Source organism: Isoptericola sp. NPDC056578 (assembly GCF_042793275.1).
Classification (GTDB): domain Bacteria; phylum Actinomycetota; class Actinomycetes; order Actinomycetales; family Cellulomonadaceae; genus Isoptericola.
Genome location: NZ_JBHTVC010000009.1, coordinates 29,736 through 85,454, shown reverse-complemented (window position 1 = coordinate 85,454; position 55,719 = coordinate 29,736). Strand labels below are relative to the sequence as shown.

The window sequence follows — 55,719 nt, the reverse complement described above, 5'->3', positions numbered from 1 at the left end:
AGTTCGCCGATGATCACAGAGGAGGCCGGAATGGACGAGCACAGAGACCCGATGGACGGGATCACCGTCACTCAGGATGAGGAAGATCCCTACGGCTGGGTCATCAGCCTTACCGAGGGTGCCTCGCTGATCGGCATGCTCGACCAGACACGCGCCACGATCGCCCAGGGGGGCACACCCCGAGTCGAGCTCGCAGCGGGCGACGCCACGAGACTCAAGCGGGCACTGGAAACACTTGTGAACGCCGACCTCGCCTGGGTCGATGTCCGCATCGCCTCCCATGAGTAAGGGGCCGGCACGTGTCCACGCTCGAACGGTTCAAGCAGCTCCTTCAGAACCTGTTCTCCGGCGGGGCCGCGCCTGCCCCCCGTAGTAGCGCCTCGACACCACCAGACACCAAGGCAGCCGCGGCGCCACAGGCATCGGCCGCAACGCCCCCACCGGCATCAGGTCCTCCTGCCGACCCGTACAAGGAAGCCTCCGACAAGACGATCGCGACGCTGACATGGTTCGTCGGCGCACTGGCGGCCATCGCAACGTTGGTGGTCGCCGGCACCCAGCTGAGCAGTATCGGCGAACTCAGCAAGGGGCCCCGGCTGGGGTGGGCGATCGGCTCGGCGGCAGCCGCGCTCGCCGGGACCATCGCCGCAATCGGTCTGCTGACATGGGCGCGGCTACCCGGAAAGCCGGCCGACCAGGCTCGGCTTCAAGAACTAGCCCAAGGCAAGGAAGGCCGCCGCGGAAACGCCCGGCGTGACGCGTGGCTCCTCGACCGCGTCGAGGCTGACCCCGCATTTCACAGGGGCACAGGCACATTGAAGGACCTGATGGCTCAGATGAGCGCGACCGACGCGGAGTATCACGAAGCGCTGAAGCAGTATCACAAGGAGAAGTCCGCAGCGCGCGCGACGACGACCGATCCCAAGGCCGAGAACCGGAAAATAGCTAAGGCGAAAGCCGCACTCGACGTCGCCACCGACGATGTCAAACGCCTTCGATTTGGCGTTCAGATGAGCGCACACCTCCTTCGGTACATCGACTTTCGACGAAAGGTCTACCGCGCTATCTGGGCTGTCCTCGCGCTCTCGGTCGTGGTCGCCGCCGCACTCGTGACGCTCGCCTGGGCCGCCAACCCGCCCGAGGAGGACGCGACCCCACAGGCCGTAGCACGCCCCGTGCACGCTCAGCTGTACCTGGTGTCCAAGGACGAGATCTGGTCCGCCCGGCTTGGCCCCGAGTGCGCGGCCGCGGCGCGCATGGACGGGATCGAGGTAGTTGCGCTGGCTTCCGACGACGAGTCGGCCACGGTGGTGACGATCCCGTCGGGCCAGTGCCTCGAGCCACGCAGAGTGGTCGTTCCGAGTGACGACGGCGCAGTGATCGCGGTGTCCGGCAGCCTGCCCGACGCCTCAGGATGACAAGGCTCAGCGACGGCGAGCGCTGGGTTCTAGGCAGCCAGATCGACCCATGTGGCCGCGAGCGCGGCGCCGGCCACGATCGCTGGGCCGAAGGCGAAGTGGTCGCTGCCGCGGCGCCCCCGCACCAGCATCACGACGCCGACCAGCGCGCCGACCAGGACGGCGGCGACCACGGCGGCGACCACCACAGGCCAACCGAGCGGGCCCAGCATCATCCCGGTGAACAGTGCGAGCTTCACGTCCCCGCGGCCCATGCTCCCGACGACGGCGAGCACGACGAAGAACAGCCCCACGCCCGCGGCCCCCAGCCCGGCATGCAGCCACACCTGCGACCCTTCCGTCACGCTGCCCCAGCTCGTGGTCACCAGCAGCGCTCCGGCGGTCGGCGCCAGGACCCGGTCAGGGATCCGGTGGACGTCCAGGTCGATCCACACGATCGCGAGCCCCCCGGCCAAGTACACCGCCAGCCCTGCGGCGAACCACGCCGAGTCCTGCATGGCCGCGAGCGCCCCGCACAGCCCCGCCACGACGGGCACAGCCAGGACCACCGAGCGACGCGGCACGAACCGGGTGACGTCCCCGACACGCGCGTACCGCCGCTGGGGCAGCCACCAGGCGAAGAACACCCCGACGAGCAGACCCCCGACGGCGCCGACGACTCCAGCCACGCCTACTTGCTCATCTCGCGCTGCGCGTCCCCCTCGTAGCCAGCTCCGTCCGTCGGCCGCGGCAGGTCCATCCCCGCGGCCAGGATCTCGGGAGCGAACCCCCACTCCCCCCGTCGCAGGTCCTCGATGGACTCCGCGCTCTCCCACACGTCGTTCTTGTCCTTGCCCGCCATGGTCCCTCTCCTCACTTCTCGTCGGTCACGTCACGCAGCTGCACGACGCGCTTCTTGCCGGTCGACCCGTCCGGGCGCCGGAACGTCGCCTCGTGGGAGCCCACCACCTCGAACTCCAGCCCGCGCGGGAGCAAGTGTTGGGTGTTGTCCGCACCGTCCGACCGACCGAGGTAGGCGCCCCGACGCGTCTCCATCTCGAACACCACCACCCGCCCCCGCTCGTCGACCACCTGCCCCGCGGTCTCGTGCAGCTGGTGCGTCGCCGCGGTGTACCGGTCGAACGACAGCCGCCGACCGGGCCTGAAGTTGTTCGCCACGAAGCCGGCCACGTTCTGCCGATTGATGTACCAGGGCATCGCGACGTTCGCGTACAACACGTGCCCACGATCGTTGTGCCGCTCGTAGGCCTGGATCGACCGATCGATCCGGCGCACCCGAGCCTGGTCCGCGTCCGAAAGCTCCGCGACGTCACCGGTGTGCTCCGACAACTGGTCGTTCACCGACCGCCACGCCGCCTCACGACTGACCAGCGCGTGCTGCGTGCGCACCTGCACCTCAGGCAGCCCCGCCAAGGTCAACGTCCGCGCCTTCGAGCGCGCCTTGCGCTGCCTCGAGGACGCCGGGGCGCGCACCTGGCCCGCCGGCGGCAACCTGCGCTGCATCACCGGGTGGCGCAGCTCGGCATTCGTCTCCCGCGGCATCAGGCGATCGCGGTCCTTCTGCAGGCGGTTCAGGCCGGGCATGGCCTCGGTCATCCGGTCGAGGTCGCGCAAGCCTTCGCGGGCCACGGTGCGTTGGGCGTGTTCGTCGGTGTCCAGGAGCGCCGCGCTCTTGGTGCTGGTGGGGCCGGAGCCGCGGTCAGCGTCCACGACGTATCCGTCTGGGCGTGCGGGCCCGTGGGAGCTGGAGCGCTTTGCCATGTCGCGCGCCTTCCTGTCGGTGTGGTGGTTCACCTGGGGGAAGGTGCCGGCGGGGGCCGTTCTGTGACACCAGCAGGGCGCGCGTCCCCGTCGGTAGCTGGGGTCAGCCGAAATCCTGCGGGCTCTTCGACAGGTCGGCCGCCTCGTCCATGGTCATGTCGTCGACGAGCCAGGCGTCAGCACTGCTGGGGCGGTAGAGGTCGAGAGTCATGAGGACCACCCGGGTGTCGCCGGTGCGTCCCTCGTTGTTCACGGGGGTGAGCTCGACGAGACGCGCGCGGCTGGTCATCGTGGCGGTGTCGTGCGCCTGTTCGTCGACGCCGACGGCCTCGTCCGCGCTGGTCACCGTGACCTTGTAGCGCGCCTTGTCGTGGGCGAGCACGTTCCACCAGTGCCCGGGGCTGCTGGGCAGCTCCTGGGTGTTGAGCTGCGCGAACTCGGCGGTGAGGTACTGGGCGGCGCGTCGACGAGCGTCCAGCGGGGACTCGTCCTTGGCGGCGTCCACCTCCCACCACGTGCGAGCCACGGCGTCCGCCACGGCGTCGGGGCCAACCGGCCGCGACGAGGCGCTCGCGGACGTGCTCGGCGACGGGCTGGCCGGGCTCTTCCCGCCGGCGTCCGCGCCGTTCGAGGGGGCGCGAGTGGCTGCCAGCTCCTGGGACGGACGCGCGGGAGCGTCTCCTTCGTCGGAGGCGCATCCCGCCAGCGCTAGAGTGCACGCGACCGCCGCGGCCGCGCACCTGGCCAGGGCCGTCCCGGCCCCTCGTCGAGTGTCTTTCGTCGTTGCCACGCCTCTACCCCTTCGCCCCTTCGGTGCCTACGAACTCCCAGTGCCAGGCCTCGCTCTTGCGCCCGTCGATGCGCGCCCACGACGGGTGCTGCCACCCGAAGGCTGGTCCGTGCTCACGCAGCCACCGGTGACGGGTGGAGCCCTCGGGGCCTAGGTTTCCGATGTCGAGGGCCAGGCCCCACCCGTGGTTGGAGTAGCCCGGTGTGGCTGCGAGGAAGCCCTTGGTGGCCTTCAGCCGGACCTGGGTGGCGTAGTCGCGGTAGGCGTCGGTGATCGCGAGGTTCTGCCCGAACTTGGCCTTGAAGGCCTTGTTCAGCTCGCTCAGCGCGCGCTGCGCGTCGCACCGCAGGACCTGCCCGGACGCGGCCCACGGGATCTGGCACAGGATCGATCGATCGAGCTTGCCCGAGCCTCCGATGGCCTCGCGGTAGGTGCCGTCGGCCGAGACATCCGGACCGCCACCAGCGGCGTAGTCGTGACCGGCGAGCGCCTTGGTGTAGCGGGCGATGCCGCCCATGATCTTCTCGACGTAGGAGCGGGTCTCGATGATGCCCGGCACTCCGCCAGCGGCCAGGACGCGCCCGGAACCGGCGTTGTAGGCCGCGAGCGCCAGGCGAATGGGGTCGCCGCTGATCGTGCCGGCGTCGAGCTGTTGGTTCACCCAGGTGTGCAGGTGGCACATGTAGTCGGCCTGGGAGCCGATGGCGTCGAGGGGGTCGTTCGCGTCGGCGCGCCCGTCACCGGAGTAGTCCTTGCCGAACTCGGACCACGTCGGGGGCATGAACTGCGCCATGCCCATGGCTCCCACGGGGCTGATGGCGGCTGGGTTCCAGTTGGACTCGGCCTCGATCTGCGCGGCGATGACGGGTGCGGTGATGCCCTTGCACCGCTTGCCCGCCTCGGTGATCGCGGCGCGGTAGGCCTCGGGGATCGCCTGGAGGTTGAGCGCGCCGGTGCCGCCGCTGGTCTCGAGTTTCGGGGGGCCGTTCATGATCGTGATGACGCCGAGCCCGATGACCGCGGCGGGGGCGGCCAGCAGGAGGACGGGCACGATCAGGAGCGCCAGGAGCCACTTCTTGCTCATGCGTTGCCCTCCCGTCCTGCGGTGAGGACCGGGTGGGCGGCTCCGTCGTTGCGGGTTCGGCGTGGCCCGGTGGCGGCGAGGTCAGTCCCCGCCGCCACCGGGCTCGTCGTCGGGCGGCTGGTCACGAGTGCTTCCCGAAATTGGTGGGCTTGAGGCGCGCCCGCAGCTCGCGCACGGCGTCGGGGTCGATGCCGGTCGGGCGGTAGACCTCGACGTCGTCGTTGCCGTTGGGCGTGGTGTCGCGGCGGTAGGTGACGCCCGTGCTCTGGTCGACCATGCCGCCGCCCTTGTGGGGCCGCATCGGCGACGAGGTGAGTTTGGCTCGCAGCGCGCTGTCGCGGGCCTGACGTGCGGCGTCGACGGCCTTGGTGGTGCGCGTGACGGCGTTGGCGGCCTTTCCGGTGCTGATCACCTTGGCGCCCTTGGCTGCTGCCCCGGCGGTCACCGCGCTCTTGCTCGCGGTGATGGCCCGGGTCGTGGTGGTCGCCGCGGTTGCGGTGCGCGCTGCGGTGCCCGTCTTGGTTCCGATGGCGAGTACCTTCGCGCCGGCGGTGACGGCGGCGCTGGACCCGCCGGTCGCGAACAGGGCCGCGCCCTGGGCTGCCGCCTTGGTGGCCGTGCCCAGCCGCGAGCGCAGGATGAGCGCCTTGGAGGGTGCGCTCGTGAGCGCGCCGGCGGCGGTGGTCGCGGGCTGGTGGAACGGGCCCTTGGGTGCCCACGGCGGCCGAGGCGCCGGGCCGGGGCCGGGCGTGGGGCTGGTGCCCGCGCCGGGCCCGAGCAGGTTGGGAACGCTGCTGGTGGCGAGCTGGGGCCGGGTCTTGACCGGTACTCGCACGGCCGGGCTGCTCCCGCTGGCGGGGGCCTCCAGCTGGGGCTTCGCCGTGTTGGCCGGGGGGAGCTTCTTGGCGCCGCGGCGGGCGAAGAGCCACGCCTGGTAGCCCTTGTCCGCGACCTGGCCGGGCAGCTTGCTCGGCTCGTAGGCGGTGCTGCTGGCGCCGAGCTGCGCGAGCCTGTCGCCGATCCGGTGCAGGGCCTTCTTGACCTTGTGGCGCGCGATGATCAGCCCGATGGTGCCGGCGACCAGCAGCAGGTTGAAGATGCGGATGCGCAGCATGAACGGCACGCCCTCGGACTGGGCGAAGAAGACGGTCTGGATCTTCATCCAGCCGGTGATGAACGCGCAGGTGATGGCGATCATGCCGAGCGCGAAGGCCAGGTTGCTGGCGGTGCGCATGAGGGAGGCGCGGGGGCCGCCCGGTGCGACGCCGATGATGAGCAGGGCGATGAGCTTGATGCCCTGCCAGCCCGCGCCGAGCACGGCCAGGATGAACACGATCATCAGCACGAGGGAGAACAGGCCGAAGGCGATCAGCACGGTCCACATCTCGCCGGCGTTGATGGTCTTGACGATGTCGGGCTTGTCGGAGAACTCCTTGTAGGCGGGGTCGCAGCGGGCGATCGTCTCGCGCGTGTCGGTGAGGTCCTTGCCGTTCTGGACCGCGTCGTCGTACACGGACTCGCACTTGGAGTCGTCGATGACGGCGCCGTAGTTGATGATCTGGTGGGGCGTGCGGATGAAGGTGTCCACCAGGGCCGTCACGGCGCTGTCGGCGAGCTCGGCCGAGTTGCCCTCCAGGTTCTTCCCGTCGCTGGAGATCGCCGCCGAGAGGTCCATCCCGGCGTCGCGGCTCTGGTAGATCAGGCCGGTGTCCTTGTCGCCGATGATGCCGATGGGGTTGGCCAGCACCCCCACGGCCAGGGCGGCGATGGTGCAGCCGACGAGCAGCTCGACGATCCCGCCGGCGAAGCGGCCCTTGATCAGCCACCAGGCCACGACGGCGCTCAGGATGACGAACATCAGCTGCATGAGGCCGAACTGGTCGACCGCGATCTGAACCACCGACGCCAGGCCGCGCAGCGGCGCCAGCAGCCACTCCACCCACTCGAGCTTCATCAGCCAGGCGAGCGTGCCGATCGAGATCTGCATGAAGTACCGGTAGGGCTCCCACCCGATGGTCATGGCCATGGTCCAGAACCAGTTGTCCGCGTTCCAGACCTGACCGCCGTCGTACATCGCGAGGCGGAAGTCGCTGGCGGGGATGCCGTGCGAGTCCGTCACCAGGATCGGGTCCGGCACGGCGGCGGTCTGCTGGCCGCTGACGGCCGCCGACGCCGAGGCAGCAGTGGTCAGCGCGACGACGGCGGTCATCGCGAGGATGGCGGCGAGGCGCTTGCGGGCGCTCATGCGTCGGCCCCCTCGGGGGTGGTGAGGATGGCGTGGGCGCGCTCGTCGGTGGCGGGCGGCAGGATCTTGGCTCGCCCGATGCGCCCCTGGAAGTCGCGCATCAGGCACTCGCCGCGGCGCTCCAGCGGCACGCCCTGGTCGGCGAGCACGGGCGAGGTCTCGTTCGCGATGAGGTCGACGAGCTCGTCCTCGACCGGGGCCTCGACGGGCAGGCTCAGAATCCAGCGCAGGCCACGGGCCGCGAGCGTGCGGTCCCGGTGACGCATCAGGACGCGGAAGGCGATCAGGCCGCGCAGGACCTCGTCGCCGAAGTCGGCCTCGGGGTCGTGGGAGCCGAGGATGATCGTCGCGAGGTGCTTGCGACCGTCGCGCACGAACATCCGCAGCTCGGCGAGCCCTTCGGGCGAAGAGGTCACCGAGTGCGCCTCGTCGACGATGAACAGCCCGAGTCGCTTGCTGTCGCTCATGCAGCGGCGCCGGGCGATCGCGGTGATGAGCGCGTACATCGCGCGGCCGAGCTTCTTCTCCAGGCTCATCTGGGCGAACCGCATCGGGTTGTTCAGCTCGTCGGCGTCGGGGAGCTCGAGCAGGGCGGTCCAGAACACGATCGCGGGCGCGTCCATGTCCAGGGGAGGCAGATGCGGGTTGAAGATCGCCGCGCCGAAGTCCTTGCGCGCGAACACGTTCATCTTGCGCCCGAGGTCTTCCGCGCCCGGGAGGTCGCATGCACCGCTGGTCAGGTGGTCGACGAGAGCCCCGAGGCTGGTGATCTGGTAGGCGCTGAGGTACTGGGCTTCCAGGACATCGCTCAGCAGGACGCCCTGCTCCTCGGTGGAGTCGACGTTCAGCAGGGTGGTCAGGAACGTCTGAGCGATTCGGGCGCCCTGTCCGACACCGAAGATCCGGATCGGGTCGACGCTGAACCTAGCGTTCTCCGAGACGTCGACGACCACCGAGCCGGGGATCGGCGCGACGGCGGTGGCCCACTCCCCGGACACGGTGCGGTCAACGGCTACCAGGGTCGCGCCACGCGCGACGGCGTCCAGCGCGCACTTCTTGAGGAAGAAGCTCTTGCCCGACCCGAGCTCGCCGACCACGCCGATGGCCATCGCGACCTCCATGCGGATGCCCGCGCCGGCCAGGTCGATCAGAACGGGGTTGGGCCGGCCGCCAGAGATCTCCAGCGCCGCCAGGAAGCCGCGGTCGTCGCCGAGCTCGCTGGTGATGACGGGAACCGCCGCGGCGATGTTGTGCGCGGTGGTGATCTGCGACAGCTCGCGCACGGCGCGCGTGGTCGGCACCCCGGGCAGCATCGCGTCCCACAGCGCCTCCTGCGCTGCGGCGTCGGTGACGAGCTTGAACTGCGACCGGGCGTAGTGCTTGGTGAGCTCACCCGCCAGGTCCTCGGCCTCCTCGGGGGTCGTGCCCCCGACCGCGAGGATCGCGGTGTGCTCGACCTCGACCTCGAGCTCGTCGGAGTCGAGGATGCCCTGGTACTCCGCGAGGTCGCTGGCGGCGGTGACAAGCTGGCTCGATCCGCCGGCGCGGTTCTCCTCCGAGCGCTGGTCGAACTGGTCGGTGAGGTTCGCGTTGGCGCGGCGGTTGCGCGCCGTGACCTCGTCCCGGCCTCGCACGTTCAGACGCAGCGCCCAGTCGACGGGGATGCCGGACTCGTCGAGACGTCCGAGCCACTCGCCGCCGGGGAAGGCGATGCCGCCGCTGGGGACGTTGGCCACGGCCAGCATCACCTGGTAGGAGGGCTCGGTGGTCTCGAGGTTGGTGACCCTGAGGTAGCGGCGCTTGAGCCGCTCCCACGGGGTCAGGCGGCGGCCGAGGTCCGTCTCGCCGGAGGGGTCGGTGTGCACGTCGGGGATGGAGGCGCCGGCGCTGAGGATCCGGGTGACCGGGTCTGTGGCGTCGCCGTTGGGGACCGGCAGGTCCAGGTGCAGCCCGCGCTGCTGGGCGTGGATCTGCACCCAGGTCATCTCTGCGACCGTCGCGGGGCGGGCGTTGAAGGACGAGGGCAGCACCTTGCGGATCAGCTCGGCCTGCTCGAGTCGGTTGCGCACCTGGCGCGGGGAGGGCCCCACGCGGGGCATCGCCGCCGCGTCGCGCAGGCTGGCGCCGGCGGCGCGCAGCGGCTCTGACCACGCCCTGGAGCCGGCGTTCTTGAGCGGCACGGCGAGCCAGTAGGCGCGCCGGCCGATGTCGATCTCCTTGAGGAGGTCGAGGGTCGCGACGCACTCTGCGGCCCACTCCTCGCGGTCGTCCATGTCCAGGCCGTCGATCATCTGCTGCACGACCGTGGTGGGGTCGGTGGAGGCGCAGTAGCCCAGCAGGAGACCTTCACCGCGCAGCGCCCGGAACAGGCTCGCGTGCAGGGCCCGGGTGTCCTCCTTGGCGTCGGTCGTGCGGTAGCCGTAGGGCAGCGGCTCGAGGCGCCACATCGCCCACACGGTCCCGGAGCGGGTCCACATGAGGTTGTGCGTCATGTCGGTCAGCTGGCTGTGGCTCACGAATCCTCCTGGGTGTTGGCGTTGGCCAGCAGGCGGCCGACGGCGGTCAGCTGGACGGTCTGGCGGCCGGTGGGTGCCGCGGGCTCCGGGGCGGCCACTTCGGGCGTCGGCTTGGGTGGGTGCTGAGTCGTGCTCGGCTCCGCAGTGGGCATGTCGGCTTCGGGCTCGCCGGTCGTGTCGTCGGCGAGCAGGGGCGGAAGTTGGGGTGTCACGACCCGGTGGCGGAGGCGTCGAGGCTTGCTCACGGGAAGCGGCTTGCCGTTGACCTTCCCGCCCGGGGCCCGGAGGGTGAGGGCTGCGAAGTCGACCGTCCAGGACAGCGGGTTGCGTCCGCTGCGCGGCAGCTTGCCCATGCCGTAGACGGCGCCGGCGACGATCGCGATGAAGATCGTGGCGTTGGTGACCCCGTCGAAGACGGCCCAGAACTTGATCGTCTTCCACAGCCCGAAGACGATCGCGAAGAAGGCGATGACCTGTCCGAGCGTGTAGGGCCCGCCGGGGATCTTCGATCCTTCGCTGGTGCGCCCGATCAGGATCGGGATGCGGCGGGCACGGGTGTACCACCGCGCCGCGCGAGAGTCCTGAGCCATCGTCATACCTCCGGCACCCCGGGAGGGGGTGTCAGACCAGCTCCGGGCCGGCGTCGGGGACGGTGAGGACGACCGAGGTCGCCGGTGCGGCCTTCCGCAGCTCCTCGTCGATGCTGCCCGAGAAGAGCTTGGTGCCGCCGTTGATCAGGAAGCCGACGAAGGCTCCGACGATCGCGATGCCGGCGATGGCGCCCATGGCCCACCGCGCCTTGAATCCGACGACGAGGATGGCCAGCGTGACCGCCAGGAAGATGACGTTCTTGATGAGGTCGCCCGCGTCCCCGACCAGGCGGTTGCCGGTGTCGAAGAGGCCCTCGGCCTGCACCTGGCCGGCGGCACTGAGTGCGTGCACGGACGCCGAGGCGGCGTCCAGAACGGTGAGGTCGAACATCACAGATCTCCTTCAGGGGTGGGCGTCTGATCAGGACGCGTCGTGGAGGTGGGGATCTCGGTGATCTCCCACCGGCCCGCGCGAGCCTCGAGGTCGAGGACGTACTGCGCGGTGGTCTGCTGCCCGTCGGGGCGGGTGAGGGTCGCGGCGACGAGCACGCGCAGGGCGTCCCCGTCCGCCGGGCTCTCGGAGTCCGTCGCGTCGCCGGGTTCGCCCAGCACGCTGTCGACGGCCACCGAGGTGTAGGCGGGCGGGTCGAGCGGTGCGATGACCGTGCCCGGGCTGAGGTAGCGCTCGATGTCGCCGTCGCCCGCGAGGTGCGAGCCGAGGAACCCGGCGACGGTCTCGGTCAGCGCCTGGTCGCCGCCCAGGTCGTCGGAGAAGCCGGACGGCTGTTCGGCGAGCAGCGACGGGCCGGCGATCGGGGACGGCAGCGCGGTCGCCGCCGTGCCCGGTCCGGTGGCGGTCTGCGCGACGACGACCGGCACCTGGTAGTAGCGCCGGACCCAGGCGGTCGCGCCGTCCTCACCGCTCGGCTCGGTGACGTCGGCACCGACGACGACCGTCCACTGGCCCGGGCCTGCCTCGTCGACCGACGCGACCGTGACCGCGCGGACCGGCAGCGCTTCCTCGGGCAGCGTCTCCATGCCGTTGGGGTAGATCCGGTCGAGGGCCGCGTGGTCGTCGTTGGTCGCCGAGAGCCAGGCCGCAACCGCCGCACGTCCGGCGTCACCGGCCACGCTCGAGCCGACCAGGTCCACCTGATCGACGGTGGTCGGCGCGGCATCACTCGACGTCGCCCACGACCAGCCGATGACGCCGACGGCAACCGGGCCGCACACGAGTGCCACGACGCCGAGCACCGTCACGGCACGGGCTGCGAGCGCCGGTCCGCCGGTCCACTCGGTGGCGTGGGCGATCGGCTGGTTGTCGTCCGTGGTCTCCGGGCGGTCGGTGGGCTCGTCGGTGGTGGGCTGTTCGGGTCGGATCCGCAGGGCGAGCTTCATGCCGCGTCGCCTCCTTTCTCGATCGGGTCGGTGCTCGGGTGGGCGGGCACGACGGTGAGGGTCGGGCGGCTGTCGGTGGGGCCGTTGACGCAGCGGATCGCGCGGCGCACCTCGGGCGAGTCGGCTCGGTTCAGCGCGAGGCGCATGCGCTCGCTGGCCTCTTCGTCGAGGGGCTTGGCGGCGAGGGGCCCGAGCGCCGAGATGATCTCCTCGCGGGCTCGGGTGGCGGCGCGGAGCGCGACGGTGTCGGCAAGGTCGCGCGGCACACGGCGGGTGGGGCTCATCGGTTCTCCTCGGGCCTGTGGTCTGTCACCCGGGGGAATGTGTGGGGGCACCCGTGCTTGTGACGCGGGCTGGTGAGATTTCTTGCCCCGCGTCGTTCGTGGCTTATTGGTGCAGGTCAGCAGCGTGGGCAAGGTGCCGTGGTGGCGCGCTTGGCCCTCTTGCCCGGGGGGCAATTTCTGGTGAGGCGGCTTCGGGCAAGAGTCCAGGCAAGGGGGCGTCGGTTGGGTGGGTCTCGGTCGGATGTTCGGCCCCGTGCCCACATCTCGTGGACGGTTTGCAGCGCTAATTCCTACGGTCCATGTAGACCCACCCGAACGACAGGGAGCCACCGATGAGGATCGTCACGAACGTGTTCCGCCAGCACGACGTCGCGCCGGAGAACCTCGCTTCGGCCCTCTGCGCGCACCTGACCCGTGAGTGGGCCGAGCTTCACCAGCTGGCGAGCACACGCAGCACGGTTCGTCGCTGGAGCAGGACGGAGCAGGCCCTGGCCGGGTTCGCCCGGCCGGGTGACATCGTGGATGCGATCGACGCCGCGGAGTACGCGCAGAAGGACGAGATGCTCATCGCCCTGGTCCGTCTGTTCCAGGGTGGTCAGCAGCTGGCGGGCCGCACGGTGCTCCAGGCCATGCTGCCGAAGCTGATGAGGGTGGCCGACCGGGTCGCGACGCCTACGTCATCGAAGGACACCTGGGACGAGGACCGTCGTCACATCGCGGTCGCCGAGTTCTGGGACGTGATGTCGACGTACCCCACCCACCGCCGGCCGCGGCGGGTTGCGTCGAACCTGTCCCTGGACACGTTGCACCGGGTGACGCGCACGGCGCCGGGTGCCCCGGAGATCTCGGTGCCGCCCACCGAGCTGCCGGGCGCGTCTTCGGACCACGCGCTCGTGGACTGGAAGCGCGGGCTGGCCTACGAGGACCCCGAGGTCGGCGAGGAGCTCACCACGGAGTCCGACATCATCGAGGTGCTCGCCTGGGGGGTCCGGAACACGGTGATCTCGCTGGCCGACGCGCGGCTGCTCACGACGGTCTACATGAACGAGGACCGGCGCGACTACGGCAGTGCCATGGAGCGGTTCGGGTTCACCCACGACCAGGCCCGCACGCGCTGCTCGCGTGCGATCGCGAAGCTCCGGGCAGCCGCCGGCGACGAGTTCAACGGGGACGCAGCGCTCTCTGCCTGATCTCCTGCCGCGCCCGCAGCGCGTCGGCGCCGAGCTAACCCCGCTCGCCTGCAGGGCACCGCCCGGCCACACTGGGGCCTCATGTGCGGCAGGTATGCGAACGCCCGACGAGACGACGAGCTCGCACGTCGGTTCCGCGTCGCCGAGCTCGTCGGCGAGGATCTTGGCCCGTCGTGGAACGTGGCTCCCACCCAGGATGTGCGCGTCGTGCTCGAGCGCGTCGAGGCCGAGCAGGCGCAGCGGCAGCTGCGCACCGTGCGGTGGGGTCTCGTCCCCTCGTGGGCGAAGGATCCGAAGATCGGATCCCGGATGATCAACGCCCGCGTCGAGACGCTCACCGAGAAGCCCTCTTTCCGCCGCGCCGCCGCCCGCCGGCGCCTCATCGTCCCGATGGACGGCTACTTCGAGTGGCAGGCACCCGAGTCAGGCAAGGGCCGCAAGACGCCCTACTACCTCACGAGCCCCGACGGGGCGGCGCTCGCGGCCGCGGGCCTGTACGAGCTGTGGCGCGACCCGGGCAAGACCGACGAGGATCCCGACAGGTGGCTGTGGTCGATGACGGTGATCACGACCGACGCGACCGACACCCTCGGGCACATCCACGACCGCTCACCACTGCTCCTGCCGGACGACGTGTGGGACGACTGGCTCGACCCCGGCCTCACCGAGAGCGACGACGTCGACGCGCTCATCCGCGCCATCCCAGAGCCCCACCTCCAGCCGGTCGAGGTCTCCCCCGCCGTCGGCAACGTCCGCAACAACCGGCCCTCGTTGATCGACCCGGTCACCCCCTCGACGTAGCCGTCCCGGCTGACCCCGCCGCCGGCGGCCTGTGGATGACGGGCCAGCGCCGCGGGCCAGGCTTGGCAGGATGCCCGTATGGCCGAAGCCCCGCTCCCGAGATTCATGTCCGTCGACGACGTCGCGGAGGAGCTCGCCGTCTCGCGCGCCGTCGTATACAGCACGCTCAAGTCGGGGGTGCTTCCGGCGATTCAGGTGGGGCCGAAGAACATCTGGCGCATCGAACGCCGAGTGTTCGAGGAGTACATCGAGGCGCGGTATGCCGAGACCAGGGAGCGACGGGAGCGCGGGGAGATCTGACTCACCGGGCCGGCATCCCTCGCTCGTGGTCGTACGGGTGGGTGAACCTGCTCTCGTCGCCGCCAGTGCAGTGCCCCACGACCAGTGCCTCGCCGTAGCATCCGGGGATGAGCGGCGACGTCACGCTTCGATCCCCGGCCCCGCCTGGACTCTCGGGGACCGCGATGATGCAACTCCCCCAGTCGTGGATCCTGACCGCGAGCGCCCTGGCGGCGGGGTGGCTGGCGATCTCCTCCGAGACGGTCGATTCTGATCGGTACCCCACCGGGCAGGATGGCACGGCGCTCACGGTCGGTCGGTCGGGCCCGCTTGAGGTGATCTTGGGTCGTGCGACCGATCGTGCTCGGCGGCTGACGAACGCCTTCGGGTTCCGGGTCGGCCCTGACCGGGACACCCCGCCTCAGCGGGCCCTTGCCGAGCTCGACGAAGCCATGCTGCGCCCGCTCGAGATCGATGCCGGTCGCCTCGTCCAGTACATGGCCCAGCACACGGTCTCGGTCCGGCATCTGAGCTACGGCAGCCCCATCTCGGTGTCGTTCAACCTCGGTCCCGTCGGCGACGCTGTTCGTCCTGGGCTGCGCGCTCTGACCGACTTCCGCGGCTACCGCCGACGGGTGAAGGCTCAGAACCGGGCCGATGAGGTCACCGCGCGCGCCCAGGAAGCGAACGCGAACGCAGACATCAGAGAGGCCCAGTACCGCGAGCTGACCGCTCGCCAGTACCTGGAGACGCTCCCGTACCGAGACGTCGACCACCACGAGGTACTTGTCGCTATTACCGAGGCATTCCGCGCCGGTGATGCTCCATCTCACGTCGCCGAGCGCGCGGCACGGGCCCTCACCTCCAGCCCCCACGTGACTAGCGCTGTCGGGACGACACTCGCGATGGACATCGAGGTGGAGGACGGGCCGGACGACATCTGGTTCGCGGCCCCGTAGCTGCCCACGTGCGGGGTCCGACGGCCCCTCCACCGCCACAGGCGAGCTTCACCCGCGGCGTGACTCTGGCAACGATGTGGGTGGCGAAGGCGACCATGTCGGAATGCAGGCTGCGCTGGACACCGTCACGGGCAAGCCGGTCTCCGCCGATGACACGTACCGCGAGATGTCGGAGTCGGAGCGGGCGGTGCTGCGGCTGGTGTGCCCGGGCTGGTCCGATGAGGCGTCGGCGGAGTGCCGCGCTCCGGTGGCGTTCCGCAACCGGACGCGCGACGGCAAGCGGGCGTGTTTCAGCGCTTCGCACCGGGCCGGATGCGACCACGGGTCCGAGCCGTCCGATGATGTTCCCGGTGATGCGGGCCGGCCGGTCCCGCAGCGACCGGCGTCGGCGGCGGTGATCGACATCGACCTCAGCGCGGCTGCGCCCTCGCGCGGCCCGGACGGACGCCACCGGCCCGATGAGGCCGTGGCCGGCGCCAGCACGAGGCGCCACGCTCTACAGCCCGCGGCCGGTGGAGTGGGGCAGGGCTCGACTCGTCGCCGCCTGAGCACCCTGGCGGCGGCACTCGCCGATCCGGGGCGCAGCCTGGATCCGGGCGCGTGGGTGCGGCTCGAAGGGTTCCCCGAGCTGCCGGTGCGGTTCTTCTTCGTACGGATGGAGCTCACCTCGCCCGAGTGGCACGGGCGCCGTCGTGGGTACTACGGCATGGTGCGCCGGGTGGACCGTGGGGTGAAGCCGGGCTCGCTGTTCGTCTACGTCGAGGGCGCGTGGAAGCCGTCGCTGAAGGTGGTGCTCACCTCGCGCGACCAGAAGATGCTGCGTCTGGGCGACCCACAGGAGCTGGTCGGGCGGCACATCCTGGCTCTCGGGTGGTACACCGCGACCGCAGCCGGGACCGCGTACATCACCCCCGCAAGCTCCGCGGGACGGGTTGCGGTCGCGGTCGTACCCCAGCTCGCCCCTGGGACCCACGACGGGCCATCCCCGGTGAAAACGGAGCCGGCCCCTCGCTCCCCTGCTCCCACCAGGGCAGGGACGCCCCGGCCCGTGGCGGCCACGCGGTCCCGGATAGGTCACGGCAGGGCGGTACCGACACCTCCTGGGTAGGCCCGCACCGTCAGGGGCAGCCCGCCGATGAGCGCCTTGCTCAAGATCGGCTCCCACGCCTCCCCCACGGGTGGAGCCGCAACGAACGCGTCGACATCACCGACGATCGTGATCAGCCCGCCAGCGGAGTGGATCGGGTCCCACCACTCGTCCGGGTGCGGATCCTCGAAGACGTACCCAGCCACGACGCGCTCGCGGTGGTCGGTGGTGACGAGATCGACGTCGTGCCGGCTCTTGAGGTCGATCGCGAGCGCGGTGATCGCCGGCACCCGGAGAGGTCGTCCGACCATCGGGGTGAAGCCGAGGAACTCGAAGTCCGTGGCCCGCAGATGGGTCTCGTCGATGAAGAGGGCAGGCTCGGGCAGTCCGAGGAATCCGGGCATCGTGCGCACCGCGGTGCCGTCGCCGAACGTGATGTCACCGGTCGTCGGTGACCGGAAGAACGAGCTGCCGTCCATGTTCTCTCTCCAGTGGCTCATTGTGGGCAGTACCGCGGGCCCGTTCCATGCAGCGGTCCGTGCACTGGACCTCTGTAGATGACCTTGGCACCTGCTGGGCGCAGAGGCGAGGGTATGGGATGAGTGTCGCTCCTGCCGCGCTCCGGCTCACTCCCGCGCGCAAGCGTTCTTGCGCGTTCCCAGCCAACATTTCGTGGTCGGGTTGTTCCCTGGCTCGCTGTTGCACGTTGACTCGCGAACACCATTCGCGGATAGTGCGGGGCGCCAGGATGAATACACCAGGAGGGGCACCGTGGTTCAGAAGAAGCAGATCGTCCTGATCGATGATGTCGACGGCGGCGACGCCGACGAGACTGTCACGTTCGCGCTTGACGGCGTGACCTACGAGATCGACCTCACGACGAAGCATGCAAAGCAGCTGCGCGACGGTCTGGGCAAGTGGGTGGGGCACGCACGCAGGACCACGTCGCGACCTGTTCGAGGCGGGACGCGCGGCGCGCGCACTGACCGGGAACAGCTCGCGAAGATCCGTGCCTGGGCGCGCGCGAACGGGCACGAGGTGAGCGATCGTGGCCGGATCGCAGCGTCGATCATGGAGGCCTACGAGGCGGCGCACTGAGCAGCCGGGTGATTTACTCTCGGTAAAGCGAGACCGGTGGGTCGAAGGGTGCGACCTTCGACCCACCGTCCGGGCTTGTCTCGCTAGGAGACGAGGTCGCGAACGAGTCTCGCAACGTTGGTGAGCGCCGAGGTGATGGACGCGAGCACGACCACGCGCGATGTCCTCACCTCGGCACTTCCTTGCGTGGGGGGATTCTTCCCTCCGGTCGGCATAGGCGACTCCTTTCATCTCGCCCCTGTGGGGCTACCTTGCGACGACCATCGCCGCTGCAGGAATCACCCTAGAGTCCGCAAACCACAATTCCGGATGCCCGTTCGCCCCTCCCAGTCGTCCCCGCGCGGGCCCGTGCGCCCGCCCCGATGCGGGAAGTGCATCCGTTTCGGTGCCGTTAGCGGCCTCCGTTTGTGTAGCACCCAAATCGCACAAGAGGCTCGGCCGGCGCCCGAAAGTTCGGGAAATTCGTCGCTCGCTTCCGGCGTGTCGCGCACTCTGCGCGGCGGTCCCGAGCGCCACCTGTGTCGCCCCTTGTGATGCCGACGGTTAGGTCAGGCCTTCGGGGGCGGTGAGACCCCGTCGACGGGCAGGTCTGGCCTGGCACCTGGCACGGTCCGTTATTCGGTGCCGTCGGTATTCCTGGCTCTGCTGCTCAGTCGAGGAGTGCTTCATGTGCGGCAGGGTCGCTCCCGGAGGTGGTCCGCGCCGGGGCGGCCCTCTCTCTGACCTACTGGGCCTATGTCCCCACCCGGGCTGTGGTCGATTCGTGCGCGGTCCTGTAGGTGCTGCCAAGTACGCCTCTTCATGTGCAGCAGCGGAGTCTCCATCGGCGACGGGCGGACCGGTGTGCGTCGACGAGTTGAAGACGCGCGATCATCTCCTGGTCGCGGCTGTTGTGCTGCCGGCGGATGTCGCGCCAGTCTCGGGCGCGCGGGAGTGCCCAATGGGGCCAGGCTAGGCCGTCAGGACGTAGTGCTGTCGATGACGAGAACGTCTGCCATCCGGCGCTCCCTCCACTCGGCCAGGAGCTCGTGGAACGCCACCGGTCCGGGGTTGTAGGTGCCGGGGCTGGCCTTCCGCGTGCCTTCGCCGTTGTTGTAGCCGGGGGTGCACTCGGCGAGGAACTTCGAGTTGTCGCGGCCGACGGCCACGAGGGTGTCGTACCACTCCTCCTGGGCCTCGCGCGTCGGCTCGACGTAGCGGGCTGACTCCTTGCGGGCTGCGGCCAGGATCGCGGCGATGTGGTTGGCCTGCTCGGACAGGATGTGCACGAAGTTGACTGCGTTCGCGTTCTGCATCGACCCGAGGTTGAAGAGGTTGGGGAACCCGTGCGTGGTGAAGCCGTGCAGTGTCCGGGGGCCGCGGTGCCAGGTCTCGAGCAGAGTGTGTCCGGCTCTGCCCTGGACCGGCAGCGTTCCGGACACTAGGCCCGAGACGCCCACCTCGAACCCGGTGGCGAAGATGACGCAGTCGACCTCGTACTCGCTGTCACCGACGACGACCCCGGTCTCGGTCATGCGCGTGATGCCACCGTGATCGGCGGTGTCCACGAGGGTCACGTTCGGTCGGTTGAACGCCTGCAGGTACAGGTCGGAGAACCCGGGTCGCTTGCACATGTACCGGTACCAGGGCTTGAGGGCTTCTGCTGTGGCGGGGTCGTCGACGATCTCGTCGACCCGGGCGCGGATCTCGTTCATCTTGACGAAGTCGGCCAGCTCGTCGAGCCGCTCCCGCTCGGCCGGGTCGAGCGTGGTGTCCAGTGCCCCGCTGATCATCTGCCGCTGCAGCTGCGAGGTCGCCGTCCATCCGTCCTGGGTGAGGTCTTCCTCGACGTCCTCCCCGGAGACGATGGCAAGGAAGTTCTCCATGCGTTCCTTCTGCCAACCCGGCTTGAGCGACGCGGCCCACTCGGGGTCGGTGGGCCGGTTGTCGCGCACGTCGACCGACGAGGGGGTGCGCTGCATGACGTACAGGTGCGCCGCGTCGCGGGCCACGTGCGGGATCGCCTGCAGGCCTGTGGCGCCGGTGCCGACCACGGCGACGCGCTTGTCCGCCAGGCCGGTCAGCCCGCCGTCGGGGGTGCCGTCGGTGTAGTCGTAGTCCCACCGGCTGGTGTGGAAGGTGTGGCCGCGGAAGTCCTCGATACCGGGGATGCCGGGTAGTTTCGGCTGGCTCAGGGTGCCGGAGGAGACGATCACGTACCGGGCGCGCATCGCGTCGCCTCGGTCGGTGCGCACCAGCCACTCGGCGGTGTCGTCGTCCCAGGTGAGCTCCGTGACCCGGGTGTGGAAGACCGCGTCGCGGTACAGGCCGTAGTGCTCGGCGATCCGCACGGCGTGCTGCCGGATCTCCTCGCCGGGCGCGTAACGCATCGTGGGGACGTAGCCGGTCTCCTCCAGCAGCGGCATGTAGACGTACGACTCGATGTCGCAGTGGATTCCGGGGTAGCGGTTCCAGTACCAGGTGCCGCCGACGTCACCGGCCTCGTCCATCATCCGGATCGACTCGAAGCCCGCCTCGCGCAGCCGGGCGCCGGTGAGCAGGCCGCCGAACCCGCCACCGACGACCAGCACCTCGACCCGGTCGGTCAGCGGTTCGCGCTCAGTGCGCTCGGTGTACGGGTCCTTCGCGTAGTACCCGAACTCCCCTGCTGCCCGCCTGTACTGATCGAGCCCGTCGGGCCGGATGCGGCGGTCGCGCTCGTGGCGGTAGCGCTCGCGCAGCGCGGCGGGGTCGAAGCCGAGATCGGCAACCGCGGGGACACGGTTGGTTGCGTCGGACACGGGCGTGGCCTTTCGTCGCCGGACAAGGAGGTCGAGCATCGTTGCCCGAGGCGCGTTAAAACGTACACCACCGTACGGATGTGGGTTCGATCGGCTCACGGCGCGCCGGGCGGCGTCGGTAGGCTCCGTGCATGACCGGCTCCCGCCCTCGCCGTGATGCTGCGCGCAACCGCGAGCGGCTCATCCAGGCGGCGAGAGAGGTGTTCCGCGCTCAGGGTGCCGACGCACCGCTGGAGGAGATCGCGGCCGGCGCCGGCGTCAGCCGCACCACGCTGCATCGCCACTTCGCGAGCCGCGAGGAGCTCGCCACCGCGGTACTCGACCAGAACGTCGCGGACATCGAGGCCTATGCGCTCGAGCTGGCGGCCGAAGCCGATGCCGCGGAGCGCCTCTTCCACTACCTGCTCGACGTGCAGCTGGAGTCCCCCTGGCTCGCGCGGATCGTCACCGAGCATGCGACGTCTTGGGCCGGGCTCACCGCCCGCACCGCGGCCGCCTTGGCTCCGTTGGTCGAACAGGCCCGCCGGGATGGTCGGGCGAGGCCCGACGTCACCACCGCTGACATACTTCTGGCCCTCCCGATGGCGCTGGCCGTCCAGATCGCCAGCACGCACAAGGGCGAGCCTCTGCGCGCCGACCGCGGCAGAGAGCTGCTCCATCGTGCACTCTTCGTCACGGCACCGCCGCGCTAGCGATCCGACGCCGAGCACCGCGGCGCATGCGTGTGGCGCCGACGTGCTGCGCCGACTCTGGCCCTGTCCTCAAAGGTGCGCTGCTGCGCTGAGCGTCGCGGCGAGCCGTGACACGTCGTGCGCCAGGCTCTCCAGGTCCTTGGTGTCCCAGTCGCCAAAGACATGGTCCGTCCGCCGGCGCAGCTCGGCCTGCAGGTCGTGGTGCAACGTCTGACCGCTGGTCGTCAGCGTGACTGTCCGGGCCCTGCGATCGGCGAGGTCGACTGTGCGCTGTGCGTGCCCCTCATCGACGAGCCAAGCGATGTGGCGCGACATGACGCTCCGGTCGATGGCCAAGATCTCGGCCAGGTCGGTCAGCGACATCGGTCCACGATGAGCGAGCGCCTTGAGCGCCATCGCGATTCCCGTGTGCGGGATCCCGGTGACGTGCCGCAGGGCGCTGTTGAGCTCGTACTGCGCCTTGGCAAGACGGCGCGTCGAGTCCATGAGCTGGGCCGCGCTGTGCGGGGCAGTCATGGGACTGATGCCGAGCGGACCGGAGCTGCGGAGCCGGCCTCGAGGTCGGTGAAGGCGCGGTCCACGACCTCGCGCAGCGAGCCGTCGCCATCCCTGGACCACTGGGCCAGGCATAGATCGAGGACACTGACCGACGCGGTGGCAAGCACGCGCGCGGAGGCCGGCGCGCAGCCGTACTCGGCCAGGATCTCCGCGAGTCGGTCGATCTGAGGTCCGCGCGCGCGTCGCAGCTTCGCGCCGACCGCGGGTTGCGACTGCACGAGGAGGAGCCTCGCGCGCATGGGGCCAGGTTCCTGCTCGCCCTGGACGACGACGGGCTCGACCGCGGTACGCAGCCACTGCCACCAGGACGTCGCGGCGTCGCGTCCGGCGACGCCGGCCTCCCTCAGGGGGCGCGCGAAATGGTCATCCGGACCGAGCATCACCGTGACGATCACGTCGTCCTTCGAGCCGAGGTACCGGTAGAAGGTGGGCCGCGAGATCCCAAGGCCCCGGGCGAGGTCATCCGCGGTCAGGCCGTCATACCCGCTCTCAACGATGAGGGCGAACGCGGCCTCCGCGAGCTCGGCGCGCATGACCTCGTGGGCGCGCTCTCGGAGATCGAACGTCATGGCCGTATCCTACCTGATACAGTGTCTCAAACTCGAAACATCATCTCTCAAGTGAGGGCTTCCATGCACGTCGTCACCTCAGACGCCTCCCCATCCCCGTACAGCCGGGCCCGCCAGAACCTCGTCGTGGCTGTCCTGGCGTTCGCCGGGATGGGCGCGGCCTTCATGCAGACGATCCTGATCCCGATCCAGAGCGAGCTGCCCGAGCTCCTCGGCGCGCCCCCGGCGGACACAGCGTGGGTCATCACCGTCACCCTTCTCACCGCCGCCGTCGCGACCCCGATCGCCGGAAAGCTCGGCGACATGTACGGCAAGAGGAAGATCGCGATCATCCTCATGGGGATCCTGGTCCTGGGGTCTCTGATCTGCGCTCTGTCGCCCGGCCTGACCGGCCTGATCGTCGGCCGTGCATTGCAGGGCACCGGGATGGGAGTCATCCCGCTCGGGATCTCCCTGCTGCGTGACGTCGTCGACGCACGTCGACTGGGAACCTCCATCGCACTGGTCAGCGCCACCCTCGGTGTCGGTGGCGCGATCGGTCTGCCGATTAGCGCCGTCGTGACGCAGAACTTCGACTGGCAGATGCTGTTCGTCCTGTCGACCGTGGTGGCGGCCATCGCCATGATCCTGATCATCGCCGTCGTACCGGCGGCGGGGACGCGCACCGGCGGCCGCGTCGATCTCGGCGGCGCCGTCGGACTCGCGATCGGCCTCGTCGGCGTGCTCCTCGCCATCTCGCAGGGCAACACCTGGGGCTGGACCTCGGCCGCAACCCTGTCCAGTGCCGGCATCGGGATCGTCGCGTTCGGTCTGTGGGGCTGGTACGAGCTGCGCCAGGAGAACCCGCTCGTCGACCTGCGCGTGAGCGTCAAGCCCTCCGTGCTGACCACCAACCTTGCCGCCGTCGCGATGGGCTTCGCCCTCTTCTCCTCGAACATCGCCTTCCCGCAGCTCCTTGAGCTCCCGGATGCCGTCGGCGGCCTGGGCCTCGGGCTTCTTCCCGCCAGTCTCGTGCTGATGCCCTCCGGTCTGGCGATGCTCGCCATGTCCCCCATCGCCGGCCGCATCGAGCGGTCGGTGGGCCCGCGCCCGCTCCTCGTCGCCGGAGCCTCGGTGATCGCCGTGGCCTACCTCGTGTGCGTCTTCGCAGACCTGCAGGTGTGGCACATCGCCGTGGTGAACACGATCATCGGCATCGGAATCGGCCTCGGCTACGCCGCCATGCCCGCCCTCATCATGAACGCCGTGCCCCGCAGCGAGACGGGCGCCGCCAACGGTCTCAACACCCTCATGCGAGCCTTCGGCACCACCGTCGCGTCCGCCGTCGTGGGCGCTATCCTCGCGGGCGCGACCGGCAGCAACATGACCTCCTCGTTCTCGATCATCTTCGTCATGGGACTCATCGCAGCCATCGCCTGCGCCGTGCTCGCGTTCCTCATCCCTCACGGCAAGCACCGAGACGCAGCGGCAGACCACGACGTCGCCCCCTCGGAGGCGGACAGCGCGGCCCACACCGAGGGCTCGAAGGTCCTGCCCCTGAACCGCCACTAAACCGGCGGAGTTCACCACCCACCCCGTGCGACCGCCTCCCCACCGGTCGCACGGGGCACCCCCGGCACCCCGGACCACAAAGCACTGGCGCCGCCCACGAGGACGGCACAGGAAGGAACCACCCATGTCCCGCATCGCCAGCATCTCCTCCTCCGAGTGGCAGGAACAGACCACCCCGGGCCGATTCAGCGACAAAACCGTCGTCGTCACCGGCGCGGCCGGCGGCATCGGGCGTGCCACCGCTTCACGCATCGCACGGGAGGGCGGCCGCGTCATCGCCGTGGACCTCTCAGCCGACAAGCTCGAAGAGCTCATCGACTCCCTCCCCGACACGGAGATCTTGACCGTCGCTGGGGACCTGACGCAGCAGGAGACCGTGGACACGGTCGCCAGCGTCGCCGGCGAGCGGATCGACGGCCTCGCCAACGTCGCAGGCATCAACGACGACTTCTCACCGCTGCACGAGACCACCGACGCCATGTGGGACCGGGTCATCGGGGTGAACCTCACCAGCCTCTTCAAGCTCACCCGCGCTGTGCTTCCGGCGATGATCGCCGCCGGCCACGGCTCGATCGTCAACATCGCCAGCGAGGCGGCGCTGCGCGGCAACGCATCCGGCAACGCCTACACCACCTCCAAGCACGGCGTCATCGGCCTGAGCAAATCCGCGGCGTTCATGTACGGGCCCCAGGGAATCCGGGTCAACGTCGTCGCCCCCGGTGGCGTGGCCACCGGGATCCCGTTCCCCCCGAATGTCTCGCAGACCGGGCTCGACCGGCTCCGCCCGTTCCACGGCGCCATCCCCACCACGGCCTCAGCGGCGCAGCTCGCCGCCTCGATCACCTACCTCCTGAGCGACGACGCCGTCAACATCAACGGCGCCGTCCTCCCCTCCGACGGCGGCTGGTCAGTGCAGTAGTCGCTCGGGCACATCAGCGGGCGGGGGCCCTCAGGACAACCACCCCGCCCGCTTCCGTGCGCCCGGCCGGAGTCGTGCACGGAACGATCCCGAGCACGGCTCGGCCAACCACGACACGTCGTCATGGCACGGCCTGCTCGCGCACCGCGACCACGACGTAGCGGCGGATCGCAAGCCCCGGCCCGTTTCGGCACCAAGGCGCTCGGGCCGCTCCGCCGGGACGCTGGCCTTCGAGTTCGCCGATCCAAGGGGGCACTGCCAGTACCTGGAACGGCAGTCACTCCCGCCGCCCCCCGCGCACGACTTCACTTGCAGCAGCCAGCCATCCCCACGTCATCAGGAGCAGCCGTGCCTACCACCGTCCGCGCATACGGAGCCCTCGAGGCCCACGGTCCCATCCAGCCAGTGACGATCGTGCGACGCGACGTCGGCCCCCACGACGTACAGATCGCGATCCGATACTGCGGCATCTGCCACTCCGACATGAACTTCCTGGACAACGAACTGGCGGCCTCTCCCCTGGTTCTCGGCCATGAGATCGTCGGCGAAGTCACCGCGACCGGTGACCAGGTCACCAAGCACGCCGTCGGCGACCGTGTCGGCATCGGCTGCATGGTCGACTCCTGCCGCGAGTGCGCCAACTGCCTGCGCGGCGAGGAGCAGTACTGCCTGAACGGCCACACCCTCGTCTTCAGCAGCCCCGACCGCGACGGCACCATCACCCAGGGCGGGTACTCCCAGCAGATCGTCGCCAACGAGGACTTCGTCCTGTCTGTCCCGACCACCCTCGACGCGGCGGCCGCCGCCCCGCTCCTGTGTGCCGGCGCGACCGTCTACGCGCCGCTCAAGGACTGGAACATCGGCGAAGGCAACGAGGTCGCCATCGTCGGCTTGGGCGGTCTGGGCCATCTGGCCATCAAGTTCGCCAAGGCCAAGGGCGCACGAGTCACAGTGCTGTCACGCAGCGACCGCAAGCGAGACGACGCACTCGCCCTCGGCGCCGACGCCTACTACGCCACCGCAGACCCGGACACGTTTGCCGCTCTCGAGAACACCTTCGACCTCATCATCAACACCGTCAGCGGCAGCATCGACGTCGACGCCCACCTGTCACTGCTCGCACTCGGCGGCGCGCTCGTCAACGCCGGTATCGACCGCGAACCGGTGACCTTCAACATGTACAACGTCATCCGTAACCGACGCAGCTACACCGGTACCCACTTCGGCAGTATCCGCGAGACGCAGGAGATGCTTGATTTCGCCGCCGCGCACAACATCACCGCGCAGATCGAGATGATCGCTGCCAACCAGATCAACGAGGCCTACCAGCGCATCCTCGAGGCCGACGTTCGCTACCGTTTCGTGCTGGACAACGCGACCCTCGCCGACTAAAGGTTCCGTGAGCTCCGCCACCGTGGCGGGGCTCACGGGTGCCCCAGGGTCCTCACCCGAGGTAGCCCGGCCTGTCTCACGGCTCAGGTTTTACCAGGGCTCACGGCGGGCACCGCCGGCCGCCGCGAGACATGCTCCCGGCCGCCGATAGGGGTGCAATCCCTATCGGTGCGCGGCGCCTCCGGCACCGTCCAGCTCGATCTCTTGTAGCCAAGCGGCAACCAGCGACGTTGCCTCCGTGGCCTCTTCGCCCTGCACGGCCAGACCGCGCGAGACGGTTGAGTCCGGGCATATCCGTGCGTAGTCCTCCGCAACGGTCCCCATGCCACTGACGGCGTGGGTAACGAACGGGTGGATCGTCATGCCGGCCAGCTCCACGCCCTCGACGAATGTCCACATGATCATCGGCGCACGCGTGTTCCACACAGGGCTGCCGAGAAGCACTGTGTCGTAGCCCGTGACGTCCGGCAACGGGTTGGCGATGACGGGACGCGCGTCATCTTGCTGCTCTCGACGGTTGCGTTCGACCGTAGCGTCGTAGTTGCGGGAGTAGGGCTCCGTCGCCTCGATCACGTACTCGTCGACGTCGATGAGGCTCTTGATCGTCTCGGCCACCACCTGCGTGTTGCCCACATCAAGGATCGTGCGGTCGCCGTAGTAGTAGTTCTCCCCCGGCCTGGAGAAGTACACCAGCAGGACTCGAGGCCGCCCCTCGACGCTGCCTGGTGTCGACGCCGGTGACGACGTCGGCACGGCCGGTGTGCGGGCCGACGTCGGGGTTCCCGTGGCGCAGGCGCTGGCGAAACTAGCGACCGACGCGCCCCCGAGGATGAATGCCGTGCGCAGCACGGAGCGGCGGTCGTACGTCGTCAAGGTGCCCTCCTTTGCGGGTGCCACACGGGCCGTTCGCGGTTGCCGCGCACACCCGCTGCTAATTGCCGGTGTGTTCGATCAGGGATACAGCCAGGCTGGCCCAGTGGCGCGCTAGTGTCCGCTCGTCGCCGGTGAACTGGGCGGGCGGGTTCTTGACCGTGCCGGGCTTGGGCAGCTTGTGCATCAGAGGGCTTCTCCGTCAGCGGTGATGTCGGATGCTCGTGGCGTCGTCCCGAGGGCTGCGGCCTCGCCGCGGGCGGTCGCGGCCCAGGAGGCGAGGAGCTTGAGGCTGTCGTCGGACGGTGTCCCGGGGAGGGCGGTGTAGACGTTGAGCCTCAGACCTTGGTCGGCGGACAGTTCGAGGGCCTCGTAGTCGAGCTCGAGCGTGCCGACGACCGGATGGTGGAAGACCTTGGTGCCGGTGCGGTGCAAACGCACGTCGTGCGAGGCCCACAGGCGGCGGAAGTCCTCGCTGCGGGTGGACAGCTCGCCGACCAGCGCGGTGAGAGCCTTGTCGTACGGATTGCGTCCGGCTTCGGCGCGCAGAATCGCGACGGCATCGTGTCCCATCCGCTCGTAGCGGTCGCCCCAGAACGCTTGGGCCGCCTGGTGGTCGAGGAAATGGAACCGGGCGGTGTTCACGGGTTTGTCCGCGATGCGCTCGGGCGAGTCGTACAGCGGGGAGTAGAGGGCCCGCCCCAGCGTGTTCGCCCCGAGCACGTCCAGGCGCCCGTTGCGCACGAACGCCGGCGCGCCCTCCATCGCGTCAAGGATCCGCTGGATCGCAGGCCGCAAGACAGCTGCGGGAGTGCGCTTGGCTCGTGAGCGGGCGGCCCCGGACTGATTCGCTGCCCGGGCGAGGTCGAACAGGTGGCCGCGTTCCGCCTCGTCGAGCTGCAGCGCCTGGGCGAGGGCTTCGAGGACTTCTTCGGAGACGCCGCCGAGGTTGCCGCGCTCCAGCCGCGTGTAGTAATCGACGCTCACGCCGGAGAGCATCGCGACCTCTTCCCGGCGCAGCCCAGGAACACGCCGGTTCCCGCCATAGGCGGGCAGCCCCGCCCGCTCGGGCGTGATTCGTGCCCGGCGCGTGGCGAGGAATTCGCGGGTTTCAGCCTTCAGGTCCATACCTTCGAAGGTACGACCGGGTCCCTCTGCCCGGGAGGTACTGGTGGTACCCGGAACACCGAGGACTCCCCCACCCGCAGCCGGAGTCGTCCACTGGATGCCATGACCAGTGCTCCCCCCGTATCCACAACTGCCCGGCCGGCATCGCGCTCCGACCGCCCCGGTCGTGAAGGAACCACGGCGATCTTGGCGATCATTCTCGTGGGCTACTTCATGGTGATCCTTGACAACTCGATCGTCATCACTGGACTCCCGCACATCCGCACCGAGCTCGGCCTGTCGACCGGGACGCTCGCGTGGGTACAGGACGCCTACCTGCTGACCTTCGGTGGGCTGCTGCTCCTGGGCGCCCGCGCCGGAGACATCCTGGGGCGGCGTCGCATGTTCGTCGCCGGGCTGGGGCTGTTCACCCTCGCGTCGGTTGCCGTCGGGCTCGCACCGACCGGATCCACCTTGGTTGCCGCCCGCGCGCTGCAGGGAGTCGGGGCTGCGGTTCTAGCACCCTCGACACTCGCGCTGTTGACGGCGAGCTTCCCCGAGGGGCCTGAGCGCACGAGGGCGACCGCGGCCTACGGAGCGGTGGCCGGGATCGGCGCGAGCGTCGGACTGGTCGTCGGCGGACTGCTCGCCGATCTGGTGTCCTGGAGGGCCGGCTTCTTGGTCAACCTGCCCATCGGGATCGTGATGCTGATCGCCGGTCTGCGTGTCCTGCCAGAGACACCGCGCTCACCGGGACGGTTCGACATCGCCGGCGCGCTGCTCGCTACGGCGGGGCCCGCCGCGCTTGTCTACGGGTTCGTGCGGGCCGGCGACGACGGCTGGGCGGCTCCGGTGCCCCTGGCCTCGATCGGCCTCGGCGTTGTCCTCCTGCTCGGACTCGTCGCCGTCGAGCGCACCGCCCGCCAGCCCGTGATGCCCCTGTCACTCTTCAAGAACCGTGAACGCGTCGGAGCCTACGCAGCCCGCATGCTCTTCATCGGCGCCATGATGGGCTTCTTCCTGCTCACCAGCCAGTACCTGCAGGACGAGCGCGGATTTTCCGCGCTGGCCGCCGGTCTCGCGTTCTTCCCGATGACGGTCGTCAACTTCGTCGTCGCGATCGCCGTCCCCCGCCTGCAGCAGCGCACGAGCGGCCCCCTGCTTCTCGTGGTCGGACTCGTGCTGGCCACCGCCGGCATGGGCTGGCTCGCCGCCATCGACGCCACCACCTCCTACGCGCTCGGCGTCGCCCTCCCCATGGCCCTGATCGGTGCCGGCCAGGGCCTGGCGTTCGGGCCACTCACCGCGTCCGGGATCGCCGGGGTCCGAACCTCCGACGCCGGCGCAGCCTCGGGCATCGTGAACTCCGTCCACCAGCTCGGCGGCGCGCTCGGCATGAGCCTCGTTCTCGCTGTCTCCAGCACCTACCCCGCCGCGATGCTCGCCGGCACCGTCCTGCTCGGCGCAGCACTGCTGGCCGCCACCGTCCTGGTACTGCCCACCGCGACGCGACCGACCGGGCCCTGACGAGCCGGGTACCAGCAGGGCCTGCCTCATTCGCTCGACCGTTCCTAGCGTGGAGAACATGACGACGAACCCGATTCCCACCCTGACGCTGAACAACGGCGTCACGATGCCCGCCCTCGGCTACGGCGTCTTCCAGACCCCGCCCCAGGAGACCGTCGACGCGGTCACGGAGGCGCTGCGCGTCGGCTACCGGCATCTCGACACCGCTGCCGCCTACGGCAACGAGCGTGAGGTCGGCGAGGCACTCCAGCGCTCCGAGATCGACCGCGGCGACGTCGTCGTCGAGACGAAGGTCTGGGCCAGCGACTACGGGTACGACGAGACGCTGCACGCGTTCGAGAAGGCGTCGGCCAAGCTCGGCCTCGAGCAGATCGACATCCTCATCCTCCACCAGGTCGCGGCCAACCTGTTCGACCGGACGATCGACGCCTACCGCGCGCTCGAGCGGCTCCTGGCCGACGGCCGCGTGCGCGCCATCGGCGTCAGCAACTTCCCCATCGCGCGTCTGGAGCAGCTCATGGACGCGACCGATGTCGTCCCCCACCTCAACCAGGTCGAACTGCACCCGTACCACTCCCAGCCGGCGCTCCAGGCCTTCCATCGCGAGCACGGCATCCTCACCCAGGCCTGGTCGCCGATCGGCGGCATCACCTTCTACCCCGGCCCCTGGGGCGACGACCGGCGCAGCGTCATGGACGACCCGACGATCCGCGAGATCGCCGCCGCCCACGGCGCCACGCCCGCACAAGTCATGCTGCGCTGGCACGTGCAGCAGGGACGCTCCGCCATCCCCAAGTCGGTGAACCCCGACCGAATCCGCCAGAACCTCGACGTCGCAGGTTTCACCCTCTCGGCCGACGAGCTCGCCCGCATCGACGCCCTCGACACCGGCACACCGTCCGGCCCCGCGCCCGAGCGCGAGTTCGACGCCACCATGCTCTTCCCGATCCCCGAAGCCTGAGGAGACGACCATGCAGTATCGACCGCTCGGACGCACCGGCGTCCAGGTCAGCCCGCTGACCCTCGGCGCCATGATGTTCGGCCCCTGGGGCAACGACGACCACGAGGACTCTGTCCGCATCATCCACCGCGCGCTCGACGCCGGGATCAACTTCATCGACACCGCCGACGTGTACTCCGCCGGCGTCTCCGAGGAGATCGTGGGCGAGGCCCTCAAGGGCCGACGCGACGAGGTGTTCCTCGCGTCCAAGTTCTTCATGCCGATGGGCGAGGACCCGAACCACCGCGGCGGGTCACGCCGCTGGATCATGCGCGCCGTCGAGGACTCGCTGCGCCGCCTCGGCACCGACCACCTCGACCTGTACCAGGTGCACCGGCCCGACCCCGCCGTCGACGTCACCGAGACGCTCGGCGCCCTGACCGACCTCGTGCGGCAGGGCAAGATCCGCTACATCGGGTCCTCGTCATACTCCGGGTCGCAGATCGTCGAGGCCCAGTGGGCCTCCCGGGAGGGTCACCTCGAGCGGTTTGTCACCGAGCAGCCGCCCTACTCGATCCTCGTGCGCGGCATCGAGGAAGACGTGCTGCCCGCCGTGCAGCGCCACGGCATGGGGACCCTCACCTACAGCCCGCTCAGCGGCGGCTGGCTGTCGGGCCGGTGGCGCAAGGGCGCCGACGCCGCCCCCACGTCGAGCGCGCGCCCGGGCGCCCGCTTCGACATGAGCAGCCCGGCGAACCAGCGCAAGCTCGACATCGTCGAGGAGCTTGCCCAGCTCGCGGAGCAGGCAGGGTTGTCGTTGATCGAGATGTCGATCGCCTGGGTGATCCGCCACCCCGGCGTCACCTCCGCGATCGTCGGCCCCCGCACCATGGAGCAGCTCGAGGCCTACCTGCCCGCCCTGGACGTCAGCCTCACCGATGACGTCCTCGACCGGATCGACGAGCTCGTCGCTCCCGGCGTCACCGTCAACCCCGACGACAACAGCTACGGCACTCACGAGCTCACCCCGGCCGCACGCCGCCGCTGACCCCAGCTCCCCGCCCACCGGCAGGAAACACCCCCAGCACCACCGAGAGGCTCTACCACCCATGCGAGCAACATTCATGTACGGACCCGGCGACGTCCGTGTCGAGGAGGTCCCCGACCCCACGATCGTCGAGCCGACAGACGCGGTCGTCCGCGTCACCCTGGCCTGCGTCTGCGGTTCCGACCTACACCCCTACCGGTCGATGCCGGCCACCGACGATGGCGCCCCGATGGGGCACGAGTTCCTCGGCGTCGTCGAGCAGGTGGGTGACGCCGTCACTGACCTGGCGCCCGGAGACCTGGTCGTGTCCCCGTTCGCCTTCTCCGACAACACCTGCCCGTTCTGCCAGGACGGATTCCACACCGCCTGCCAGCACGGCGGCTGGTACGGCGCCGGCGGCGTCGGCGGCGCGCAGGCGGAGAAGATCCGGGTCCCGCAGGCGTCCGGCACGCTGGTGAAGCTTCCGTCCGACGTGGACGAGTCACAGCTGCCCGGCCTGCTGACCCTCGCCGACGTCTACCTCACCGGCTACCACGCCGCCTTCATGGCCAAGGTGCGCCCCGGTCAGACCGTCGCCGTGATCGGCGACGGCGCGGTCGGCCTGTCCGCCGTCCTGGCAGCGAAGCAGATGGGCGCCGACAAGATCATCCTCATGGGCCGGCACACCGACCGCACCGACCTCGGCAGAAAGTTCGGAGCGACGGACGTCGTCGCCGAGCGCGGCGCCGAGGGCGTCGCCAAGGTCATGGACCTCACGGGCGGCGAGGGCTCGCACGTCGTGCTCGAGGCCGTCGGCCACATGCCCGCCTACGAGCAGGCGTACGGGATCGTGCGTCCGGGAGGCGTGATCTCCCGCGTCGGCGTGCCGCAGTACGAGGACGCGCCCGTGGGCTTCGGGTCGTTGTTCGGCAAGAACGCGACCCTCAACGGCGGGCCCGCCCCGGTGCGCGCCTACATCGAGGCCGCGATCCCCCAGGTGCTCAGCGGCGAGATCGACCCCGGCCTGGTCTTCGACGCCGAGGTGTCGCTCGACGACGTGGCCGAGGGCTACCGCCTCATGGACTCGCGCGAGAAGCTCAAGGTGCTCGTGCGTCCGTGACTCCCGCGGGAGGGCGGGTCACCGGATCCGCCCTCCCGTCCGTTCCCGGGCGAGCGCCTGGGAAGCGCCAACCACCGAACCCGGAGGAGCACAGCGATGCCCACCCAGGCCGCCCGCGAGAACCACGACGCACTGTTCGGAGACCGCACCTCGACCCTGGCGCGGACCGACCCGGAGCTCATCGAGTACTTCGACGACTTCGCGTTCGACGACGTCCAGCAGGACGCCCCGCTCGAGCCGAGGACGCGCACCTTGGTCCAGCTCGCGGCGTTGATCGCCTGCGGCGCGCTCGGCGAGTTCCGCGTGCTGGCGGGAGGAGCGCTGCGCGTGGGGGTGACGCCGGTCGAGCTCAAGGAGGTGGTGTACCAGGCGGTGCCGTACGTCGGCATGGGCCGGGTGTTCGACTTCCTGCACGCCACCAACGAGCTGCTCACCGAGCGCGGCGTTGAGCTGCCGCTGCCTGGGCAGTCCACCACGACGCGCGCGACCCGCGCCGAGCGGGGACTCGCTGTCCAGAAGCAGATCATCGGGGACGAGGCGGTCGACGCGATGTACGCCCACGCCCCGTCCGACGAGCAACACATCCAGCGGTACCTGTCGGCGAACTGCTTCGGCGACCACTACACCCGCAACGGGATCGACGTCCCCACCCGCGAACTGCTCACCCTGTCCATGCTGGTTTCCCTCGGCGGGGCCGACCCCCAGGTCGCCGGCCATGTGCGCGCCAACCTGCGCGTCGGCAACGACCGGGCCATGCTGATCGCGGTGATCACCCAGCTGCTGCCGTACGTGGGCTACCCCCGCACCCTGAACGCGCTGCGCGCGCTCGACGACGTCGCCCCCGCCGTATCGCACGAGAACTGACCGCAGGAGGATTCGTGTCTGCTCGCACCTGGCTCATCACCGGCGTCAGCTCAGGCTTCGGCCATGAGCTGACCACACAGCTGCTCGAACGCGGCGACAAAGTCGTCGGCACCGTGCGCTCCGCCGAGAAGGTCGCCGACCTGTCAGGCCGGTACCCGGACACCTTCCGTGCACCGTTGCTCGACGTCACCGACCCCGCAGCCGTACGCGACGTCGTCGACCGTGCCTTCGCCGGAACGCTCTTCGACGACGACGGTCGGGTCGACGTCGTGGTCTCCAACGCCGGCTACGGACTGTTCGGCGCCGCCGAGGAGCTCAGCGACGCCCAGGTCGACCGCATGATCGCCACGAACCTGCGCGGCTCGATCGCGCTGATCCGCGCCACGCTGCCGCACCTGCGCACCCAGGGAGGTGGGCGCATCGTGCAGATCTCCTCCTACGGCGGCCAGGTCGCCTTCGCCGGCAACTCGATGTACCACGCCACCAAGTGGGGCATCGAAGGGTTCGCCGAGGCCGTGGCCCAGGAGGTCGCAGGGTTCGGTATCGGCATCACGATCGTCGAGCCCGGCGGGGCCCGCACCGAGTTCCGCTACGGCTCCGCCCAGGTCGCCGAGCTCATGGACGCCTACGACGACACCCCCGCGCACGCCTTCCTCGCCATGCTCGACCCCGCCAACGGCCTCGCACCCGGCGACCCGGCCCGCATGGCCGCACGCATCATCGAGTCCGTCGACGTCGAGCCCGCACCCCTGCGCCTCGTGCTCGGTTCCCAGGCGCTGGACAGCACCATCGACACCCTCCGCCGCCGCGTCGACGGCTTCGAGGCGCAACGCGACCTTGCGGCGTCCACCGACTTCCCCGCCGGCGAATGACGCCCCCGAACCCAAGGAGAACACCATGACCGACTGGAACCCCGACGACCTGGCAGCCATCGACGCCGACGGCGAGCTACGCGTCGCCGCCCACCGCCCCGACGGCACCCTGCGCAACCCTCGTATCGTGTGGCACGTCGTCGTCGACGACGACCTGTACATCCGATCCGTACGCGGCACCGAAGGCGCCTGGTACCGCGGCGTCCAGCGCACCGGCACCGGCCAGATCGACTCCGGCGGCATCCACGCGGACGTCACCTTCACCCACGACGACAGCCGCGACGACGCCATCGATCGCGCCTATCACGCCAAGTACGGCAACGGCTCCGCCGTCGAGGCCATCACCAGCCCCGCGGCCACCGCCACCACCCTGCGCATCGACCCGCGCTGACCAACCCGCCCGGCGACACGCGGCACGGGCACTGCGCCTCCCGGTCGGTGCTCCTGGGCTCGAGGAACAGGAGGACCGATGATCGGGCTGGAGCTGGTCGTGATCCTCGGCGCCGTGATCCTCGCGTGCGGGGTACTCGCGCACCGTACCGGTGTCGCCGGACCCGTCCTGCTCCTGGTCGCGGGAATCGCACTCGGCTTCGCGCCGGCCCTGCGGGACGTCCACCTGCCACCCGAGCTCATGCTCCTGGTGTTCCTGCCCCTCCTTCTCTACTGGGAAGCACTCACCTCCTCGTTGCGCGAGATCCGCGCCACCTTCCGAGGGGTCGTCCTGACCAGCACGCTGCTCGTCGGGCTCACGGCAGGCGCCGTCGCAGTGACGGCGCACGCACTCGGGCTGCCCTGGGGGCCCGCCTGGGTGCTCGGAGCGGCACTTGCCCCCACCGACGCCACCGCCGTGGGAGCCCTGGCCCGCGCACTGCCTCGCCGGACCATGACCGTGCTGCGCGCCGAGGGGCTCGTCAACGACGGCACCGCCCTCGTGATCTACGGGGTCGCCGTCGGCGTCACGGTCGGCGAGGAGACACTGACGGCCGGTCACGTCGCCGGGCTGTTCGCCGTCTCCTACCTCGGCGGGATCGCGATCGGGCTGGCGACCGCCGCCGCGGCCGGGTTCGCCCGGCAGCGCATCCACGACCCCGTGCTCAGCAACGTCCTCACACTCCTGCTGCCGTTCACCGCCTACCTCCTGGCGGAGCTGATCGAGGCCTCCGGCGTCCTCGCCGTCGTCGTCGCAGGGCTCGTGATGAGCCAGCTCGGGCCACGCCTCGGCTCGGCCGCGATCCGTCAGCAGTCCACCCCGTTCTGGACCCTCACCACTTACCTCGTCAACGCCGCCCTGTTCGTCCTGGTCGGCATCGAGGTCCAGTCCGCAGTCCGCGGCCTGACCAGCACCGACCTCCTGACGGCCGCCATCGGAGTCGTCGCCGTGTACCTGGTCCTCGTCGCGGTGCGGTACACCTTCCTCGTCGCCTCCGCCTACACGATCCGGCTCCTGGACCGTCGCCCATCACAGCGCACACGTCGGGTCTCCAACCGTGCCCGGGTGGTCTCCACCATGGCGGGCTTCCGCGGCGCAGTCTCCCTCGCCGTCGCCCTCTCGATCCCCACCACCCTTGCCTCCGGGGCAACCTTCCCCGACCGGGACCTCATCGTCTTCATCACCGTCGGCGTCGTCACCGCCACCCTCGTGATACAAGGTCTCCTGCTAGGGTCCACGGTCCGGTGGGCACGCCTGCCCGACGACGACGGCGTGGACCAGGAACGCCAGCTCGCCGAGGTCACCGCAACCGAAGAAGCCCTGGCGGCCCTCGACGAGATCGCTTCTGACCTCGGCACCGACCCGGCCGTCGTCGACCGGCTACGCGGCGAGTATGAAGAGCACCTGCTCGTCTTGCGCGCCCGAGCCGGCGCACCGGAAACACCTGCCTCCGCGGCCCGACTGGACGAGGAATACACCCGGCTGCGACTTGCGCTCCTCGCCCGAAAACGCGACGTCGTGATCCGACTGCGCGACAACCGCGACATCGACGACACCGTCCTCCGCCAGGTTCAAGCCCGCCTCGACGTCGAAGAACTCCGCCTCGGGCCCCTACCTACCGACCGCGACTAAACCACGGCCGCAGCACAGACGCTCAGCGTCGTCGCACATGAGCGGCTCAGGCTCAGTCTCCGAACTGATCCGGAAGGGCGAAAGTCGGAGCTATCGCGGACGCATACCGTCCGGCCACGACACTCTGGCCGTTCTACTCACTCGCTGCCTTGGCCTCTCAGGGGCGTACCCGGCCAGCCCGCCTGGGTGGCACTTTCAGCCTGGCGTTCTGCAAGCAGGTGCATGTACGCGCTCCAGTCTCGTCCCGCCCGCCTCGTCCAGTTCACAGCAGCCGCGACACTCAGGCCTAACAGATCAGAGATCACTGGTGCAGGTAGGTCGGCGGCTAATCCGATGAGGGCCGCGTTGCGCGACTGGCGTACGGACAGCCCGTGAGCGCGCAGACGATTCGCGAGCCCGGTGTAGGTCACGTGGCCGGCGGTGCCACGTCCCGGAAATAGCCACGCGGGCGCGTTTGATTTCGGATCGATCAGTGGCGTCCCCCTGGCGGAGGCAGGCGCGGGCAAACCAGTGAGGAGACGGCCCAGCCTCGGAGGGACTGTGACCGCCGGTGCCCCGCTTGTCACGCGGAAGTCGGTAACCGTGTTCGTCCCGGGCGCCATGATGAGGTTGTCGTGAGTGAGTTCGACAATCCGCTGGAGCGGGATCCCGTAGAGCAGCAGGAGCGCTCCTGCCGCGCGTACGTCGTCGGGCATCGTTGCGTCGGTGAGGCACCGTCGCAGCTCGGTCCACCGCTCGTCCTCGCTCATCAGGATCGCGGGTTCAATCCGCCCGGGGTGCGTCACGGTGAGGCGTCCGACCAGACGGCGCCGCGCTGCCCAGCGGACAAAGTCGCCGGTCGCGGCCCGTTGCGCGTGCGTGGCCTGCCCGAGCCAGAGCTCCAGGTTCGACTGGTCGAGGCCTTCGAGGGTTAGTGAGCGAGATTCAAGCCACTGGAGCAGCGCACCGACCGCGACGATTCGCTGCCAGGCATTGCGGAACTGGGGGTAAGTGAAACGCCCGGTCTCCTCGTACCGTCGCCGTGCCCGGCGCAGGTACCACCAGGACGCGTAGGCGCGCACGATCGAGCGGGTACTCGGCGGGAGATCGGCGGTGAGCTTCTCGGCAATGACGTCCAGACGCGCCACCGGATCGTGGCGCTCAGGGATAATGTCGAGGTCGACCAGGGTGCGCCGCAGGGACCACACCTCACGCTCGTCGAAGGCGTCGAGGGCGTCGTGGCTGATCGTCGTGCCGTGGTCGAGGAGCTCGCGCAGCACGCGTGCGCCGCCTCGAGGGTTGGTCAGCCACCTCATCACCGAACGCGGGCGCCGGCTGCCGCGCAGCGCGGTCGTCAGCGTTCCGATCGAGCTGTCGGGCGGCGCGTCCCCGAAGGCCGCACGTAACTGGTCCCCCAACGCGCAGCGGACGCACAACAGGTTCTTGTAGGGCTCTTCACCGCCACCACATCGCAGGCAGACGTACGAGTACCGGTAGCTGCCAGAGCAGGGCCCGCAGGTTGTCGGGACGAGTAGTTCGTCCTCGGACGGCGCACGGGGGTGCCCGACCAAGACGCGGGTCTTCGAGCAGGAGGCACAGGGGCGCGGCGATGCTCGACCTCGGTGGTAGCAGGTCGCGCAGACGTGCCCCACGGGCCAGCGTGCGGAGTAGACCCGCATCTCGCCGCAGATCGCGCAGCGGACCGGTGCGCGCACGTAGGCCTTGCGAGATGTCGCCATCAGGCGTGGCCGGGCCGGCGGATCCTCGTGCGTCGCACCTCGGGAGCGGGTCCACCCGGTCCTGCCGTGCCAGTCCCCTTGGCGACCTGCTGGTCGACCTCGACAACACGCAGCAGGTCGTTCGGGGTGCACTGCAGGATGTCGCAGAGTGCGGCGAATGTGTCGGTGCTCAACCGCTGCGGGGTGGCCGTAACGAGGCGATACACCTGCTCGCGAGAGAGGTGAACGCCGCGCTCGGCGAGCAGCGGAACGAGGTCCGTGGTGGCGTACAGTCCCCGTTCAGCCATACGGAGGCGCAGATCCCATTCGACGGCCATCTTCTTAATCACGAGTGTTCCTCCTCGGGGTCGTGCCACAGGTCTGGTTGGTGGGAGGTGATCGCCCGTCGAAGCAGGGTGTTGCGGTAGGCGTCGGACACGCCGGTATAGATGGCCGTGGTGGCGGCGTAGGCGTGGCCGACCTGCTCTTGCACGAACCGCTCGGGGTAGTCGAACTCGACCAGGTGCGTGACGTAGGAGTGGCGCAGGCTGTGCAGGTCCAGAGTCGGGTCCAGGCCAGCGGCGTCGCGGGCCCGGGCGAAGGCAGTGTTGATCCCACGCCAGTCGAGCCTGCTACGTCGCTCGGTCATCCACACCGCCGGGTGCTTGCCCGGATCGAAGCGGGGGCGCACCTCGTCGATCCACTGGTTGAGGACGGGCACCACCCAGTCCATCTCCGGCACGAGCATGACCGTCCTGCGCTGAGCTGCTCCCCCTCGCCTGGCCTTGCCCCACCTCACGTACAACGCGCCGAACCGGCCGAACGCCGGAACCTTGGGGTTGCGGCGCAGGTCATGCAGATCGAGGCCCCATGCCTCACGTCGGCGAAGTCCGAAGGCGTAGACCATCTTGAGGATTGCGGCGTCGCGTTGGGCGGCCATGGATCCCTTGCGACGCCTGCTGCGCACCGTGTCGACGAGGTCGTCCGCCGCGTCGAACAGGAGCTGCACCTCGTCATAGGTCAGTGGCCGGCGCCCCGGGGAGCCTTCATATTCACTGGCGTGCACGACGCTGTTCCACTCGTCGAGCACCTGCTGCGGCGCTTCCCCGAATCGCTCCAGGCACACCGCAGCCCACCCATACCGCGGGTCCGTCAGGTACTCCAGGAACATGCGCAGGTGCCCGGTGTAGGACCGTGCCGTCGAGACCTGTCGAGCGCCCTCCTGCCCACTGATGAAAGCCTCGACCTCCGCCGCCGTCCACTGCCACGGGTACAGGTTCGAGAACTCGACCATGCGTCGGACCATCCGAAGCCGATGCCCGATCGTGCTGGCCTTCAGGAAGCGCACCCGCTGTTGGCGCGCCCAACCTTCAAGCATCGCGTCCATCACCGCGGACTCGGGCTGAAGCAAACCCAGCCCGTCGACCAGAACCAGCCGCGCGGCACCGGGCAGCTCGGTCGTTGAGCTCGACTCAGTCACGGTTGCATCTAACACAACATTGAGTCATGGAGGCAAGAGGGCCTTGTCAGCACTCAGTGCGCGCGCCAACGTTCACTCCAGGGATGCGTTTCCGCTGGTCGCCGCAGGTGCAACAAGGTCCATCGGATGCAACTCCGGACGTAAGCGCACGAATCGCAACAGATGACGGTACGAGCTGCCCGACCATGCCGCGTCCGCCGACACCTCCACCACCACCGGATTCACCCGCGTCAGCTCCACGGGCCCGCGCTCCCGCCCGAACCTTCCGAACTCCCCGGCCGGCACGACCGCCGGCCACGGGTGCTCCCCCATCGGGGCACGCAGCACGTCGGCGAGCGCCCGCCGTGCGACTGGGTTCAGAGGTCCGGTGCGGCCCACGATCCGCAGATGCCCGTTGACGGGCAGGCCGGCCACCACCTGCTCGGGAGCAGTCCGGGGGCCGATGACCGCGGCGCAGACCACGTCCACGGTGCTGCGGTGCTTGACCTTCAACCAGTCACGCTGGCCACCGCGATAGGGCTGGTCGGCGCCCTTGACGACCAACCCCTCGACGCCGGCCACGATGTAGGTCTCGAACCACTCACGCGCTTCGTCGACGTCGCTGGTGGTCGGCGAGAGGTTCAGCGGTGGCCGCCAGTGCGCTGCGAGGTCCTCGAGTAGTGCTCGACGCAGCGAGAACGGCATGGCGCGCACGTCGTCCCCGCCGGTTGCCAGGACGTCGAAGACCGCCGCCGAGGCGGGGTGGACACGGGCGTGCTGGGCGGCCTTGCGGGGGCCTCGGCCCATGCGTTCTTGCAGGGAGCCGAAGTCGAGCCGTCCCGCTGTCCAGATCACGATCTCGGCGTCGAGAACCGTGCCGGAAGCCAACTGCTTGGCGGCCGCGGAGATCTCCGGGAAGGCGCTGGTGAGGTCTGTGCCGCGGCGAGACCACAGGCTCACCTGGGCGCCGTCGCGCGCGATCACGCACCTGAAGCCGTCGAATTTGAGCTCGTAGGAACATCCGCCGGGCAAGGCGGTCGGGGCGGGGATCTGCGCGACCGGGCGGGCGAGGACGACGTCGACCGGGAGCCGCAGCCCCGGCGGCAGGCTCATGGTCAGCCCGGGATGTCGCGGGGGGCGTGGTGGAGGCCGATCGCCACAGCCATGACGTGCTCCCTTCGCCGACTCCCTCGGTCACGGTAGGGACGCTGAGCGGGTGCACGCACGCGGACGCGGCACCGTCACCCCACCGCATGCAGCGGGGCAGCGCGATGAGCGGTACGCGAGCGGCGCGCGGACCCCGGGTGGGCGGGGATGAACGCGTCCGTCTGCGGGGTGGGCAGCGTCAGCGTCCACCGCTGCGGGCGACCGCGTGACTGCAGGTCGACGTCGAGCTCGCAGCGTCGGAGATAGCCGGCGCCGGCGTCGACTCCGGACCACCTGGCGGTCGCGTACAGCCGCAGCGCCGCGTGCTCCCATTCGCCCGTGGCCACAATGCCGCTGCCCCGGTCTCGGGCCCGCGCGGTCAGCCGCCGGCGGTCTGCGACGGTCAGGCCGACAGCGGGCCCGGCGACGACGTAGGTGAACCCGTCGAGCAGCGCGGCGAGGACCTCGGGGCCACGGCCGGTGACGTCCGGGATGACGACGAGGCGGTCGATGCCTACGCCCGCATCGACGGCGGCCAGCAGACCGAGGTCCGGCATGCCGACGATGGCGATCCAGTCGTCCTTGTGCTGGGAGGCGGCGAGCAGCGCGAGCAGCAGGCTCGACGAGCCGCCAACGACGGAGGTGGAACCGGTCGGGAGCCGGCCGCCATCCAGGACCGCGGCGAAGGGCTCGGTGAGCTCCTCCTCTCGCGTCTGCTCCCCCGTGACGCCCGCCGCCGACGCGATGTCCTCGTGTCGGCCCCGCACGCTGCGGTGACGCACGCCGGTGCGCAGCTCGGCTGCCGCGAGGGCGGCCCGAGCGACGTCCAACTGAGCGGGCATGGTCACCCCAGCATTATGACCACGGTTCGAACAGGTGTTCTACTCTGGCGGTGAGACAGAGCAAGAAGGCGGGAGGGCACCATGCTCGCTGAACGCGTTCGCGGCCTCGACGCGACGGTCGTGGCCGAACTGACGTCGGCGCCGGTCGCCGTGTCGTGCGGATTCCCCTCCCCTGCCCAGGACTACTACGAGGGTCCGGTGGACCTGTCCTCGATGCTCATCGAGGACAAGGCGGCCACGTTCATCGTGCGCGCCAGCGGGCACTCGATGACCCGGGCCGGGATCAGCGACGGCGACGAGCTGATCGTCGACCGATCGAAGCGACCGCGTCCCGGCGACGTCGTCGTCGCCGTTCTGGACGGCGAGCTCACCGTCAAGCGCCTGGACGTCACCGCAGACGGTGTCGTGCTGCGGGCCGAGAACTCGGCCCACCCGGACCTGGTCGTCGGCGAGCTGGCCGACCTGCAGGTGTGGGGCGTCGTGACGTACTGCATCCACCACCTGCGGTGAGGGGACCTCGAGGACGGAGGGCGGCACGGTGATCGCACATGTCGACGTCAACAGCGCCTACTGCTCGTTCGAGCGCGTCTTCAACCCGGCGTTCGAGGGTGTCCCCTTCGTCGTGCTGAGCAACAACGACGGCATGGTCGTCGCCGCGTCGCGCGAGGCGAAGGCGCTCGGCCTGGACCTCGGCAAGCCGTGGTTCGAACTGCGCCCCCTGGCCGCGCGAATGGGCCTGGTCGCGGTGTCCAGCAACTACGAGCTGTACGGCGACATGAGCCGGCGCGTGATGCAGGTCCTCGAGCGGTACACCCACGACCTGGACGTCTACTCGATCGACGAGGCCTTCCTCGCCGTTGACCGCCGCACGGCCGCCGACCCCGAGGCGATGACCGACCTCGGCCGGCAGGCGAAGGACTCCCTGCGCCGCCTGGTCGGAGTGCCCGTGTGCGTCGGCGTCGCTCCGACCCGCACCCAGGCGAAGCTCGCCAACCGTGCCGCGAAGAAGCTCGACGTCTTCGAGGGCGTCTGCGTGTGGCCCGCGACCCGGCCGGCGTGGCGCGAGCAGCTGATGCGGTCCCTGCCGGTGTCGCAGGTGTGGGGCATCGCGTCACGCCTGGAGAAGCGGCTCGCGGGGTTCGGGATCACCACGATCTGGGACCTCGCCACGGCGAACCCGGCGATGATCCGCCGAGCCTTCAACGTGGTCGTCATGCGCACGGCACTCGAGCTGCGCGGGGTCGCGTGCATCGGGCCCGAGGCGGACCGCACCGGGAAGAAGGACCAGCTGATCGTGTCCCGGTCGTTCTCCCAGAAGATCAGCACCCGGGCCGGGATCCGCCAGGCGCTGTCGATCTACGCCCAACAGGCCGCAGCTCGCCTCGTGCGCCACAACCAGGTCGCCAAGAGCCTCGACGCGTTCGCTGGCACCAGCCCGTGGGCGACCCAGCAGCACTACCCCGCCGTGCGCGTCCAGCTGCCGGCGCCCACGGCTGACCCCGTCGAGCTCACCCGAGCCGCGCACCGTCTCCTGGACCAGATCCCGGACGGCACTCCGTACGCCCGCGCCGGCATCATGCTCACCGACCTGCGCCCCGCCGGTGTGCAGCCAGCCTTCGACCTGTTCGCTATGCGACACGAGACCGCTGGCATCGCCACCCTCGTCGACACCATCCAGAAGAAGGTCGGCCGCGACATGATCGGCCTCGGCTACGGCGGGTTCCGCCCCGGGCCGTCCTGGCAGATGAAGCGCCAGATGCTCACCCCGCGAGCCACGACCCACTGGGACGAGCTCATCACCGTCAAGGCCTGATCCGACGCCGGCGCGTCGCCTGGCTGGGCAGAACTCGTGGGCCTCTACTCGTCGACATCGTCGAGGCCGCGCTCGAGGACGGCCTCGAGCTCGGCGGCACTGGGCAGCGCGGCGCGCGCATCGTCAGGGAGCCCGCGGTAGTCCGCGACGGCGACCGGGACCGAGGTGGAGGCGAGTGCGTACTGCACGCTCGGGCCGCTCTTGCCCGTGCACAGCAGGATCCCGATGGTCGGGGCGTGGATCTCAGGCCGGCGCAGCTCACCGTCGACAGCGGCGACGTACGCGCTCAACTGGCCGAGGTGACTGGGCTCGAACTGGCCGACCTTGAGCTCCACGACGATGTACCGGGGCGCTGGCTCCACGTGGAAGAGGAGCAGGTCAAGGACGTACTCGGTGCCGTCGCCGAGCGGGAGCCGGAACTGGCGACCGACCAGCGCCATGCCGCGGCCGAACTCAAGCAGGGTGTCCTGCAGGCGGTCCATCAGCGCCTGCTCGACGTCGCGTTCACGCTTGGAGGCGGCGTAGGCGAGGTGCTCGAAGACGTAGGGGTCCTTCACCAGCTGCTGCGCAAGGTCGGAGTCCGGGCCCGCGAGCGCCGCGCTGAAGTTCGACGGCGCCGCACCGAGGCTGGCACGGAGATCCATCTTGACGTGGTGCTCGAGGACACCGCGCGACCACCCGTCGACGGCGGCGCGCTCGGCGTACCAGTCGCGCTGGTCGCGCGCGTCGAGGCGGTCGAGCAGCACACGGACGTGGCCCCACGGAAGTCGTCCCACAGCCTGTGGGACATTCTCGGGCCAGGATTCCGCGAACGCGCGCATGTACATCAGGTTGGACCGGGACCAGCCGCTCTGGTCCGGGAACTCGCGCTTGAGGTCCGCGGCGAGGCGGGTCACGATCTTCGCTCCCCAGCCCGCCTCCTGCTGGCGTTCGAGGATGTCGCGCCCGATCGACCAATACAGGCCCAGCAGCTCGGTGTTCGCCGCGCGGACCGCGCGCAGCTGCGTGGCACGCACGCGGGCCTTGAGGTCGGCCAGCAGGTCGGCGTACCCGGCCGGTTCCAGGGCTGCGTCGTCGGTGGCCATGCCCGAAGTTTGCCCGGGGGCTCTGACACCCAGCGTCCCGGCGCGCGGTGTCAGCTGCCCCGCGCGATGGCGCCGAACTCGTCCGGGGGGATGTCCATGCCGTCGGGCAGCACGATCGCGAGCGGCGTGGGGGTCAGGTCCTCCCGGTCGTCCGGGAAGTCGCTCACCGAGTAGACACGGTAGGGCGACCGGTCGACGCCGCGGATGGTCACCGGCATGTTGGCCGCGGTGCCCGCCGCGAGCGCCGCGGCCACGGTGTCGGCGTCGACGGCGTGCGCGCGGGGGTGGAAGATCCGCACCGCGTACGCGAGCGGCTGGCCGTCGACGAGGTAGTGGAGCTTGGACTCGACGGCGATCATGCTCGCCTCGTCCTTGAGGAAGGTGGTGAACGGCTCGCCCCCGACGCCGCTGAGGGTGACGTCGAGTCCACCGAGGTCGCTGTCGATGATCACGTTGCCCTCGGCCAGCAGGCGCGCCTTACGGATTTCGGCTCGCTGCGCCAGCGTCATCTGCTCGGGCACGCGCAGGGTGATGTCGAAGTGCTTGGACAGGACGCGGAGATCGTCGATCAGCTGCCGGTCGTACGCGCTGATCAGGTGGCGGCGATGCTCGTCGGTGTCGCCGTTGGTGCCCATCTGGGCGAACATCTTCCCCGCGCGCCACAGCTCGAGGATGACCTTGGAGCCGGACTCGAGGTGGTCGATGAGCTGGACTGCGCGTGCCGCCTGGATCGCGTCGCCGCGATGTAGCCGGCTCGCGGAGACGGTGAGGTCGACCGGGACGTTCTCGGTGGGCTTCCTGTGGTCGGGGTTCGAGGTGTCCAGGATCGTGATGGTCAGGTCCAGGCCGCACTCGAGCGCGGCCAGGATGCGTCTCCCGCGCTGGCCGGCGTGCCCGTCCATAGTGCCGCGCACGATCTGCAGGATGTTCCCGCTCGGGGTGGTCACACGCAGGTCGACCTGTCCGCGCACGAGCGGCGGCGGCCGCAGGTGCACGTTGACGTCGGTGAATTCCTTGTCGAACCACTCCGCACCGGTCAGCTCAACCTTGGCGATCTCGTCGGCGCCCAGGTCAACGGGGGTGCCGAATGCGCGTGCGTCCTCGTAGCGGCGCCGGGCTTCCTCGCCGACCGGACCGGGCACGAAGCTGATCCGGCTCGCCAGCGGTTCTTCTTCCATCGCACGCGGGTGGCGCGCGCTCACCCGGGTCGCCACGCCGTCCGGCCCGGTCGTGACCTGCAGGTCCCAGTGCAAGCTCCGGGCGGCCAGGCTCTCGCCCATGCTGGTGGCGTACTCGTCGATGTCCGCGGCAGTGGTCAGCCCCTGGCGCTCAAGCCCGGCGATGCGCAGGTCGTCCATGCGCTGGTCGTGGGTGAAGTGCTTCCACACGCGAGGGTGCTCCGCCAGGGCCAGGTCCAGGCGGGCCTGGCCGATGGTCGTGCCAATCTCGACGACGGCCGGCTTGCCAGCCAGGGAGCGCACGAAGTCGCGCTCCTTGGGGGTCAGGTTGCACGGGACGACGAGCACCCACCTGCGCGGGTTGTGTTTCATCGCGGCCTTGAACGACTTGGTGATCTGCTGTCGGCGGGGACGGAACCCGCCGGAGAACCCCTCGGGGAAGTACTTGAGCTGGTAAATCGTGTCGATCGTGCCGTCGGGCAGGGTCAGGTCGAGGTCGATGCCGCCGTCTCCGCCGCGACCGTCCACAGGTTCAAGGACACCTGGACCGCCGCTGCAGATCTCGGTCAGCAGGGCGTTGACGATCCGGTCGAACAAGGGCTGCCCGCAGGTCTTCCACGGGAACAGATCGTCGCCAGCCCTACGCATGCGCGCCAGCGTACGGACCTCCACCGACGGGTGCCGCCCGCCCACATGCCCGCCCCTTGCGACTTCACCCCGCAAGGCCACATCGCACCACCGTCGGCGCAGGGCTCCCCGGGCGCCGTCTAGAGTCTCGCCGTGAAGGTGACCGTGACCTACGAGACGATCCCGCCGGACAACTCCGGCACCCACGAACTCGACCTGCGCGAGGCGAGCGCCGAGGCCGACACCTACGAGGAGGCCTACGCCGAGCTGCGCGGTCAGACTCGTGAGGGCGAGCGGATCATCACCGTGCGCGTCGTCCCTTCCTAGGAGCACCCGGCGAGAACAACGAGGGGCGAGGCGCGGTGTGCACCTCGCCCCTCGTGTTGCTCGCGTCACTGGGTGATGACCTGGGACTCCCCGATCCGGATCGTCGTCTGCTCGTCGAAGTCCAGCGGGATCGCGCCAGTCTCGCCGATGCCGTTCCACTCGACGGTCCAGTACGACGTCGCGGTCACGGCGTACTCGCCCTGCCGGGTGAACGTGTGGCCGCAGTCGGGCGACTTCTTGGTGTCGTACTCGTCCGCGTACGGGGTGCCCGGGCCGGTGCAGGTGACGCTGCTGCCATCGCCCATGTTCCAGACGATCTTGTCGACCTTGGCCCTGGCGGTCACGGTGTATCCGCCAGCGGACGCCGTTCGCGTGATCGGCCCCATGGTCGTCCCACCGGGGTTCTCGGCCCACATCCACGTCGGCAGTCCCACCAACCCCATGCTGCCGGCGGTGTCCTCGGGGATGATGCCGATGTCGATCGCGTGCAGGCCCATCGACGCGACTGCCTCGCGAGCGAGATCCTCCGGGTCCGGGGGCGGCGGGGCGTCCGGTGCCGACGCCGCCCAGAAGAGGATCTGCTGCGTGGGGCCACCACCGAGCTGTCCGCCACTTCCACCGGTGATCGAGTCGTTGCAGACGTGAATCGCGCCGTCCTTGTGGCCCTTCCATACGGGGTTCGACTTCGGGGGCTGGGGGTCGGCCAGCCCGACGTAGATGCACGAGCGGCCGTCGACAGTCACGGCGACGGGGTTGCCTCCACCGCCACCACCGGACCCACCACCATCGCCACCACCATCGCCGCCACCAGACCCGCCGCCGTCGCCGTTCCCATCGCCCGACCCATCGTCGGTAGCCCAGATCAGGCAGATGCCGGTGCGGTCATCGTGCTTCTTGCACACCGGGCCTGCCGCGTCGGCGGGAGCTGCGACCAACGCGAGAGGGACGATGAGCGCCGCGAGCGCGGCGAGCCGTCTCAGCATTTGCCGTCCTCCTGCTCTGTGTAGTCAACCTTCCAACCGTCCGTGTCCGGGTAGTCGTAGTTGACGACGCCTACCCGCTGGACTCCCTTGTCGGGACGGTCAGCCGGCACGACCGACTTGCCGTCCTTGTCGACGACGTTGAGGTCGCTGACGTCGTAGCAGACCCGGAACTCGACGTACGGCAACTCGGGCGGGTTGGCCTTGGGCTTGTTGGTCAGATCGACCTTCGTGGCCTTGACCTCCACGATCTCTGTCGTTCCGATCTGCGTGAGCTCCTGGTCGCGCGATGCGGCAAGGAGGTTCTGGAGGTCGGCGAGCGCCGTCGTGCTCGCGACGTCCTTCAGGTCCTCCTGCTTGAACCCCTCAGGGTCCTGGAGCGCCGCGTCAGACGTCTCGTAGTAGTCGCGGACGGCCTGTTCGGCGAGCTCGGTCGCCTGCTCCTCCGGGGTCTTCGACTCCGACGGCGAGGGCGACGGGGACGGCGAGGTCGTGGCCGTCGGTGACGTCGCGTCGGTCGGTGTGGCATCGCCCCCAGGAGCGCCCTGCTGGCACGCGCCCAGGACGACGCTCATCCCGAGGACCGCGAGCGCGGTGGGGATGGTGCGGCGGGTGGTGCGGGTCATGGTGGGGGTCCTTCCCTAGAGGGCGGTGGCCATCAGGCGGTCGAAGTCGATGCCGGGGTTCTTGAGGGCAGCGAGGAGTTGTTCGGTCTCGGGCTCGAGGTCGCACTCAAGTTGTTCGGTCACGGTCAGGAGCCGGTTGATTGCTTCGGCTTCGGCCTCGGCGTTGTGGCTCTCGTGCGCTGCGAGGATACGCAGGCGCCACAGGTTCTCCTGGGCGGGTTCGATGCTGAGGCCGACGACGACGGCTTGCTCTGCGGCGCGCCAGCGGCCGTCCATGAGGCGGCGGCGGGCGAGCTCGTAGGACGCGTCGACGATCTCCGCGATGAGGCGGCGCTTGATCGGCTCGGCCCAGGCGTACCGGCGGCGGTGGGTGCCCTGGAAGGGCATGCCGCGCACGAGGTGAAGCGCGTTCTCGAGGTTCTCGGTAGGCGCGTTGATGGGGTCCTGGACGATGAGGGTGTCCCACTGTGCGGCGTCGGTGGTGACGTCGGGGTGGAAGGCGTAGCCCTCGCCGGCCTGGTGCGGCGGGAGGTAGTCCTGCCCGTCGGGCGTCTTGCCGACCCAGCGGCGCAGCTTCGAGGTCGCGGTGTTCCTCGTGTTGAGGTTGTCCTCGGTGCGCCGGTCGGGCCAGATCGCGTCGTCGATCGCGGTGTGCGTGGCGCCGGGGTGCAGGGCGAGGTAGGTCGCGTACTCCAGGAGGCGGGCCCGCTTCGAGGGCTCGACCTTCCCGCCCGGGTTCAGGAGGTCCACGGGGCCTAGGACGACCACGCGGGGCGTCTCGTCCTCGTCTGCGGGCTCGTCGTCGGGCTCGGTCGCTGCGGCGGGCTCGTCGACGCCCTCGGCGGTCTCGGCGGGCGCGAGCTCCACGACATCAGCCGCAGCCTCCTCCCCCGCCTCTACGGCGGCGTCAGAGGCCACCGCGACGGCCGGGGCGCCCGGCGACGTCTCCGGCTCCGTGACGGCGACGACGGCGACCGTCTCACCCTCCGCGGCGCTCGCGGCAGCATGCTCGTCCTCGTCGGCCTGGTCGACGTCGTCGACATCGGCAGGCGCGTGCAGGACGTCGTCCTGCAGGTCCGGGATCGCGGACACGGAGCCCACGGCGCGCTCGTCGGCAGGGTCATCGACGGGAACGACCGACTCGACCTCGGCGAGGCTCGGGTCACGCACCGGCTCGCCCTCGAGCTCCTCGACGTCCGTCATCGCCGCGAGCTCGAGCAGGTGGCCGTACTGCTCGGACGGGAGCCGCTGAGGTCGCAGCTCGAGCCCGATCGGCGCGAGCGTCGCGACGTCGCCACCGGTGCTGGAGTCGGCCAGATCCAGCCCCCAGGAGGTGATGTGCTCACCGCTGGTGACCGCGGCCAGAGCGACGCGAGGCAGCTCGTCGATGAACCCCGCGAGCTCGTTGCGCTGCTTGTCCGTGATGTTGCCGCCGAGCAGCACGATCTCCGGCGTCCAGGCATCCGGCACAGTGCCGGCAGCGCGGGCCGCGTTCAAGTCCCCCACACCGGCCTCAGCGAGCGCCGCGCGGTCGTCGGCGGCGCGGGTGGCGAGGTGGTCGACGAGGCGGCCGATGGTGGGCAGGTAGCGGATGCGTCCGGTCTGGAGGGTGTCCTCGAGTTCGGGGAAGGCGCCGACAAGGGTGACCTGGAGGTCGTCGGCCCAGGTCGACAGGGCGAGTTCGATCGCCAGGGCGGCGAGGATCTCGCGGGTGTGCTGGTCGTCGCCGGTGATGGCGAGGGCGCCGAGGTGTTCGAGGTTGAGGAAGACGTGTCCGTCCTCCTCGTCGTGCCCGATGGTCACGAGCGCGGGGTACGGGGCGGGCGTGGCCTCCGCGACGTCGGGGGCGGTCTGCGGCGTGTGGTCGGTGTCGAGGCGCCAGACGGTCTGGTCGTCGGTGCCGATCCACGGGGCCGGCAGGGTGGTGGGCTCGGCGAGGTACAGGTCGAACTGGGTGGCGGTGAGGCGCGCGGCGCGCACGTCGGGCAGCGCGGTGCCCTCGGTGGTGCAGTGGCGGGCCAGGGCGCGCAGGGCGGTGTCGACGGTCTCGATGGACAGGCTGTCGGCGGTCGTGCGCAGCTCGGACTCGGTCTCGACGAGCTCGAGGCTGTGGGTGGGCATGCGCTGGCCGGGCTGGCGGCGGCGCTGCTGGTTACGGCGGCGGGCGATGACGAGTCCGAGGACGCCGGCAGCGAGGATCGCGCCGACGCCGTAGCTGGTGCGCGCGATCCACTGGTCAGCGTCGGCGTCCGCCGAGTCGGCCGTTTCCGTCGCGTCGGTGGTATCGGCGACCTCGACCGGGGCGGGCGCCTGCTCGGCGCGCTCCTGCGCCGCCTCAGCGACCGCCTGGGCGCGCGCGTCCTCGGCCTGTGCCTGCGCGGCGCTCTCGGCATCGTCCGCGGCCTGGCCTACGGCGCTCGCGGCTTCCGCGAGTTCGCCGGCGGCCTGCGCGACGGCGTCCGTGCGCTCCTGGGCAGCGGTGGTCGTGTCTTCGCCCGCGTGAGCGTCCTTCGCCTTCGTCGGCGCGCTCGTCTCGTCGGTCGTGCCCTTCGACGGCGCGGCCTGGCCGGGGATCTGGACGGTCCAGCCGACGTCGATGACGTCGGGGTCGCTCAGGTGCGCGCCGCCGGGCTGTTCGATGTCGCGCGAGGCGTCGACGATCTCGGGGTAGCGGTCGGCGGCGCCGAGCTCGGCCTTCGCGATCGAGGACAGCGTGTCGCCGCGCTCGACCGTGACCTTCTTGCCCGCGCCCGCCTCGTCCTTGCCCGAGCCCTGGTCGGTGCCCTTGCCCGCCTTCGGGGCGGGGATCTGCAGCTCCCAACCGGCCTTGATGAACGACGCCTTGCCGTCCAGCACGGTGGGGTTGAGGTGGACGATCTCCTTGTACCTGTGCCCGTCGCCGAGGTGCGCCTCCGCGATGCCCCACAGGGAGTCCCCCTGCTGCACCATGTATGTGACCGTCTTCGGCGCCGACGTCGTCGCAGCGTCCTCGCTGGTGCGGGTGCGCTCGTCGGCGCTCGTAGCGGCCGTGTGTTCGTGCGCGTCGTCCGCCGCGGTGGCTGCGGCGGCCGGCTGGGCGATCGTCTGGACCGCGATCGGCTCGGCGGCGTGTGCGGGACCGGCGGACGCGGGGGCGGCGTTCGCGACGTTCGCGGCGGGGATGGCGACGAACAGCATCACGGCCGCGCCAACCAGCCCGCGGGCGGCGGCCTGCGGGGCCCTCAGGCCCGGCATGGGCGGGGCGCGCACCCCGCGCAGCTTCGCGCCGATCTCCACCAGCAGCGACAGCGTCAGCAGCGCCCACGCCAGCCAGGCCACGAGCTTGATCGCCGCGACGGCGAGGCTCCCGTCGTCCGGGCTCGTCAGCGCCGTCGTGACGTCGCTCCAGGACGGCACACCAGCCTCGAACGGGTTGGCGCCCACCGCGAACAGCACGACCGGGAGGCCGACGATGATCACGAGGATCCCGACGACGGCCACCAGGCCCACAAGTCGACGTCGAAGTGTGGTCACTGCTCGACTCCCCCCATCACGCGCGTCAGACGCGCCTCGGCCTCTCCCGTCGCTGGAAGCGACCCAACCCCAACGATCGACAGGATCTTCGTGTCGTACCGGTCGTTCACAGTCACCACCAGCCGCGTCCCGTTCACGACGTTCACAGTGCCTCGCACGCCAGCTGCGGCCAGGTAGTCCTGCGCCGCGTTGCGGGCAGCCACCGGGTCGGCCGACACCCCGTGACCACGCATTGCCCGCGACCCGACGATCTCCTGGCCACCGGCGCGCGCGGCCTGCGCGGCGACGTCGCGCGCCCGCTGCAGGGTGTGCACCTGGCCGTTGAAGTCGACGGCGATGCCGACGAACAGCATCATCGCCAGTGCGGTGATCGCGACCCAGGTCGAGACCGATCCGCGCTCGGGGTCATCGTTCAGGCGCTCTCCTGCGCGCTGCCAGATCTTCATGTCAGCGCTCCCTGTAGGTGTCGAGGGGGCTCGAGGCGTGCCCGGTGATCGTCTTGCTCGAGGGGACGCCCGGGATCGAGACGCCGGCGAGGTTCACCACGCATGTGACGTCTGCTGTCACCGTGGCCCGTGTCCCGGCGGGGGCGGCGAACCCGCTGGTGTCGACGCGGACGCTCTGACGCAGGCACTTCACGTCCTGGTTGGCCAGGCTCGCGCTCGCACCAGACTCGGCGCGCGAAATCGCCTCCGGCTGGGTACGTGCGATCGACGCCGACCGAGCCGCCTCAGCAGCCGCCGAGTCCACGGCGAGGTTCGCCAGCGCCAGGCGGGTGCCCAGCGCGAGCGCGCCGAGGAACAGCAGCAGGACGGGGATCAGGATCGTCAGCTCCACCGACGCCGACCCGCGCTCACGATCGACACGGCGCATCATCCAGTCACCCGCTCGATCGGCATCGACGCCGACTGGACGATCCGCGGCTTCCAGAACGGGACCACGCTCTTGGTCCGGACCGTGACCGTCATCGTCGCCTCCTCGGCGTTCCTGGCACCTGTCACGCCCGACGCCGGCGAGCCGAGCGACGACACGGCGACGAAGCTGCGCGCGGCCGCCACGCCCTCGCTCACGGACCCCGACTCCCCCGCCGCGATACGCGCGCCCTCCTGGGCAGCGGCGATCGCGGTGGCCTTGCCCTGGCTGATCAGCGCGCCCTGCATCAGCCCGAAGAACAGCAGGAGCACGACCGGGAGGATCACCGTCAGCTCGACGGTCGCTGAGCCACGCTCGCGCGAGTCCGCGCGAGCGTGGCGAGGGCCGGGGCGGCGTCGCATGGGTCGGCGCACCTCAGAAGATCGAGTTGACGCGATCCATGACACCCGTGCGGACGATGGCGAGCACCGCCACAGCGATGAGCACGATCGCGCCGAGCACCACGACCAGCTCGACCGTGTACGACCCCCGCTCGGGGTCGTCGGTCTCCAGGCGCTTGCGGACCGTGTCCTTCATGTTCAGGCCCAGCAGGTGAGCCGTGGCGATCATCTTGTGGAGCATGTTCTTCCTCTTCCAGATGGCCGGTTCCTGTTGTTACTAACGGAATGTGCCGGCAGGGGGGTGATTGTGACGGGTACGGAGTCGATTTTCTTCAACAACTGTCGATCGCGCGGTCAGAGACCACCTGCGAGGTTGATCAGGCTGGGGGTGACCATGATGATCGCGAACATCACGGCCAGCAGCGCGCCGGGCACGCTCAGTCGCTCGCTCGCCGAGTTCGCCTTGGACAGCTCCGCGTTGAGCGCGGCCGAGCGCATTCCTTCCGAGCGCGCTCGCAGCTGCGTGTACACCTGCGACCCCTCCTTGCTGAGCCGCATGATGTCGGCGAGCTCGGTGAGCTCCGGCAGGCCGAGCTCGTCGGCGAGCGCGTTGAGCGCGTCCCAGGGCGCCTTGCCGTTCCAGCGGGAGCGAGCGAGCTCCTCGCTGAGTCGGCGGAACACCCAGCTGTCGCCGACCTCGGCCGCGAGCTCCATCGCCTGGCGTGCGCCGGCGCCTCCGAGCCGCTCGAGCGCGACGAGGTCGGTGTAGGTGCCGAGCGCGTCGGTGAACTCCCTGCGGGCCTTCTTTGCATCGTCGCGAACGTTGAGGTCGGGCAGGAAGAACAGCGCGGCCGCGAGGATGAGGGATCCGATCAGCGGGAACGCGAACGGGATGTCCACCCCACCGACGATCAGCAGGTACCCCAGCACGGAGGGGAACGCGAGCCCGACGAGCGCGAAGATGACCTTCTCGCCGTAGTAGCGGTGGACGGGGATCTGCAGCAGTGCGAGCTCCTTGGTGGGGGTTCTGCCCCACCAGCTGGACGGGAGTCGCTTCAGGGCCCAGACGCCGAGACGTTCGGTCGTGCTGGCGTCGTGGGTGTTGAACGCTGCGGCCTCGGCATGGGCCTTGGCGCCCTCGGGCGAGTTGCGGTGCACGACATCTGCCAGGTCGGGCCGGGTGGGCATCAGGCGCCAGACCAGCAGGACGACGCCGACGCCGAGGAGCGCGCCGCCCAGGATGGCGATCTGCAGACCGGTGGTCATCGGTTCGTCCCTCCTCGTACGTCCGCTCCCAGGAATCGGGGCGGCTTGTCTCCCCTGGTCATCACCCGCATCCAGATCAGGAGCCCGGCGTAGCCGGTCAGGTAGACGACCAGGATGATCTGGCCCAAGGCGGTGCCGTACGGGGCCATGAAGTCTCCGGTCATGGTCAGCACGACCAGGGCACCGACCATCAGGAGGGTGACCACGCGCGCCGTGGTGCGGGGCTTGGCGCGGTCTGCCTCGATTGCTCGTGCGTCGCGCACCTCCGCCGCAACAGACTCGGCGAGCGTGGTGAGGACCGACGCGAGGCCCTGGCCGCGGCGGCGGGCGCCGAGGATCAGGTAGGAGGCGACGGTGTCGCTGACCTTGTCGTCGAGGTCGTCGGCGAACGCGCGCAGCGCCTCCTCGGTGCTCACCCGTGCGCGCAGCCGCGCGACGAGGCGGGTGACCTCGGGACGGATGAGCTTCGGGGTCGAGCGCAGGGTGGCGCGGATGGCCTCCTCGAGACCGACGCCGACCGTGAGTACGCCCGCCAACCCGCGAGTCCATTCCTCGATGGCGTCGAGCTTCTTGATCCGCTCGGTCCCCGGGGCGGGCCCCAGGAGCGCGGGGACACCGGCCACCAGGACGGGCCCGACGGGGATCGCGATGATCCACCCGCTGACGAGGTAGGCGACCAGCCCAACACCGAGACCCACCAGCAGCAGGAGGCGAGTCCGGGGCGTGACCTTGCCCCAGCGAGTGCCGAGGGAGGAACGCGAGCGGGCGGTAGAACCGGTGGGCTCTCGGCGGCGGGCGCCGAGGATGACGCCGAGAATCCCCGCGGCGACGAGGGCGCCACTGAGTGCCGGGATCATCGTGGGCATCACGCCACCCCCTGGGTGGAGGCGAGGAACCCGTCGTAGTCGAAGCCGTACTCCTCGAGCTCGCCCGCGAGGTCCTCAGGGATGATCGCCGGCAGGGCCGGGCCTCCGGCAGGGTTCGGCGTGAAGATGTTCGTCGAGGCGTACCCCTTGACCTCCTCGCCCGGCGTGATGTGCACGATCTCGGAGACCCAGCGCTGCCGACGCCACTTCTCGTCGCCGAGCTTGGTCGTCTTCAGGTGCACCTGCACGACCAGGTCGATCGTCTCGGCAAGCTTGGAGGTAGCCAGGTCGCGCGTGACGTGGGGGCCGGCCTCCATGGCGCAGGTGACCAGCTTGCGGATCGCCGCGTCGCCGTTCGCCGCGTGCGTGGTGGAGATGGATCCGGTACCCGACTCCATCGCCTTGATCATGGCCCACACCTCCTTGCCCCGAACCTCGCCGACGATCTGGCGGCTGAGGTTGAACCGGAACGAGTCGTAGAGGGCCTCGTCGAGCGTGTACTGGCCTGCCTGGGACCCGTCGGCGGCGACCTCCCCGGAGCCCGGGCGCGCCTCCCACGCGGTCACGATCGGGTGGAGCTCGGGCAGCTCGTGCAGGTGCAGTTCGAACTCTGTCTCGAAGGTGCCGATCTTCTCGTGGGACTCGAACTCCGAGCACAGCGCGCGAACCATGGTCGTCTTGCCGGCGCCCA

Annotated in this window: 58 protein-coding genes; 23 read left to right on the top strand and 35 right to left on the bottom strand. The window is 70.0% G+C overall.

All coding sequences use genetic code 11. The annotated features are described in order from the left end of the window. Positions 1-30 precede the first annotated feature (30 nt). Both ACFQ80_RS05960 and ACFQ80_RS05955 read left to right on the top strand, forming a co-directional pair. Positions 31-288: a hypothetical protein gene (locus ACFQ80_RS05960; RefSeq protein WP_430562953.1), complete on the top strand. Its 258-nt coding sequence runs from the start codon at positions 31-33 to the stop codon at positions 286-288. An 11-nt stretch (positions 289-299) separates the two neighbouring features. After that, positions 300-1,418: a hypothetical protein gene (locus ACFQ80_RS05955; RefSeq protein ID WP_430562952.1), complete on the top strand. Its 1,119-nt coding sequence runs from the start codon at positions 300-302 to the stop codon at positions 1,416-1,418. A gap of 29 nt (positions 1,419-1,447) precedes the next feature. Here the strand turns inward: ACFQ80_RS05955 and ACFQ80_RS05950 are convergent, their stop codons facing one another. The 11 genes from ACFQ80_RS05950 to ACFQ80_RS05900 form a co-directional block, all read right to left on the bottom strand. Further along, the gene (locus tag ACFQ80_RS05950) at positions 1,448-2,086 is read right to left on the bottom strand and encodes a prepilin peptidase (protein ID WP_430562951.1); all 639 of its coding nucleotides are present in this window, start codon (positions 2,084-2,086) and stop codon (positions 1,448-1,450) included. 2 nt (positions 2,087-2,088) lie between these two features. Next, on the bottom strand, positions 2,089-2,259 hold the full coding sequence (locus tag ACFQ80_RS05945) for a hypothetical protein (protein WP_430562950.1): 171 nt from the start codon (positions 2,257-2,259) through the stop codon (positions 2,089-2,091). An 11-nt stretch (positions 2,260-2,270) separates the two neighbouring features. Then, on the bottom strand, positions 2,271-3,212 hold the full coding sequence (locus ACFQ80_RS05940) for a hypothetical protein (protein ID WP_430562949.1): 942 nt from the start codon (positions 3,210-3,212) through the stop codon (positions 2,271-2,273). A 70-nt stretch (positions 3,213-3,282) separates the two neighbouring features. Further along, positions 3,283-3,705, bottom strand: coding sequence for a hypothetical protein (locus tag ACFQ80_RS05935; protein WP_430562948.1), 423 nt, complete (start codon positions 3,703-3,705; stop codon positions 3,283-3,285). 268 nt (positions 3,706-3,973) lie between these two features. Next, positions 3,974-5,053, bottom strand: coding sequence for a transglycosylase SLT domain-containing protein (locus ACFQ80_RS05930; RefSeq protein ID WP_430562947.1), 1,080 nt, complete (start codon positions 5,051-5,053; stop codon positions 3,974-3,976). Positions 5,054-5,174: 121 nt separating this feature from the next. Beyond that, positions 5,175-7,298: a hypothetical protein gene (locus ACFQ80_RS05925; protein WP_430562946.1), complete on the bottom strand. Its 2,124-nt coding sequence runs from the start codon at positions 7,296-7,298 to the stop codon at positions 5,175-5,177. Then, positions 7,295-9,814, bottom strand: coding sequence for an ATP-binding protein (locus ACFQ80_RS05920; RefSeq protein WP_430562945.1), 2,520 nt, complete (start codon positions 9,812-9,814; stop codon positions 7,295-7,297). Before ACFQ80_RS05920 ends, ACFQ80_RS05925 begins: the two co-directional genes overlap by 4 nt. Further along, on the bottom strand, positions 9,811-10,404 hold the full coding sequence (locus ACFQ80_RS05915) for a hypothetical protein (protein WP_430562944.1): 594 nt from the start codon (positions 10,402-10,404) through the stop codon (positions 9,811-9,813). Before ACFQ80_RS05915 ends, ACFQ80_RS05920 begins: the two co-directional genes overlap by 4 nt. A 31-nt stretch (positions 10,405-10,435) precedes the next feature. After that, on the bottom strand, positions 10,436-10,795 hold the full coding sequence (locus ACFQ80_RS05910; protein ID WP_430562943.1) for a hypothetical protein: 360 nt from the start codon (positions 10,793-10,795) through the stop codon (positions 10,436-10,438). Beyond that, on the bottom strand, positions 10,795-11,802 hold the full coding sequence (locus ACFQ80_RS05905) for a conjugal transfer protein (protein WP_430562942.1): 1,008 nt from the start codon (positions 11,800-11,802) through the stop codon (positions 10,795-10,797). The genes ACFQ80_RS05910 and ACFQ80_RS05905 overlap by 1 nt, the downstream gene beginning before the upstream one ends. Then, positions 11,799-12,086 (bottom strand): hypothetical protein, encoded by a 288-nt coding sequence (locus tag ACFQ80_RS05900; RefSeq protein ID WP_430562941.1) that lies wholly within the window; start codon positions 12,084-12,086, stop codon positions 11,799-11,801. The genes ACFQ80_RS05905 and ACFQ80_RS05900 overlap by 4 nt, the downstream gene beginning before the upstream one ends. Before the next feature lie 332 nt (positions 12,087-12,418). Between ACFQ80_RS05900 and ACFQ80_RS05895 the strand changes: the two genes are divergently transcribed. From ACFQ80_RS05895 to ACFQ80_RS05875, 5 genes are all read left to right on the top strand, one after another. Then, positions 12,419-13,276 carry a hypothetical protein gene (locus tag ACFQ80_RS05895; RefSeq protein ID WP_430562940.1) on the top strand — a complete coding sequence of 286 codons (858 nt, stop codon included), beginning with the start codon at positions 12,419-12,421 and terminating at the stop codon, positions 13,274-13,276. Positions 13,277-13,357: 81 nt separating this feature from the next. Further along, positions 13,358-14,077, top strand: coding sequence for an SOS response-associated peptidase (locus ACFQ80_RS05890; RefSeq protein ID WP_430562939.1), 720 nt, complete (start codon positions 13,358-13,360; stop codon positions 14,075-14,077). A gap of 78 nt (positions 14,078-14,155) precedes the next feature. After that, a complete protein-coding gene (locus ACFQ80_RS05885; RefSeq protein WP_430562938.1) occupies positions 14,156-14,377 on the top strand; it encodes a helix-turn-helix domain-containing protein in 222 nt (73 codons plus the stop codon). Between the two features lie 107 nt (positions 14,378-14,484). Continuing rightward, complete coding sequence (locus ACFQ80_RS05880; RefSeq protein ID WP_430562937.1) at positions 14,485-15,315, top strand: hypothetical protein; 831 nt, start codon at positions 14,485-14,487, stop codon at positions 15,313-15,315. Between the two features lie 103 nt (positions 15,316-15,418). Then, the gene (locus ACFQ80_RS05875; RefSeq protein WP_430562936.1) at positions 15,419-16,423 is read left to right on the top strand and encodes a hypothetical protein; all 1,005 of its coding nucleotides are present in this window, start codon (positions 15,419-15,421) and stop codon (positions 16,421-16,423) included. On the opposite strand, the gene ACFQ80_RS05870 is transcribed toward ACFQ80_RS05875, so the two are convergent. Continuing rightward, positions 16,390-16,902, bottom strand: a complete 513-nt coding sequence (locus tag ACFQ80_RS05870) for a hypothetical protein (RefSeq protein ID WP_430562935.1) — start codon at positions 16,900-16,902, stop codon at positions 16,390-16,392. The two genes, ACFQ80_RS05875 and ACFQ80_RS05870, sit on opposite strands and share 34 nt — an antisense overlap. 271 nt (positions 16,903-17,173) lie before the next feature. Between ACFQ80_RS05870 and ACFQ80_RS05865 the strand changes: the two genes are divergently transcribed. Further along, entirely contained in the window at positions 17,174-17,500 is a 327-nt protein-coding gene (locus ACFQ80_RS05865; RefSeq protein WP_430562934.1) for an Lsr2 family protein, read from the top strand. 959 nt (positions 17,501-18,459) lie between these two features. Here the strand turns inward: ACFQ80_RS05865 and ACFQ80_RS05860 are convergent. Continuing rightward, positions 18,460-20,280: a flavin-containing monooxygenase gene (locus ACFQ80_RS05860; RefSeq protein WP_430562933.1), complete on the bottom strand. Its 1,821-nt coding sequence runs from the start codon at positions 20,278-20,280 to the stop codon at positions 18,460-18,462. A 131-nt stretch (positions 20,281-20,411) separates the two neighbouring features. Here ACFQ80_RS05860 and ACFQ80_RS05855 point away from each other — a divergent pair, with 131 nt between their 5' ends. Continuing rightward, positions 20,412-20,972, top strand: a complete 561-nt coding sequence (locus ACFQ80_RS05855) for a TetR/AcrR family transcriptional regulator (protein WP_430562932.1) — start codon at positions 20,412-20,414, stop codon at positions 20,970-20,972. 69 nt (positions 20,973-21,041) lie between these two features. Here ACFQ80_RS05855 and ACFQ80_RS05850 read toward each other — a convergent pair whose 3' ends face one another. Beyond that, complete coding sequence (locus ACFQ80_RS05850; RefSeq protein WP_430562931.1) at positions 21,042-21,488, bottom strand: MarR family winged helix-turn-helix transcriptional regulator; 447 nt, start codon at positions 21,486-21,488, stop codon at positions 21,042-21,044. Next, positions 21,485-22,099 (bottom strand): TetR/AcrR family transcriptional regulator, encoded by a 615-nt coding sequence (locus ACFQ80_RS05845; protein WP_430562930.1) that lies wholly within the window; start codon positions 22,097-22,099, stop codon positions 21,485-21,487. The genes ACFQ80_RS05850 and ACFQ80_RS05845 overlap by 4 nt, the downstream gene beginning before the upstream one ends. A 63-nt stretch (positions 22,100-22,162) precedes the next feature. Between ACFQ80_RS05845 and ACFQ80_RS05840 the strand changes: the two genes are divergently transcribed. From ACFQ80_RS05840 to ACFQ80_RS05830, 3 genes are all read left to right on the top strand, one after another. Then, positions 22,163-23,650 (top strand): MFS transporter, encoded by a 1,488-nt coding sequence (locus ACFQ80_RS05840; RefSeq protein ID WP_430562929.1) that lies wholly within the window; start codon positions 22,163-22,165, stop codon positions 23,648-23,650. A 124-nt stretch (positions 23,651-23,774) separates the two neighbouring features. Then, positions 23,775-24,569, top strand: coding sequence for an SDR family NAD(P)-dependent oxidoreductase (locus tag ACFQ80_RS05835; RefSeq protein ID WP_430562928.1), 795 nt, complete (start codon positions 23,775-23,777; stop codon positions 24,567-24,569). 348 nt (positions 24,570-24,917) lie between these two features. Then, positions 24,918-25,961: an NAD(P)-dependent alcohol dehydrogenase gene (locus tag ACFQ80_RS05830; RefSeq protein WP_430562927.1), complete on the top strand. Its 1,044-nt coding sequence runs from the start codon at positions 24,918-24,920 to the stop codon at positions 25,959-25,961. Positions 25,962-26,123: 162 nt separating this feature from the next. Here ACFQ80_RS05830 and ACFQ80_RS05825 read toward each other — a convergent pair whose 3' ends face one another. The 3 genes from ACFQ80_RS05825 to ACFQ80_RS05815 are packed head-to-tail and all read right to left on the bottom strand — an operon-like array spanning position 26,124 to position 27,959. After that, on the bottom strand, positions 26,124-26,834 hold the full coding sequence (locus ACFQ80_RS05825) for a flavodoxin (protein WP_430562926.1): 711 nt from the start codon (positions 26,832-26,834) through the stop codon (positions 26,124-26,126). Positions 26,835-26,892: 58 nt separating this feature from the next. Further along, positions 26,893-27,018 (bottom strand): hypothetical protein, encoded by a 126-nt coding sequence (locus ACFQ80_RS05820; protein ID WP_430562925.1) that lies wholly within the window; start codon positions 27,016-27,018, stop codon positions 26,893-26,895. Then, positions 27,018-27,959: a helix-turn-helix transcriptional regulator gene (locus ACFQ80_RS05815; RefSeq protein WP_430562924.1), complete on the bottom strand. Its 942-nt coding sequence runs from the start codon at positions 27,957-27,959 to the stop codon at positions 27,018-27,020. Before ACFQ80_RS05815 ends, ACFQ80_RS05820 begins: the two co-directional genes overlap by 1 nt. Positions 27,960-28,145: 186 nt before the next feature. Between ACFQ80_RS05815 and ACFQ80_RS05810 the strand changes: the two genes are divergently transcribed. From ACFQ80_RS05810 to ACFQ80_RS05775, 8 genes are all read left to right on the top strand, one after another. Next, entirely contained in the window at positions 28,146-29,465 is a 1,320-nt protein-coding gene (locus tag ACFQ80_RS05810; RefSeq protein WP_430562923.1) for an MFS transporter, read from the top strand. 58 nt (positions 29,466-29,523) lie between these two features. Continuing rightward, a complete protein-coding gene (locus tag ACFQ80_RS05805; RefSeq protein ID WP_430562922.1) occupies positions 29,524-30,426 on the top strand; it encodes an aldo/keto reductase in 903 nt (300 codons plus the stop codon). Positions 30,427-30,436: 10 nt separating this feature from the next. Beyond that, on the top strand, positions 30,437-31,453 hold the full coding sequence (locus ACFQ80_RS05800) for an aldo/keto reductase (protein ID WP_430562921.1): 1,017 nt from the start codon (positions 30,437-30,439) through the stop codon (positions 31,451-31,453). 61 nt (positions 31,454-31,514) lie between these two features. Continuing rightward, entirely contained in the window at positions 31,515-32,552 is a 1,038-nt protein-coding gene (locus tag ACFQ80_RS05795) for a zinc-binding dehydrogenase (protein ID WP_430562920.1), read from the top strand. A 96-nt stretch (positions 32,553-32,648) separates the two neighbouring features. Next, the gene (locus tag ACFQ80_RS05790) at positions 32,649-33,416 is read left to right on the top strand and encodes a carboxymuconolactone decarboxylase family protein (RefSeq protein ID WP_430562919.1); all 768 of its coding nucleotides are present in this window, start codon (positions 32,649-32,651) and stop codon (positions 33,414-33,416) included. Positions 33,417-33,430: 14 nt separating this feature from the next. Then, positions 33,431-34,288, top strand: coding sequence for an SDR family oxidoreductase (locus ACFQ80_RS05785; RefSeq protein ID WP_430562918.1), 858 nt, complete (start codon positions 33,431-33,433; stop codon positions 34,286-34,288). A gap of 25 nt (positions 34,289-34,313) precedes the next feature. Continuing rightward, positions 34,314-34,679, top strand: coding sequence for a DUF2255 family protein (locus ACFQ80_RS05780; protein ID WP_430562917.1), 366 nt, complete (start codon positions 34,314-34,316; stop codon positions 34,677-34,679). Positions 34,680-34,757: 78 nt separating this feature from the next. Continuing rightward, positions 34,758-36,350: a Na+/H+ antiporter gene (locus ACFQ80_RS05775; protein ID WP_430562916.1), complete on the top strand. Its 1,593-nt coding sequence runs from the start codon at positions 34,758-34,760 to the stop codon at positions 36,348-36,350. A gap of 137 nt (positions 36,351-36,487) precedes the next feature. Here the strand turns inward: ACFQ80_RS05775 and ACFQ80_RS05770 are convergent, their stop codons facing one another. The 5 genes from ACFQ80_RS05770 to ACFQ80_RS05750 form a co-directional block, all read right to left on the bottom strand. Then, the gene (locus ACFQ80_RS05770; protein ID WP_430562915.1) at positions 36,488-37,609 is read right to left on the bottom strand and encodes a hypothetical protein; all 1,122 of its coding nucleotides are present in this window, start codon (positions 37,607-37,609) and stop codon (positions 36,488-36,490) included. Between the two features lie 458 nt (positions 37,610-38,067). Beyond that, positions 38,068-38,397: a helix-turn-helix domain-containing protein gene (locus ACFQ80_RS05765; protein WP_430562914.1), complete on the bottom strand. Its 330-nt coding sequence runs from the start codon at positions 38,395-38,397 to the stop codon at positions 38,068-38,070. Then, positions 38,394-39,527: a tyrosine-type recombinase/integrase gene (locus ACFQ80_RS05760; protein WP_430562913.1), complete on the bottom strand. Its 1,134-nt coding sequence runs from the start codon at positions 39,525-39,527 to the stop codon at positions 38,394-38,396. The genes ACFQ80_RS05765 and ACFQ80_RS05760 overlap by 4 nt, the downstream gene beginning before the upstream one ends. Positions 39,528-39,599: 72 nt before the next feature. Beyond that, positions 39,600-40,619: an ATP-dependent DNA ligase gene (locus tag ACFQ80_RS05755; RefSeq protein ID WP_430562912.1), complete on the bottom strand. Its 1,020-nt coding sequence runs from the start codon at positions 40,617-40,619 to the stop codon at positions 39,600-39,602. 128 nt (positions 40,620-40,747) lie between these two features. Next, a complete protein-coding gene (locus ACFQ80_RS05750; protein ID WP_430562911.1) occupies positions 40,748-41,500 on the bottom strand; it encodes a hypothetical protein in 753 nt (250 codons plus the stop codon). Between the two features lie 75 nt (positions 41,501-41,575). On the opposite strand from ACFQ80_RS05750, the gene ACFQ80_RS05745 reads away from it, so the two are divergent. After that, complete coding sequence (locus tag ACFQ80_RS05745) at positions 41,576-42,004, top strand: LexA family protein (RefSeq protein ID WP_430562910.1); 429 nt, start codon at positions 41,576-41,578, stop codon at positions 42,002-42,004. A 28-nt stretch (positions 42,005-42,032) separates the two neighbouring features. Next, positions 42,033-43,307 (top strand): Y-family DNA polymerase, encoded by a 1,275-nt coding sequence (locus ACFQ80_RS05740; RefSeq protein ID WP_430562909.1) that lies wholly within the window; start codon positions 42,033-42,035, stop codon positions 43,305-43,307. Positions 43,308-43,351: 44 nt separating this feature from the next. Here ACFQ80_RS05740 and ACFQ80_RS05735 read toward each other — a convergent pair whose 3' ends face one another. Continuing rightward, positions 43,352-44,392, bottom strand: a complete 1,041-nt coding sequence (locus tag ACFQ80_RS05735) for a YhcG family protein (protein WP_430562908.1) — start codon at positions 44,390-44,392, stop codon at positions 43,352-43,354. 50 nt (positions 44,393-44,442) lie between these two features. Next, entirely contained in the window at positions 44,443-46,263 is a 1,821-nt protein-coding gene (locus ACFQ80_RS05730; protein ID WP_430562907.1) for a hypothetical protein, read from the bottom strand. Positions 46,264-46,350: 87 nt separating this feature from the next. Between ACFQ80_RS05730 and ACFQ80_RS05725 the strand changes: the two genes are divergently transcribed. Beyond that, positions 46,351-46,524 carry a hypothetical protein gene (locus tag ACFQ80_RS05725; protein ID WP_430562906.1) on the top strand — a complete coding sequence of 58 codons (174 nt, stop codon included), beginning with the start codon at positions 46,351-46,353 and terminating at the stop codon, positions 46,522-46,524. A 65-nt stretch (positions 46,525-46,589) separates the two neighbouring features. On the opposite strand, the gene ACFQ80_RS05720 is transcribed toward ACFQ80_RS05725, so the two are convergent. From ACFQ80_RS05720 to ACFQ80_RS05675, 10 genes are all read right to left on the bottom strand, one after another. Further along, complete coding sequence (locus tag ACFQ80_RS05720; protein ID WP_430562905.1) at positions 46,590-47,507, bottom strand: hypothetical protein; 918 nt, start codon at positions 47,505-47,507, stop codon at positions 46,590-46,592. After that, on the bottom strand, positions 47,501-48,130 hold the full coding sequence (locus ACFQ80_RS05715; RefSeq protein WP_430562904.1) for a hypothetical protein: 630 nt from the start codon (positions 48,128-48,130) through the stop codon (positions 47,501-47,503). Before ACFQ80_RS05715 ends, ACFQ80_RS05720 begins: the two co-directional genes overlap by 7 nt. Before the next feature lie 15 nt (positions 48,131-48,145). Further along, a complete protein-coding gene (locus ACFQ80_RS05710) occupies positions 48,146-51,643 on the bottom strand; it encodes a LysM peptidoglycan-binding domain-containing protein (protein ID WP_430562903.1) in 3,498 nt (1,165 codons plus the stop codon). Then, positions 51,640-52,089 carry a pilus assembly protein TadG-related protein gene (locus ACFQ80_RS05705; RefSeq protein WP_430562902.1) on the bottom strand — a complete coding sequence of 150 codons (450 nt, stop codon included), beginning with the start codon at positions 52,087-52,089 and terminating at the stop codon, positions 51,640-51,642. The genes ACFQ80_RS05710 and ACFQ80_RS05705 overlap by 4 nt, the downstream gene beginning before the upstream one ends. A 1-nt stretch (position 52,090) precedes the next feature. Further along, complete coding sequence (locus ACFQ80_RS05700; protein WP_430562901.1) at positions 52,091-52,480, bottom strand: TadE/TadG family type IV pilus assembly protein; 390 nt, start codon at positions 52,478-52,480, stop codon at positions 52,091-52,093. A 35-nt stretch (positions 52,481-52,515) separates the two neighbouring features. After that, the gene (locus ACFQ80_RS05695) at positions 52,516-52,917 is read right to left on the bottom strand and encodes a TadE/TadG family type IV pilus assembly protein (RefSeq protein ID WP_430562900.1); all 402 of its coding nucleotides are present in this window, start codon (positions 52,915-52,917) and stop codon (positions 52,516-52,518) included. 13 nt (positions 52,918-52,930) lie between these two features. Then, entirely contained in the window at positions 52,931-53,125 is a 195-nt protein-coding gene (locus ACFQ80_RS05690) for a hypothetical protein (protein ID WP_430562899.1), read from the bottom strand. A 125-nt stretch (positions 53,126-53,250) separates the two neighbouring features. Further along, positions 53,251-54,162 (bottom strand): hypothetical protein, encoded by a 912-nt coding sequence (locus tag ACFQ80_RS05685; RefSeq protein ID WP_430562898.1) that lies wholly within the window; start codon positions 54,160-54,162, stop codon positions 53,251-53,253. Beyond that, positions 54,159-55,028: a type II secretion system F family protein gene (locus tag ACFQ80_RS05680; RefSeq protein ID WP_430562897.1), complete on the bottom strand. Its 870-nt coding sequence runs from the start codon at positions 55,026-55,028 to the stop codon at positions 54,159-54,161. The genes ACFQ80_RS05685 and ACFQ80_RS05680 overlap by 4 nt, the downstream gene beginning before the upstream one ends. Next, positions 55,028-55,719 (bottom strand): ATPase, T2SS/T4P/T4SS family (locus tag ACFQ80_RS05675; protein ID WP_430562896.1); only part of this gene is annotated, 692 nt, incomplete at its 5' end. The genes ACFQ80_RS05675 and ACFQ80_RS05680, both read right to left, overlap by 1 nt.

Bases quoted from the DNA above. Each gene is read 5' to 3' on its own strand.
- ACFQ80_RS05960 (WP_430562953.1), top strand. From the start codon at position 31: ATGGACGAGCACAGAGACCCGATGGACGGGATCACCGTCACTCAGGAT.
- ACFQ80_RS05945 (WP_430562950.1), bottom strand. From the start codon at position 2,259: ATGGCGGGCAAGGACAAGAACGACGTGTGGGAGAGCGCGGAGTCCATC.
- ACFQ80_RS05930 (WP_430562947.1), bottom strand. From the start codon at position 5,053: ATGAGCAAGAAGTGGCTCCTGGCGCTCCTGATCGTGCCCGTCCTCCTG.
- ACFQ80_RS05925 (WP_430562946.1), bottom strand. From the start codon at position 7,298: ATGAGCGCCCGCAAGCGCCTCGCCGCCATCCTCGCGATGACCGCCGTC.
- ACFQ80_RS05915 (WP_430562944.1), bottom strand. From the start codon at position 10,404: ATGGCTCAGGACTCTCGCGCGGCGCGGTGGTACACCCGTGCCCGCCGC.
- ACFQ80_RS05910 (WP_430562943.1), bottom strand. From the start codon at position 10,795: ATGTTCGACCTCACCGTTCTGGACGCCGCCTCGGCGTCCGTGCACGCA.
- ACFQ80_RS05905 (WP_430562942.1), bottom strand. From the start codon at position 11,802: ATGAAGCTCGCCCTGCGGATCCGACCCGAACAGCCCACCACCGACGAG.
- ACFQ80_RS05900 (WP_430562941.1), bottom strand. From the start codon at position 12,086: ATGAGCCCCACCCGCCGTGTGCCGCGCGACCTTGCCGACACCGTCGCG.
- ACFQ80_RS05895 (WP_430562940.1), top strand. From the start codon at position 12,419: ATGAGGATCGTCACGAACGTGTTCCGCCAGCACGACGTCGCGCCGGAG.
- ACFQ80_RS05890 (WP_430562939.1), top strand. From the start codon at position 13,358: ATGTGCGGCAGGTATGCGAACGCCCGACGAGACGACGAGCTCGCACGT.
- ACFQ80_RS05885 (WP_430562938.1), top strand. From the start codon at position 14,156: ATGGCCGAAGCCCCGCTCCCGAGATTCATGTCCGTCGACGACGTCGCG.
- ACFQ80_RS05880 (WP_430562937.1), top strand. From the start codon at position 14,485: ATGAGCGGCGACGTCACGCTTCGATCCCCGGCCCCGCCTGGACTCTCG.
- ACFQ80_RS05875 (WP_430562936.1), top strand. From the start codon at position 15,419: ATGCAGGCTGCGCTGGACACCGTCACGGGCAAGCCGGTCTCCGCCGAT.
- ACFQ80_RS05870 (WP_430562935.1), bottom strand. From the start codon at position 16,902: ATGAGCCACTGGAGAGAGAACATGGACGGCAGCTCGTTCTTCCGGTCA.
- ACFQ80_RS05855 (WP_430562932.1), top strand. From the start codon at position 20,412: ATGACCGGCTCCCGCCCTCGCCGTGATGCTGCGCGCAACCGCGAGCGG.
- ACFQ80_RS05850 (WP_430562931.1), bottom strand. From the start codon at position 21,488: ATGACTGCCCCGCACAGCGCGGCCCAGCTCATGGACTCGACGCGCCGT.
- ACFQ80_RS05845 (WP_430562930.1), bottom strand. From the start codon at position 22,099: ATGACGTTCGATCTCCGAGAGCGCGCCCACGAGGTCATGCGCGCCGAG.
- ACFQ80_RS05840 (WP_430562929.1), top strand. From the start codon at position 22,163: ATGCACGTCGTCACCTCAGACGCCTCCCCATCCCCGTACAGCCGGGCC.
- ACFQ80_RS05835 (WP_430562928.1), top strand. From the start codon at position 23,775: ATGTCCCGCATCGCCAGCATCTCCTCCTCCGAGTGGCAGGAACAGACC.
- ACFQ80_RS05820 (WP_430562925.1), bottom strand. From the start codon at position 27,018: ATGCACAAGCTGCCCAAGCCCGGCACGGTCAAGAACCCGCCCGCCCAG.
- ACFQ80_RS05815 (WP_430562924.1), bottom strand. From the start codon at position 27,959: ATGGACCTGAAGGCTGAAACCCGCGAATTCCTCGCCACGCGCCGGGCA.
- ACFQ80_RS05805 (WP_430562922.1), top strand. From the start codon at position 29,524: ATGACGACGAACCCGATTCCCACCCTGACGCTGAACAACGGCGTCACG.
- ACFQ80_RS05800 (WP_430562921.1), top strand. From the start codon at position 30,437: ATGCAGTATCGACCGCTCGGACGCACCGGCGTCCAGGTCAGCCCGCTG.
- ACFQ80_RS05795 (WP_430562920.1), top strand. From the start codon at position 31,515: ATGCGAGCAACATTCATGTACGGACCCGGCGACGTCCGTGTCGAGGAG.
- ACFQ80_RS05790 (WP_430562919.1), top strand. From the start codon at position 32,649: ATGCCCACCCAGGCCGCCCGCGAGAACCACGACGCACTGTTCGGAGAC.
- ACFQ80_RS05780 (WP_430562917.1), top strand. From the start codon at position 34,314: ATGACCGACTGGAACCCCGACGACCTGGCAGCCATCGACGCCGACGGC.
- ACFQ80_RS05775 (WP_430562916.1), top strand. From the start codon at position 34,758: ATGATCGGGCTGGAGCTGGTCGTGATCCTCGGCGCCGTGATCCTCGCG.
- ACFQ80_RS05755 (WP_430562912.1), bottom strand. From the start codon at position 40,619: ATGAGCCTGCCGCCGGGGCTGCGGCTCCCGGTCGACGTCGTCCTCGCC.
- ACFQ80_RS05745 (WP_430562910.1), top strand. From the start codon at position 41,576: ATGCTCGCTGAACGCGTTCGCGGCCTCGACGCGACGGTCGTGGCCGAA.
- ACFQ80_RS05735 (WP_430562908.1), bottom strand. From the start codon at position 44,392: ATGGCCACCGACGACGCAGCCCTGGAACCGGCCGGGTACGCCGACCTG.
- ACFQ80_RS05720 (WP_430562905.1), bottom strand. From the start codon at position 47,507: ATGCTGAGACGGCTCGCCGCGCTCGCGGCGCTCATCGTCCCTCTCGCG.
- ACFQ80_RS05715 (WP_430562904.1), bottom strand. From the start codon at position 48,130: ATGACCCGCACCACCCGCCGCACCATCCCCACCGCGCTCGCGGTCCTC.
- ACFQ80_RS05705 (WP_430562902.1), bottom strand. From the start codon at position 52,089: ATGAAGATCTGGCAGCGCGCAGGAGAGCGCCTGAACGATGACCCCGAG.
- ACFQ80_RS05695 (WP_430562900.1), bottom strand. From the start codon at position 52,917: ATGCGACGCCGCCCCGGCCCTCGCCACGCTCGCGCGGACTCGCGCGAG.
- ACFQ80_RS05690 (WP_430562899.1), bottom strand. From the start codon at position 53,125: ATGATCGCCACGGCTCACCTGCTGGGCCTGAACATGAAGGACACGGTC.
- ACFQ80_RS05685 (WP_430562898.1), bottom strand. From the start codon at position 54,162: ATGACCACCGGTCTGCAGATCGCCATCCTGGGCGGCGCGCTCCTCGGC.
- ACFQ80_RS05680 (WP_430562897.1), bottom strand. From the start codon at position 55,028: ATGCCCACGATGATCCCGGCACTCAGTGGCGCCCTCGTCGCCGCGGGG.